Source organism: Candidatus Pelagibacter sp. HIMB1715 (assembly GCF_052047595.1).
In the GTDB taxonomy this organism is placed as follows: Bacteria; Pseudomonadota; Alphaproteobacteria; order Pelagibacterales; family Pelagibacteraceae; genus Pelagibacter.
In genome coordinates, this window is the sequence record NZ_JBNAJY010000003.1 from 115,344 (window position 1) to 165,901 (window position 50,558).

53 protein-coding genes and 1 other RNA gene (1 of these 54 only partly in view) are annotated in these 50,558 nt (G+C 31.4%); 11 read left to right on the forward strand and 43 right to left on the reverse strand.

Annotated elements, in window-relative coordinates; all coding sequences use genetic code 11:
* From glpD to ACTTAY_RS01225, 7 genes are all read left to right on the forward strand, one after another.
* Positions 1-538: the final stretch of a glycerol-3-phosphate dehydrogenase gene (glpD, locus tag ACTTAY_RS01195; protein WP_440672065.1), read on the forward strand. 614 nt of this gene lie to the left of the window's left edge; 538 of the gene's 1,152 nt are visible here — the last part of the coding sequence; the start codon falls outside the window, past its left edge; its stop codon occupies positions 536-538.
* 123 nt (positions 539-661) lie between these two features.
* Positions 662-1,831: an LLM class flavin-dependent oxidoreductase gene (locus ACTTAY_RS01200; protein ID WP_440672066.1), complete on the forward strand. Its 1,170-nt coding sequence runs from the start codon at positions 662-664 to the stop codon at positions 1,829-1,831.
* On the forward strand, positions 1,828-3,531 hold the full coding sequence (locus tag ACTTAY_RS01205) for a thiamine pyrophosphate-binding protein (RefSeq protein ID WP_440672067.1): 1,704 nt from the start codon (positions 1,828-1,830) through the stop codon (positions 3,529-3,531). The genes ACTTAY_RS01200 and ACTTAY_RS01205 overlap by 4 nt, the downstream gene beginning before the upstream one ends.
* A complete protein-coding gene (locus ACTTAY_RS01210; protein ID WP_440672068.1) occupies positions 3,528-4,115 on the forward strand; it encodes an amino acid synthesis family protein in 588 nt (195 codons plus the stop codon). Before ACTTAY_RS01205 ends, ACTTAY_RS01210 begins: the two co-directional genes overlap by 4 nt.
* A 6-nt stretch (positions 4,116-4,121) precedes the next feature.
* Positions 4,122-4,904, forward strand: a complete 783-nt coding sequence (locus ACTTAY_RS01215) for an alpha/beta fold hydrolase (RefSeq protein WP_440672069.1) — start codon at positions 4,122-4,124, stop codon at positions 4,902-4,904.
* A complete protein-coding gene (locus ACTTAY_RS01220) occupies positions 4,897-6,378 on the forward strand; it encodes an aldehyde dehydrogenase (protein WP_440672070.1) in 1,482 nt (493 codons plus the stop codon). Before ACTTAY_RS01215 ends, ACTTAY_RS01220 begins: the two co-directional genes overlap by 8 nt.
* 92 nt (positions 6,379-6,470) lie before the next feature.
* Positions 6,471-7,661, forward strand: a complete 1,191-nt coding sequence (locus ACTTAY_RS01225) for an ABC transporter substrate-binding protein (protein WP_440618112.1) — start codon at positions 6,471-6,473, stop codon at positions 7,659-7,661.
* Between the two features lie 31 nt (positions 7,662-7,692).
* Here ACTTAY_RS01225 and ACTTAY_RS01230 read toward each other — a convergent pair whose 3' ends face one another.
* The 16 genes from ACTTAY_RS01230 to ACTTAY_RS01305 form a co-directional block, all read right to left on the reverse strand.
* Complete coding sequence (locus tag ACTTAY_RS01230) at positions 7,693-8,868, reverse strand: MFS transporter (RefSeq protein WP_440672071.1); 1,176 nt, start codon at positions 8,866-8,868, stop codon at positions 7,693-7,695.
* Between the two features lie 74 nt (positions 8,869-8,942).
* Positions 8,943-10,274 carry a branched-chain amino acid ABC transporter permease gene (locus ACTTAY_RS01235; protein WP_440672107.1) on the reverse strand — a complete coding sequence of 444 codons (1,332 nt, stop codon included), beginning with the start codon at positions 10,272-10,274 and terminating at the stop codon, positions 8,943-8,945.
* A 35-nt stretch (positions 10,275-10,309) separates the two neighbouring features.
* Complete coding sequence (locus ACTTAY_RS01240; protein ID WP_440651770.1) at positions 10,310-11,320, reverse strand: branched-chain amino acid ABC transporter permease; 1,011 nt, start codon at positions 11,318-11,320, stop codon at positions 10,310-10,312.
* A 1-nt stretch (position 11,321) separates the two neighbouring features.
* A complete protein-coding gene (locus tag ACTTAY_RS01245) occupies positions 11,322-12,029 on the reverse strand; it encodes an ABC transporter ATP-binding protein (RefSeq protein WP_440672072.1) in 708 nt (235 codons plus the stop codon).
* Positions 12,029-12,817 carry an ABC transporter ATP-binding protein gene (locus ACTTAY_RS01250; protein WP_440672073.1) on the reverse strand — a complete coding sequence of 263 codons (789 nt, stop codon included), beginning with the start codon at positions 12,815-12,817 and terminating at the stop codon, positions 12,029-12,031. Before ACTTAY_RS01250 ends, ACTTAY_RS01245 begins: the two co-directional genes overlap by 1 nt.
* A complete protein-coding gene (locus ACTTAY_RS01255; protein ID WP_440672074.1) occupies positions 12,818-13,585 on the reverse strand; it encodes a pyrroline-5-carboxylate reductase in 768 nt (255 codons plus the stop codon).
* Between the two features lie 34 nt (positions 13,586-13,619).
* Entirely contained in the window at positions 13,620-14,531 is a 912-nt protein-coding gene (glaH, locus tag ACTTAY_RS01260) for a glutarate dioxygenase GlaH (protein ID WP_440672075.1), read from the reverse strand.
* A 40-nt stretch (positions 14,532-14,571) separates the two neighbouring features.
* The gene (locus tag ACTTAY_RS01265) at positions 14,572-14,895 is read right to left on the reverse strand and encodes an AzlD domain-containing protein (RefSeq protein ID WP_440672076.1); all 324 of its coding nucleotides are present in this window, start codon (positions 14,893-14,895) and stop codon (positions 14,572-14,574) included.
* The gene (locus ACTTAY_RS01270; protein ID WP_440672077.1) at positions 14,885-15,589 is read right to left on the reverse strand and encodes an AzlC family ABC transporter permease; all 705 of its coding nucleotides are present in this window, start codon (positions 15,587-15,589) and stop codon (positions 14,885-14,887) included. The genes ACTTAY_RS01265 and ACTTAY_RS01270 overlap by 11 nt, the downstream gene beginning before the upstream one ends.
* On the reverse strand, positions 15,589-16,374 hold the full coding sequence (locus tag ACTTAY_RS01275) for an ABC transporter ATP-binding protein (protein ID WP_440672078.1): 786 nt from the start codon (positions 16,372-16,374) through the stop codon (positions 15,589-15,591). The genes ACTTAY_RS01270 and ACTTAY_RS01275 overlap by 1 nt, the downstream gene beginning before the upstream one ends.
* On the reverse strand, positions 16,374-17,114 hold the full coding sequence (locus ACTTAY_RS01280) for an ABC transporter ATP-binding protein (RefSeq protein ID WP_440657040.1): 741 nt from the start codon (positions 17,112-17,114) through the stop codon (positions 16,374-16,376). The genes ACTTAY_RS01275 and ACTTAY_RS01280 overlap by 1 nt, the downstream gene beginning before the upstream one ends.
* Positions 17,111-18,163 (reverse strand): branched-chain amino acid ABC transporter permease, encoded by a 1,053-nt coding sequence (locus tag ACTTAY_RS01285; protein WP_440672079.1) that lies wholly within the window; start codon positions 18,161-18,163, stop codon positions 17,111-17,113. Before ACTTAY_RS01285 ends, ACTTAY_RS01280 begins: the two co-directional genes overlap by 4 nt.
* A complete protein-coding gene (locus ACTTAY_RS01290) occupies positions 18,150-18,332 on the reverse strand; it encodes a hypothetical protein (protein ID WP_075506245.1) in 183 nt (60 codons plus the stop codon). Before ACTTAY_RS01290 ends, ACTTAY_RS01285 begins: the two co-directional genes overlap by 14 nt.
* Positions 18,329-19,222 carry a branched-chain amino acid ABC transporter permease gene (locus ACTTAY_RS01295; protein ID WP_075506246.1) on the reverse strand — a complete coding sequence of 298 codons (894 nt, stop codon included), beginning with the start codon at positions 19,220-19,222 and terminating at the stop codon, positions 18,329-18,331. The genes ACTTAY_RS01290 and ACTTAY_RS01295 overlap by 4 nt, the downstream gene beginning before the upstream one ends.
* Before the next feature lie 63 nt (positions 19,223-19,285).
* Positions 19,286-20,524, reverse strand: a complete 1,239-nt coding sequence (locus tag ACTTAY_RS01300) for an amino acid ABC transporter substrate-binding protein (RefSeq protein WP_440672080.1) — start codon at positions 20,522-20,524, stop codon at positions 19,286-19,288.
* Positions 20,525-20,612: 88 nt separating this feature from the next.
* Entirely contained in the window at positions 20,613-21,227 is a 615-nt protein-coding gene (locus tag ACTTAY_RS01305) for a LysE family translocator (protein ID WP_440672081.1), read from the reverse strand.
* Between the two features lie 122 nt (positions 21,228-21,349).
* On the opposite strand from ACTTAY_RS01305, the gene ACTTAY_RS01310 reads away from it, so the two are divergent.
* Positions 21,350-21,646 (forward strand): TIGR03643 family protein, encoded by a 297-nt coding sequence (locus ACTTAY_RS01310; protein ID WP_440672082.1) that lies wholly within the window; start codon positions 21,350-21,352, stop codon positions 21,644-21,646.
* A gap of 3 nt (positions 21,647-21,649) precedes the next feature.
* Positions 21,650-21,907 carry a glutaredoxin 3 gene (gene grxC, locus ACTTAY_RS01315; RefSeq protein WP_075506250.1) on the forward strand — a complete coding sequence of 86 codons (258 nt, stop codon included), beginning with the start codon at positions 21,650-21,652 and terminating at the stop codon, positions 21,905-21,907.
* A gap of 8 nt (positions 21,908-21,915) precedes the next feature.
* On the opposite strand, the gene msrB is transcribed toward grxC, so the two are convergent.
* The 23 genes from msrB to hflK all read right to left on the reverse strand — a co-directional run bounded on the left by msrB (position 21,916) and on the right by hflK (position 46,636).
* The gene (gene msrB, locus ACTTAY_RS01320) at positions 21,916-22,290 is read right to left on the reverse strand and encodes a peptide-methionine (R)-S-oxide reductase MsrB (protein ID WP_440672083.1); all 375 of its coding nucleotides are present in this window, start codon (positions 22,288-22,290) and stop codon (positions 21,916-21,918) included.
* Between the two features lie 2 nt (positions 22,291-22,292).
* Positions 22,293-23,186 (reverse strand): histone deacetylase family protein, encoded by an 894-nt coding sequence (locus ACTTAY_RS01325; RefSeq protein ID WP_440672084.1) that lies wholly within the window; start codon positions 23,184-23,186, stop codon positions 22,293-22,295.
* Between the two features lie 2 nt (positions 23,187-23,188).
* Positions 23,189-24,139: a D-2-hydroxyacid dehydrogenase family protein gene (locus ACTTAY_RS01330; protein WP_440672085.1), complete on the reverse strand. Its 951-nt coding sequence runs from the start codon at positions 24,137-24,139 to the stop codon at positions 23,189-23,191.
* Positions 24,132-25,028, reverse strand: a complete 897-nt coding sequence (locus ACTTAY_RS01335) for a DMT family transporter (protein ID WP_440672086.1) — start codon at positions 25,026-25,028, stop codon at positions 24,132-24,134. The genes ACTTAY_RS01330 and ACTTAY_RS01335 overlap by 8 nt, the downstream gene beginning before the upstream one ends.
* A complete protein-coding gene (locus ACTTAY_RS01340) occupies positions 25,029-26,270 on the reverse strand; it encodes an NAD(P)/FAD-dependent oxidoreductase (protein ID WP_440672087.1) in 1,242 nt (413 codons plus the stop codon).
* A 68-nt stretch (positions 26,271-26,338) separates the two neighbouring features.
* Positions 26,339-27,463, reverse strand: coding sequence for a rod shape-determining protein RodA (gene rodA / locus ACTTAY_RS01345; protein WP_440672088.1), 1,125 nt, complete (start codon positions 27,461-27,463; stop codon positions 26,339-26,341).
* Complete coding sequence (gene mrdA, locus ACTTAY_RS01350; protein ID WP_440672089.1) at positions 27,463-29,367, reverse strand: penicillin-binding protein 2; 1,905 nt, start codon at positions 29,365-29,367, stop codon at positions 27,463-27,465. Before mrdA ends, rodA begins: the two co-directional genes overlap by 1 nt.
* Positions 29,360-29,878 (reverse strand): rod shape-determining protein MreD, encoded by a 519-nt coding sequence (mreD, locus tag ACTTAY_RS01355; protein WP_440672090.1) that lies wholly within the window; start codon positions 29,876-29,878, stop codon positions 29,360-29,362. The genes mrdA and mreD overlap by 8 nt, the downstream gene beginning before the upstream one ends.
* Positions 29,878-30,723 (reverse strand): rod shape-determining protein MreC, encoded by an 846-nt coding sequence (mreC, locus tag ACTTAY_RS01360; RefSeq protein ID WP_440672091.1) that lies wholly within the window; start codon positions 30,721-30,723, stop codon positions 29,878-29,880. Before mreC ends, mreD begins: the two co-directional genes overlap by 1 nt.
* Positions 30,724-30,726: 3 nt before the next feature.
* Positions 30,727-31,761 carry a rod shape-determining protein gene (locus ACTTAY_RS01365; protein WP_440634269.1) on the reverse strand — a complete coding sequence of 345 codons (1,035 nt, stop codon included), beginning with the start codon at positions 31,759-31,761 and terminating at the stop codon, positions 30,727-30,729.
* Positions 31,761-33,332: a 2-isopropylmalate synthase gene (locus ACTTAY_RS01370; protein ID WP_440672092.1), complete on the reverse strand. Its 1,572-nt coding sequence runs from the start codon at positions 33,330-33,332 to the stop codon at positions 31,761-31,763. Before ACTTAY_RS01370 ends, ACTTAY_RS01365 begins: the two co-directional genes overlap by 1 nt.
* 103 nt (positions 33,333-33,435) lie before the next feature.
* On the reverse strand, positions 33,436-35,115 hold the full coding sequence (locus ACTTAY_RS01375) for a dipeptide ABC transporter ATP-binding protein (RefSeq protein ID WP_440672093.1): 1,680 nt from the start codon (positions 35,113-35,115) through the stop codon (positions 33,436-33,438).
* The gene (locus tag ACTTAY_RS01380; protein WP_440672094.1) at positions 35,112-36,044 is read right to left on the reverse strand and encodes an ABC transporter permease; all 933 of its coding nucleotides are present in this window, start codon (positions 36,042-36,044) and stop codon (positions 35,112-35,114) included. The genes ACTTAY_RS01375 and ACTTAY_RS01380 overlap by 4 nt, the downstream gene beginning before the upstream one ends.
* Positions 36,037-37,020, reverse strand: coding sequence for an ABC transporter permease (locus tag ACTTAY_RS01385; protein WP_440652176.1), 984 nt, complete (start codon positions 37,018-37,020; stop codon positions 36,037-36,039). The genes ACTTAY_RS01380 and ACTTAY_RS01385 overlap by 8 nt, the downstream gene beginning before the upstream one ends.
* Before the next feature lie 60 nt (positions 37,021-37,080).
* Positions 37,081-38,643 (reverse strand): ABC transporter substrate-binding protein, encoded by a 1,563-nt coding sequence (locus ACTTAY_RS01390; RefSeq protein ID WP_440672095.1) that lies wholly within the window; start codon positions 38,641-38,643, stop codon positions 37,081-37,083.
* 79 nt (positions 38,644-38,722) lie between these two features.
* Positions 38,723-39,745 (reverse strand): ketol-acid reductoisomerase, encoded by a 1,023-nt coding sequence (gene ilvC / locus ACTTAY_RS01395; RefSeq protein ID WP_075506263.1) that lies wholly within the window; start codon positions 39,743-39,745, stop codon positions 38,723-38,725.
* Positions 39,746-39,762: 17 nt separating this feature from the next.
* A complete protein-coding gene (gene ilvN, locus ACTTAY_RS01400) occupies positions 39,763-40,311 on the reverse strand; it encodes an acetolactate synthase small subunit (RefSeq protein WP_075506264.1) in 549 nt (182 codons plus the stop codon).
* Between the two features lie 5 nt (positions 40,312-40,316).
* Positions 40,317-42,083, reverse strand: coding sequence for an acetolactate synthase 3 large subunit (locus ACTTAY_RS01405; protein ID WP_440672096.1), 1,767 nt, complete (start codon positions 42,081-42,083; stop codon positions 40,317-40,319).
* 52 nt (positions 42,084-42,135) lie between these two features.
* Positions 42,136-43,044 carry a tRNA (adenosine(37)-N6)-dimethylallyltransferase MiaA gene (gene miaA / locus ACTTAY_RS01410; RefSeq protein ID WP_440672097.1) on the reverse strand — a complete coding sequence of 303 codons (909 nt, stop codon included), beginning with the start codon at positions 43,042-43,044 and terminating at the stop codon, positions 42,136-42,138.
* 2 nt (positions 43,045-43,046) lie between these two features.
* Positions 43,047-44,462 carry a Do family serine endopeptidase gene (locus tag ACTTAY_RS01415; protein WP_440672098.1) on the reverse strand — a complete coding sequence of 472 codons (1,416 nt, stop codon included), beginning with the start codon at positions 44,460-44,462 and terminating at the stop codon, positions 43,047-43,049.
* Position 44,463: 1 nt separating this feature from the next.
* On the reverse strand, positions 44,464-44,649 hold the full coding sequence (locus ACTTAY_RS01420) for a DUF2065 domain-containing protein (protein ID WP_075506268.1): 186 nt from the start codon (positions 44,647-44,649) through the stop codon (positions 44,464-44,466).
* Between the two features lie 7 nt (positions 44,650-44,656).
* On the reverse strand, positions 44,657-45,529 hold the full coding sequence (gene hflC / locus ACTTAY_RS01425) for a protease modulator HflC (RefSeq protein WP_440672099.1): 873 nt from the start codon (positions 45,527-45,529) through the stop codon (positions 44,657-44,659).
* Positions 45,530-46,636 carry an FtsH protease activity modulator HflK gene (hflK, locus tag ACTTAY_RS01430; protein WP_440672100.1) on the reverse strand — a complete coding sequence of 369 codons (1,107 nt, stop codon included), beginning with the start codon at positions 46,634-46,636 and terminating at the stop codon, positions 45,530-45,532.
* Positions 46,637-46,687: 51 nt separating this feature from the next.
* Between hflK and ACTTAY_RS01435 the strand changes: the two genes are divergently transcribed.
* On the forward strand, positions 46,688-47,512 hold the full coding sequence (locus tag ACTTAY_RS01435) for an Mrp/NBP35 family ATP-binding protein (protein ID WP_440672101.1): 825 nt from the start codon (positions 46,688-46,690) through the stop codon (positions 47,510-47,512).
* 7 nt (positions 47,513-47,519) lie between these two features.
* Here ACTTAY_RS01435 and ACTTAY_RS01440 read toward each other — a convergent pair whose 3' ends face one another.
* Both ACTTAY_RS01440 and thyX read right to left on the reverse strand, forming a co-directional pair.
* Positions 47,520-48,410 (reverse strand): 2OG-Fe(II) oxygenase, encoded by an 891-nt coding sequence (locus ACTTAY_RS01440; RefSeq protein WP_440672102.1) that lies wholly within the window; start codon positions 48,408-48,410, stop codon positions 47,520-47,522.
* On the reverse strand, positions 48,410-49,357 hold the full coding sequence (gene thyX, locus ACTTAY_RS01445) for an FAD-dependent thymidylate synthase (protein WP_440672103.1): 948 nt from the start codon (positions 49,355-49,357) through the stop codon (positions 48,410-48,412). Before thyX ends, ACTTAY_RS01440 begins: the two co-directional genes overlap by 1 nt.
* A gap of 4 nt (positions 49,358-49,361) precedes the next feature.
* On the opposite strand from thyX, the gene ssrA reads away from it, so the two are divergent.
* Positions 49,362-49,660: a transfer-messenger RNA gene (gene ssrA / locus ACTTAY_RS01450) on the forward strand.
* Between the two features lie 75 nt (positions 49,661-49,735).
* Here ssrA and ACTTAY_RS01455 read toward each other — a convergent pair.
* Together ACTTAY_RS01455 and ACTTAY_RS01460 are read right to left on the reverse strand one after the other, a co-directional pair.
* Positions 49,736-49,915, reverse strand: a complete 180-nt coding sequence (locus ACTTAY_RS01455; RefSeq protein WP_440672104.1) for a hypothetical protein — start codon at positions 49,913-49,915, stop codon at positions 49,736-49,738.
* Positions 49,916-50,104: 189 nt separating this feature from the next.
* On the reverse strand, positions 50,105-50,488 hold the full coding sequence (locus ACTTAY_RS01460; protein ID WP_440672105.1) for a TylF/MycF/NovP-related O-methyltransferase: 384 nt from the start codon (positions 50,486-50,488) through the stop codon (positions 50,105-50,107).
* Positions 50,489-50,558: the final 70 nt, after the last annotated feature.

Sequence of the window (50,558 nt, forward strand, 5' to 3'; positions counted from 1 at the left end):
ACCATGGATAAATGAAACTTTGCATAAAAGTATAAAAATAAAATCTAAAAATAAAATAAGGTTAGTTAAAGGAAGTCACATCATCACTAAGAAATTGTATAAAGAAGATGTTGCATTTACATTTCAAAATACAGATAAAAGAATAATATTTGTAATTCCCTACAAAAAAAAATTTTCATTAATTGGAACAACTGAAGTTGAGGTTAAATCGCCAGAAAATACTGTAATATCAAAACAAGAAACTCAATATTTAATTCGATCAGTAAATAATTATTTAAAAAAACAAATTAGCAAAAAAGATATAGTTGATACTTATTCAGGAATAAGACCTCTAATAGAAGATTTTAAAGAGGCCTCAAAAGTTACAAGAGATTATGTTTTTGATTTAAACATTGTAAAAAAATTACCACTTTTAAACATTTATGGAGGAAAACTTACTACATACAGAAAATTATCTGAGAAAGTTCTAATAGATCTTAAAACGTTTTTACCAAAAACAAAAAAAGGCCCATGGACAGATAAAAAGAAACTTTTTTAGATTCCCACACCTATTAAAAAGTGATATCGTTATTTTATAAAGCGATACATAACTCGTCGTTAAAATCAAAGATTTACGAAAGTGGGATCGGTCGTCTTTAAATTAACTTTTAAAGGAGGCTTTATGAAATTTGGTTATTTTTGCAATACCACTAACTGGACACACAAACCATATCATCAATTATTAGACGAAACTAAGGAAATCACAGAATATTGTGATCAAAATAATTGGAACTCTATTTGGTTTACTGAACACCACTTTAATCATGAAGGAATGGAGTCATGCACTAACCCAATAATGATGGGGGTAGATGCAGCTGCAAGAACAAAAAATATTAGAATAGGACAAGCTGCAAATGTAATTACATTTCATAATCCTATAAGACTAGCAGAGGATATTGCTACGCTAGATCAACTTTCAAAAGGAAGAGTTGAAGTAGGTGTTGCTAGAGGAATTTACGGTAGAGAAGCAATCAATTTAAATAAAAAAGCTGATCTTAAAGACCAGGCAAAAAACTTCAGATTGTTTGCTGAAACACTTGAAGTGCTAAAAAAAGCATGGAGTGAAAAGTTTTTTAGTCATCAAGGTGAGTTTTATACATATCCTTCTCCAAATTATGTTTGGCAACATGATATGAGTCCACCAAGTGAAGAATTTATGAATATGGAAGATAACACGATGAAAAAAATTAGTGTTTTGCCACAACCTTTTCAGAAACCTTATCCTCCTATCCATCAAGTAGTTGATGGAATTAGATCAATTGAGTGGGCAGCTGAGAATAATATTAATATTATAATGTGGATACCAACAGTAAAAGCTCTAAAGGCAAAATTTGAAGCTTATAGAAATAAAAGATCTGAGGTAACCAAAAAAAATATTCCTTTAGGTGAAGGTGTATCTCTAGTTAGAGATATGTTTGTAGCTGATACAATGGAAGAAGCTAAAGAAAAAGCTGGTGAACACATGGTAAATTATATGCGTTGGGTTTGTCATTGGCGTGGTCTTGGCAATCATATGGATCCAGGTGAAGAACTTCCAGAGACCAAAGGTAAGCTGGATTTATTAAATTATGAATTTTTACACAAAAGAAATATGTTATTTGGAACACCTGAATATGTGATTGATAAAATTCATGAATTAAAATCTGAATTAAATTTACAAAACTTACAAGTTTGGTCAAACTTTCCTGGAGTGAAACATAAAGATTGTATGAAAAGTATTAAACTTTTTACAGAAAAAGTTATGCCTCATTTTCAAGATAATTTAGGTACTGAAGTTAAAAAAGTTTCGTGATCAATTCCAAAAAAAAAATAAGCGGTGGTCAAGCTGCCGTTAGAGCTCTTAAGAGAGAAAAAACTAAACATGTTTTTGGTTTAATTGGTTCTGCAACAATGGAAATGTTTGATGCTCTTTATCATGAAAAAAGTATAAAATTTATTGGAGTTAGAGACGAAAGAACAGGCACTCATATGGCTGATGGATATGCAAGAGCGTCTAATAAGCATGGTGTAATTATTGCAGGCCAAAATGGACCAGGTGCAACAAATTTAGTGACTGGGGTAGCGCAAGCAAAAGCCGCTTTCTCTCCTGTAGTTGCGATTGCAGGTTCTTACTCAACAAAAGATAAAATGGAAGATGCTTTTCAAGGCTTAGATCAACAATCCTTGTTTGCTCCAATTACAAAAAAGACTTGGACTATAAAAAATTCTAAGGTTGTTCCTAAAGTAATTGGCGATGCATTTGATTTATCAATGAAACCAAGAAGAGGACCTGTTTGCATCAATCTTCCAAGAAACGTATTGGCGGAAAAAAATAATTACAATATTAATTTAAATAAACCTTCGTTCTCTAGTGAAAGTAATCTTAAAGGAAATAAAGAGAGAATAAATAAAGCAACTAAATTGCTACTGAAATCAAAAAATCCAACAATAATTGTTGGGGCTGGAATTAAATATAACTCAAAATATAGAGAAGTTATTAAATTGGCAGAATTGCTTAATGTTCCAATTGTTACAGCCGCAGGTCATGGAGATGCCATACCATTTAATCATAAATTAAATGCAGGGCAAATGGGACCAAGAGGCAATCCTGTTGCATCAAGATTAGTCAAAGAAGCAGATGTTATTTTGGCTATCGGTACTCGACTAGGATTTAATTCAACATTTTACTCTTATGAAAATATAAACAAAAAAGCAAAAATAATTCAAATTGAATTAGAAAAAAAAATGATTGGAAAGTATTTTCCAGTATCAATAGGAATTCATGCAGATGCTGCAACAGCAACTGTTCAATTATATAAAGAAATTAAAAAAGAAAAAATCAAATTAGATGCAAAAAAATGGACTGATTTGTATTTTAAAGAAAGAAAAGAATTTTTAAATAATAGAGAAAATGAAAATTTAGGAAAAAATTTTCCAATCCAGCCGAAAGGTTTGTTTAAACAACTAAGAAAAGTTTTACCTAAAAATTCGGCCATCACTTTAGATGCAGGAACCTTGTGCTTACAAGCAACAGACGCTTTAGAATACTATGATCCCCCTTCTCTATTTACACCTTTAGATTTTGGCCTAGTTGGTTTTTCTTTCGCTTGTGGACTTGGAGTTAAAGTTGCAAAACCCAAAAAAACAGTTGTAAGTTTGATGGGCGATGGTGGTTTTGGAATGACTATTTCTGAATTAAGCACAGCTGTTGAATATGAAATAAATACAACAACTATAGTGATGAATAATCAAAGTTGGGGAGCCGAAAAAGCTTATCAAAAAGATTTTTTTGGTAAAAGATATTTAGGTGCTGATATAACAAGTCCATCTTTTGATAAAGTTGCCGAATTATATGGTGCAAAAGGATATAAAGTTAAAAAAGTTTCTGAAATAAATGAAGCAGTTAGAGCAGCAATAAAAAGCAATAAACCCTCTGTGATTGATGTTGATGTAGATCCGAAAGCATTATACAGTTTTAGAAGAGATAGTTTTCAACATAGAATTAAAAAATGAAATTAGAACTAAGAAAATTTACAAAATTTGTAGACAAAACCTTTATTGAGGGAGGTAAGGAAGCAAAAGAGCCTGTATTATTAGTATCTGTTGCTGCAGTTTTTAAAAATCCTTGGCATGGACAAGGCTTTGTAGAAAATTTAAGACCTGTGATTTTAGATCTTGCACCAAAATTAGGAGATATTCTTGTACCAGAACTGATCAAGGAAATTGGTTCTCCAGAAAAAATACTAGCGTATGGCAAAGCAGGAGTGGTTGGTTTGGATGGAGAAATAGAGCATGCATCTGCTTTTATTCACACTTTGAGATTTGGAAATAAATTTAGAGACGCTGTGGGAGGCACATCTTATTTAAGTTTTACAAATACAAGAGGATCTGCAGGATCAAAAATTTCTATTCCGATGATGCATAAAACAGACTCTGGACTAAGACCTTACTATCTGACTCATGAATTTACTATTCACGATGCACCATTTAATGACGAAGTAGTTATTGCAATAGGTGGAGCATCTAGTGGAAGAGCACATGCTAGAACTGGTGATCGATATCAAGATATGAAAGAAATGGGTATAGAACCTAAATAAATCTTAATGACCACTGGAACTACTGCTTCTGGAACTTTTTACTCGTATAATAAGAAAGACCAAGAAATTCCAATTGTATTTGTTCATGGTGTAGGTTTGACCCTCGAGATTTGGAAACCTCAATTAGATTTTTTTAATGATTATAGTACTCTTGCATATGATATTCTTGGTCATGGAAAATCATCTTTAGATAAGGAAATAATTTCGTTTGATGACTTTTCGGATCAATTAATTGATTTAATTAACCACCTTAATATAAAAAAAATTCATTTGGTTGGTTTTTCAATAGGTTCTTTGATTGCGAGGAATTTTGCTATCAATCACAGTTCACATTTACAATCACTAACTCTTTTATGCTCAATATATAAAAGGACCAAAGAGCAACAAAAAATTGTAAATCAAAGATTTGAACAAGCAAAGAAAGATCTTAAATTGTCAAGACAAGCTCTTAAAAGATGGTTTACAGACAAGTATATTGATAACCATCCAAGTATTTATGATAAAATTAGCTCTATTTTAGCAGCTAATAATATGGAGCATTTTCTGAAAGTTTATGAGCTGTTTGTAAAACATCAAAATGATGAGGATTTTAATAAAATTCAAAATCACACTTTAGTTATGACTGGAGAATATGACATTGGCTCTACAGTTAAAATGTCTCAAGAATTGAATGCTTTAATACCAAAAAGCCAATTAAAGATAATCAAGGATGGAAAACATCTTTGTGGTATTGAGTGTGCCGATGATGTAAATTCATCTCTAAACAATTTTATCAAAGAAAATGAGTAAACTAAAAAAATATCAAATGTATATTGATGGACAGTGGGTCGATGCTGAAAACAATAAAACATTTGAAACTTTAAACCCTGAAAATAATGAACCTTGGGCAATTGTTCCAGAAGCAAGTGCTAAAGATACTGATAAAGCGGTTAAAGCTGCGCAAAAAGCATTCGAAGGTGAATGGCCTAAATTACTTCCTAAGGAAAGAGCAAAATTTTTAAGAGCTATTGGGGACCAGTTAAGAGAAAATGCAGAAATGCTTGGGGAAATAGAAACAATAGATACAGGAAAATTGTTTAGAGAAACAAAAAAACAAGCAATCTATATTGCAGAATACTATGATTACTACGCAGGGTTAGCTGATAAAGTTGAGGGTACAGTTTTGCCAATTGATAAACCAAATATTCAAGCAATTACCACTAGAATACCGATAGGTGTGGTGGCAGCCATTATCCCTTGGAACTCGCAAATGTTTTTAACTGCTACTAAATTAGCTCCATCACTTGCAATGGGAAATACAGTTGTAATTAAATCATCAGAACTAGCACCTGCGGTATTATTTGAATTTGCCAAATTAATTGAAAAAACTGGGATACCCAAAGGAGTAGTAAATGTCATAACTGGATTTGGAGACCCATGTGGAAAAACTTTAACAGCGCATGATTTAGTTGAAAAAATTGCTTTCACAGGTGGACCAGAAACCGCAAGACATATAATTAAAAATTCAGCAGAAAATCTTTCTGAAGTGAGTTTAGAACTTGGAGGAAAAAGTCCAGTGGCTGTTTTTGATGATGCCGAGCAAGAAAATGCAATTAATGGAATTACAGCAGGAATTTTTGGAGCAAGCGGTCAAAGTTGTATAGCTGGTTCAAGACTTTATATTCAAAAGGGTATCTATGACGAATTTTTAAACAAACTTTCTGAAAGAGCTTCTAAAATAAAAATAGGAGCACCTATGGATCCTGAAACTGAAATGGGCCCTTTGAGTAATTTTAAACAATTAGAAACAATAGAAAAAAATATTAAAGAAACTATTGATCAAGGTGGAAAAATTAAATGTGGTGGTGAGAGACATTCCTTTTCAAATAAAGGTTATTACTTTCCACCGACTATAATTGAATGTGATAATCATAATTTACCTGTTGCAGAAAATGAATTATTTGGACCTGTTTTATCTGTAATGAAATTTGATACTGAAGAAGAGGTTATCTCAAAAATGAATGACAATCAGTATGGATTATCTTCTGGAGTATATACCAGCAATTTATCTAGAGGTATGAGAGTATCAAAAGCAATTAGAGCTGGAATAACATTTGTTAATACTTACAGATTAATTTCACCGTCAGCTCCGTTTGGAGGTATCAAGGATAGTGGATACGGTAAAGAGGCAGGAATTGACTCAATTAAAGATTATACAAGAGTAAAAACAACTTGGTTCTACACATCAGATGAACCATCTTTAGACCCATTCTCAATTAGATAATAGTTTAAAATAAGCTAATTTTGTCATTGAATATTCAGATTATTCATACTTAAATTAGATTTTATAAATTGTTAACAATAATGAGGAAGATAATGAGAAAACTATTTATCGCTGCATTTATGTTTGTATCAAGCTTTGGTTCAAACGTTATGGCAGACGGACATTCGATCAAAATGGGAATCATTTTAGGATTTACAGGTCCTATTGAATCTCTTACTCCAGCTATGGCTGCATCTGCAGAGCTTGCATTTAAAGAAGCTTCAGATTCAGGTTCATTACTTGGTGGAAAAAAAATTGAAGCAATGAGAGCAGACTCAACTTGTGTTGACTCAGCAGCAGCAACAGCGGCAGCTGAAGGTTTAATTTCAGGTGGTGTAGCTGCAATTATGGGAGCTGACTGTTCAGGTGTTACAGGTGCTATTGCAACAAATGTTGCTGTACCAAACGGTGTTGTAATGATTTCACCTTCAGCAACCTCTCCAGGATTAACTACTCTAGATGATAATGGATATTTCTTTAGAACTGCTCCATCAGATGCTAGAGGTGGTCAAATTTTAGCTGACATTACTAAAGACAGAAAAGTAAAAAGCATTGCAATCACTTATACTAACAATGACTATGGAAAAGGTTTAGCTGATGTTTACAAAGCAGCAGTTGAAGCTCATGGTATTAAAGTTACAACTGTAACTGCTCATGAAGATGGTAAAGCAGATTACTCATCAGAAGTAGCAACTCTTGCTTCTGCTGGTGGTGATGCTGTAGCCGTTATTGGTTATCTTGACCAAGGAGGAAAAGGAATTATTCAGGCTTCTTTAGACTCTGGTGCATTTGATACTTTCGTATTATCAGATGGTATGATTGGTCAATCATTAGTTGATGCATTTGGTAAAGACTTGAGCAAATCATTTGGATCTCTACCAGGTTCTACTGGTAAAGGTGCAGGTGTATTTGCAGAAGTTGCAAAAGCTGGTGGTATAGATTCATCTGGTCCTTACACTGGAGAGTCTTACGATGCAGCTGCTTTAATCGTTCTTGCAATGCAAGCAGGTAATTCTGCTGACAGAGCATCTATTGCAAAAAATGTAATGGATGTTGCTAACGCTCCTGGTACTAAAATCTACCCAGGTGAATTAAAGAAAGGTTTAGACTTACTAGCAAAAGGTAAAAAGATAAATTACGAAGGTGCTACTGGAGTATCTTTTACTGAAGTTGGTGAAGCTGAAGGTTCTTTCTTAGAGCAAGAAGTTAAAGGCGGAAAATTCAAAACTAAAAAACAAAGATAATTTAAATCTTATTTTAAAAAGCCCTGGTAAATTAGTTTGCTGGGGCTTTTTTTATATCTGCTCTCAAAATTACAAATAAAATAATTATCAAAAAAGGAATGCACATAAAATTTACTATTTTCCAACTCAACAATGAAATTAAAATTCCTGCTGATAAACTTCCAATTGCTGTAGCAGAAAAAACTATTAGATCATTAAATCCTTGGGCTTTAAATTTTTCTTGCTCATCGTAAGTGGTAACTAACAAGCTAGTTCCCGAGATATATAGAAAATTCCATCCTATACCTAAAAATATCAATGAGGCAAAATAATTTATAAAAGTTGGTTCAAATAAGCTTAATGATATTGTCAAAGCATAGAAAAAAACTCCCATGTACATTATATTTGAAAAGCCAAATCTCTTTATTAGGTTACCTGTGAACAACGATGGAAGAAACATTCCAAGTACGTGAAATTGGATAACCAATCCAACTTTGTCTACACTTAATTTATGGACATAATGCATACTAATTGGAGTAGCTGTCATTAAAAATGCCATAACCACATAACCAAAAGTAGCAGCTACCATTGCTTGTACAAATTTTGGATCAGAAATAAATTCTTTGTAAGTCCTAACATTAGTATTTGTTGAATTGTTGTTGTTAGTAATTTTTGAATTTTTATAAAAACTTAAAAAAATTGCAGGCATAATAGTAAGACATGCTAATGCGATATACGATCCAACATAAACATGATCACTAATTAAATCTTTTGTTTTATTTGCTAAAGTAATTCCTATAAATGCAGAGACAATTCCGGCTAACAAAAGCATAGAAACTGCCTTGGGTGCTTTATCTTTTTCAACTGTTTCAGCTGCTGCAAATCTATACTGGTGAATGAAAGCCATTCCAGTACCAAGTAAAAAACAAGAAAATGAAAATATTATGAAGCTATTAATAAAGATTGAGTATGCAGCAAGTAAACAAGCTAAAGAGCTACCTATAGATGCCAAAACAAAACCTAAACGTCTGCCAATAATTGACATAACTTTTGCAGCAAAAATAGTAGAGATTGCTATACCAACTACATAAATTGAAGGAGGAAAAGTAGCTAATGATTTAATAGTTGAAAGCTGACTTCCGATTATTCCACTTAAAAAAACTGTTACATTGGCTGCTGTGAAACCAAAAACTTGGCTTGAAATAAGAAGTGAAAGATTTCTGTTCATTAAAACATATACTTGTCAGCCATATACATAGCCCAAGCAATAGCAGCACCTAAAATAATATATTTCATGTTTAATTATTTTATTTCTATTTTTTCTGGAAGTATACCTTTAGGTCGGTACCTCATTATGAATAACAAACCTAAACCCATCAATAAAAATCTAAAATAAGGAACACTTTCAATAAGATGAGCTTTGATAGCGTTTGTTTCAGGAATACCTGCTGTAAAGAAGTTAATTAAAAACATTGAAATTGGTGCTGCTTCGATCCATAAAAACCATACAACAAAGCCACCTAAAATTGCACCAAAATTGTTTCCACTTCCTCCAACAATTACCATTACCCAAATTAAGAATGTATATCTCATTGGTCTATAACTTCCTGGTGTAAATAATCCGTCCTGAGTTACTAGCATTGCTCCTGCAATTCCGACAATTGCTGAACCTAAAATAAATATTAGCAAATGTTGTTTCACAACATTTTTACCCATAGCATTTGCTGCTTCTTCATTATCTCTTATTGCTCTCATCATTCTTCCCCATGGAGAATAAAGAGCTTTCTGCGTAAGAATTAAAAGTGTTATAACGACAACTAAAAATAAACCTGAGTAACAAAGTTTAACAAATATTGAAGAGCCTTCTATTACGAATTGATTTAACGCTGCTTGTCTTTCGGATAAATCAGTAATTAGATCTAACTTACTAGATTTAAACTTTTCTACTAAATTTATAAACCAATCAGTGGTCTGCAGATCGACCTCATATGGAGCTGGCCTCTTTAAGCCAATAACATTTTTAACACCTCTAGTTAACCAGTCCTCATGCTTAATTATTGCTATTACAATTTCTGAAATCAATAGTGTTGCAATTGCTAGATAATCAGCTCTTAAACCTAAAGCAACTTTTCCAACTATAAACGCTAAACCTCCAGCAAATAATGCACCTACGATCCAGGAGAAAATAATAGGTAAACCAAACCCACCGAGAAAACCAGTAGTTGCAGGATTTACAGATTCAATTTTTTCAATACCTGGTTCCGCTGTAACTCTGATAATTATGATAGCTGCAATAATTAGAGCTGCAATACTGTAAGTTCTTAGTTTTGATTTTTCAAAATTTTTCAAAATAAATCTGATAACTAAAACCATTACAATGATGAGCCATAAGCACATTAAAATATCAAATCCACCAGCTCTCCATGCTTCTTGGACAGGATCAACTGAAATTATTACTGCAGCAAGACCTCCTAAAGCTGTGTATCCCATTATTCCAAAATTTATTAAACCAGCATAACCCCATTGTATGTTTGCGCCCATGGTCATGACTGCTGAAATTAAGCAAAGATTAAATATTGATAATGCAATATTCCATGATTGAAAAATTCCAACCAATAGAATTAGAACCATCATGATACTGTATGCTGCAATAACGTTTAGATTTTTTCTCACAATACTTTCCCTTTGAATATCCCTGATGGTCTATAAAGTAATACAATCACCAAGATTGAAAATGAAACTGCAAATTTGTAATCGGTCGAAAGTAATTGAATTAGGCCTTCTGGTTCCATACTTTCAGGTAATATGTACATAAAAAATTTCTTATATGCATATGTTAATAAAATTTCTGAAAAAGCAATCACATAGCCACCCAAAAATGCACCAAAAGGATTTCCAATTCCTCCAACAATTGCTGCAGCAAAAATAGGAAGCATATTATTAAAGTAAGTGAAAGGTTTAAAACTTTTATCTAAACCATACAAAGCTCCTCCAATAGTAGCTAAAATTCCTGCAATTACCCAGGTTACCAATACTATTTTCTTAGGATCTATTCCTGAAAGCAAAGCAAGATCTTCATTATCTGAGTAAGCTTTCATGCTTTTTCCTGTTTTAGTTTTATTTAAAAACCAGAACAATAAAGAGACTAAAACTATTGTAACAAAAATAGTAATGACCTGAGTAGATTTAAGGGCAAGGCCTTCGTTTAAACCTGTCATTTCTTTAAATTCTCTAGCCTTGATAATGAATTTTTCTCCATCAAAAAACCTTCTATCTCCTGGACCTATTATAATTCTAACAACTGCTTGGGTCACAAACATCACACCGATACTAACCATAGCAAACTGAACTGGAGGACTTTTTTGAGTTCTGTAATACTTAAAAACAAATTTATCGATTGTAAGCATGTATAAAATCATAAAAAAAATACCAAATGGAAGTGCAATTAAAGCTGTAGGCAGAACTCCAAGAGAAATACCTAAAGATTGAAAATACCAAGTGAATAAAATTGTCATCATGGTTCCAAATGACATCATGTCTCCAGTTGCAAAATTAGCAAATCTCAGAATTCCATAAATTAAAGTAACAAAAATTGCACCCAAAGCTAATTGAGAACCGTAAGTAAGTCCTGGAATAAAAATATAATTTAGTAAAAGAATTATTGCATTAATAAGATCCATATTATCCTCCTAAGAAAGAGCTTCTTACTCTTGGATCGTTCAATAGTTGTTTGCCAGTACCTGAATAACGATTTTCTCCAGTAACTAATACATAGCCTCTATCAGAAATATTTAATGCTTGTTTAGCATTTTGTTCTACCATTAAAATAGCAACATTAGTTCTTTTTACTTTAACGATATGATCAAACAATTCATCCATAACAATTGGTGATACCCCTGCAGTTGGTTCATCTAACATTAGTACTGTCGGTTTAATCATTAACGCTCTTCCAAGTGCAACTTGTTGTCTTTGACCACCAGATAATTCACCTACCATTTGGTTTCTTTTTTCTCTAAGGATTGGAAATAGTTCGTAAATTTCCTCAATAATATTTTTTATCTCAGAGTTTACTAAAAAGGCGCCCATTTCTAAATTTTCCTCAACTGTCATTCCCGCAAAAACATTTTTGGTTTGAGGAACAAATGAAATTCCTTGTTTAACTCGATCTTGTGGAGAAAGTTTTGAAATATCTTTACCGTCAATTTTAACTGATCCAGATTTTAAATTTAATAAACCTAACATTGCTTTCATAGCTGTAGATTTTCCAGCTCCATTAGGACCTAGAATAGAAACAATTTCTCCTTTGTTTACTTCAACAGAACAAGAATTAATTATATCTGGTCCATTTCCATAACCACCAGTCATCTCTATTCCTTCAAAATATGCCATTAAACTTCATCCTTTAATTTTGATCCTCTGCCAAGATAACTTTCTATTACCTTTTCATCTTTTTTAGCTTCATCAACCGTACCCTCAAATAAAACTGACCCTTCAGCCATAACAATTACAGGATCACATAATCTTCCTATAAAATCCATATCATGCTCAATCATACAAAAAGTATAACCTTTTTCTTTATTTAGCTTTTCGATTGCAGTACCGAGATCTTTTAATAAAGTTCTATTTACTCCTGCTCCTACTTCATCCAATAACACTAATTTTGCATCAACCATCATGGTTCTTCCAAGTTCTAACAATTTTTTTTGTCCTCCAGAAAGATTACCTGCAAGCTCATTTGACAAATGTCCTAAATTTAAAAATTCAACTACTTCTTTTGCTTTTTCTTTAACTTCTGCTTCCTCTTTTGCAACTAACCCTGGCTTAAATAATGCTGTCATTAGCTTTTCACCTGATTGATTTCCTGGAACCATCATTAAGTTTTCTAGAACAGACAAATTTGAAAACTCATGTGCTATTTGAAAAGTTCTAAGCAATCCTTTTGAGAATAATTCATAAGATGGAACATCTGTGATATTTTCTTCATCAAATGTTACACTCCCACCTGAAGATTTTAAATTTCCAGCAATTAAATTAAATAAAGTTGTTTTGCCAGATCCATTTGGACCAATTATACCTGTGATAGTTCCTCTTTTAACTTTAATAGAACAATCAGAAACTGCAGCAAGTCCTCCAAAATACTTTGATAAATTATTTATCTCTAAAATATTTTCAGACATTTATTTATCTAATCTTTTGTAAATACTATTTAAAGTTTTCTCTAATGATTTATAAAAACCAGCTTTTGTCAATTCATTGACACCTTGCTCGTTTAATCCTTTAGGTGTTTGCGATTCTTTAACTAACTCTCTTAAGTTTTCTTTAGAATGTATAACAGCATCTTCTGACAAAGCTAAAAACAAAGAAGTTATATATTTTTGAGCATTATTTCTTTTTACCCCTTTTTTAACTAACCAATCAGACATTACTCTTTGCATTTCATAAAAAGGTGCCATCATTCCAGAAGTAGACCAAAAGTTTATTGAAGATTTTTCATTTTTAATTTCTATAGTAGTTCCTAAATGATTAAAAAAAGCTTTTACTTTTGAATTTGGTGGACATATTGGAACTGGTCCTTTCTTTAATGATATTGGTGGCAAAGGAATTGCTCTTACTATTTTTGCTTTTACTTTAATGGCTTTTTTTAACTGTGATAGAGTAATTGTAGATATAAAGCTAACAATTGTTTGGCTAGACTTAAATTTTAAATCTTTAATTATCTTCTCTCCAACCGTAGGTGTAATAGATAAAAATACCCAAGTAGATTCATCAACAATTTGTTGATTATCTTTAGCAATAACTATTTTTTTGAACTTTTTTTTTAAACTTTTGGCAATCTGTTTATTCCTTGGAGAAATTATTATTTTTTTATATTTAAGACTGGATTTACATATTCCAGTTATTACTGAAGATGCAATTTTACCCGTACCAATAAAACCTAAAATCATAATATTTTGGTTACTTTATATTGATTATATTGAATTAATTAACAAAAAAAGATCCTCTAATTCGTAACAATTCTCTGCTTAATTCTTTATTTTCTTTGAAAGGTTTTCTTCCATGAAGCCAAAAATAATTATTTGCAATTATAGAGCAACCAACCGGTAACTTTGTAATTACTTTATTTTCACTTCCTTCCAGAGCATCAGATAATCTCTGTAAAAAATTACCCTGTTCCATGTTTTTCGGTTCAGGAAATTGGTCAATATATGAAATATGTGGTCTTCCTTTATCATCTGAAGAAAAAACTGGATGCTCAACTTTATAATCTACATTTTTACTCTTAGGTGAGCTCCAAAGAAAATCTTGTTTACCCACAGGATCATTTGATAGTTTTTTGCAATGTTCCCAATCATCTAAATGCAACATCGCAGTCTCTCCACCATCTACATTTTCTTCTTCTAACTTTGTCATAATTAACCAATCAGTAATTTCTTTAACATAAGTTCCATCTGTATGAAGATCCATATTACGGTAAGCTTTTCTTAAATAAGAGTCACTCGCGTCTTCGTGTTTAACATGGAAACGAGCATAGTATTTTCCTGCCATCGAATCATGGTTAGGATTTCCAATTAAATAGGCAATGGCAGTTGATAATTTTACCAAAAATTCATCATTAATTTTCGGTGAAATATTTTTTGGCCCAATTATAAAACAACCAGTTGAACGATCTCTAATTATTGAGTTCATTAGTTTACTAAGTTGATTTTCTGTTAAATCATCTAAACTTTTTGCTATTGTAAACCTTGTGAAAGGCTTTAGTTCTAAAGCTGTTAAGTCGAATTTATTAAATGGAAAAACTAATTTCTCAATAATCTCATCAGTAATTTTAATATTCAAAATTCTATTTGATTTATCATGTTCTTGAATTTCTAAACCAGTTATTTTTTCCATAAGAAACCTTAAGTTAACTTTTTTAATAAATCAATTTTATTTAGAAATAATTAACTAATATTGCCATACTTATGGCAGAGAAAATTGTTGGATAAACATAATTTTTTTTAAAGATAAAAAAAACAATTAAGGATAGTAAAACAACAACAAATCTTACTAGGTAGCTTGAATCATCCATTACACCAACTGGAAAAATTATTGTTCTTGCAATTAGAGCTGCTAAAGTTGCATAAGCTAAACAATTAAACCATTTAAATATCTTAGAAGTTTCTTTTATAACCTCTGAGCTTACTGCCCCAAGAAATCTTGATAAAAAAGTTGCGAGGGAAGTAACCAAAATTGCTAAAACGATACTAGTTGACATTTTTTTCTCCTATTAAATAAGCAATAGTCCCACCAACTACTCCACCTAATAAAATAGACCATTCTGGTGAAAAAAAATAAAAAACAGGTCCTAAAATAATTCCAAGTAAAACTGATAAAGTAACTTGTCTTGTCTTAGATGCTCCTACCATCATGCATAAAAAATAAACAGGATTTAAAATAGCTAAACCCATCATCATTTCTTTATTTAAATATTCTGAAAAATAGAAACCTATTAAAGTTCCAATTACAGCAACACTCCAAGTTGCGCTTCCAATCCCTATCCAATAATCAATTCTATATTTTTCTGGAATAGTCTTATAATTACTCTTCATAATCAGCCAAGCTGATACAGCTATGAAATGGCATGAAAAATAATATTTCCACTTTGGTTGATCTTCATGCATCATTAATGGAAACAAAGAAACAGCCATTGGATATAAACGAGCATTAACAAACCAAACTGCTAGAAAAATATTTAATAAAGAAGCACCAACCAATAAAGACTCTGCCATAACCAGAGATCCTGGCAAAGCGTAAGTAAGCATTGTAGAAAAAACGCTTTCTTGAATGTTAAAGCCAAGATTTTTTAAAAGAGCGCCTATAGCAATAAAGCAACAACCTAATGCTATTGCCGGACTATCATGTGCTAGTATTGATTTATATCCTTTAAAAAAGAAATCTTTATTTATCATTAGCCACCAAGGAATAGTCTACCAACATCAGGGTTTTGCAATAACTCATCCCCTTTGCCAGCAATTGCAGTTTGTCCAGATACTAATACATATCCAATGTCTGCAAATTCTAAACCTTTTTTGGCATTTTGTTCTACTAAGATTATAGTTTTCTTTTCATTTTGTTGAAGATCTTTAAGTATCTCAAAAACCATATCGATATATCTTGGTTCTAAGCCAATTGATGGTTCGTCAACCAACAACACTGATGGTTTCATAACTAATGCTCTAGAAATTTCTAACAATCTTCTTTCGCCGCCAGATAAAACTTTAGCAGGTTGATTTCTTCTATTTCTTAATCTTTCATATTTTTCTAAAATTCTTTCAGCTTCCTCAAAAGACTCTTCGGTTTTATCTTTAATATATCCACCCATTAATAAATTTTCTTCAACTGTCATATCTGGAAATACTGAGTTATCTTGTAAAATATATGCAATTCCAACTGATTTTAATTTTTCAGCTGGTGTAAGATTTGTAATTTCCTTGCCTTCTATTTCAATTTGACCAGAGAAAATGTTTGTAAATCCATAAATTGAATGAAGAATTGTAGATTTACCAGCTCCATTTGGTCCAATCAAACATAATGATTGTGCTTTATTCACAAATAGATCAAAATTATGTAAAATTTCCATTTTACCATATCCGGCATTTAATTTTTTTATCGTTAAATGTATTTCATCTGGAGATAATTTTTTTAAATCTTCTGGCGTTGGAGCTTTTCCTAAAACTTCGTATTGATTAGACATTATTGAGCTCCTAAATATGCGTCGACAACTCTTTTGTCGTTTTTAATTTCATCTGGTGAGCCATTCGCCAACATTTTACCATGTGCCAAACAAAATATATTTTCAGCTAATTGCATGATTACTCTCATATTATGTTCTATAACTAGAAGCGTAATTCCAAAATCTTGATTTACTTTTATTAATCTATCTATAATTCCATTAATTAATGTTGGGTTTATACCAGCTGTAGGTTCGTCTAATAATAACATTTCTGGTTCATTCATTAATGCCATAGCAAGCTCTAGAAGTTTTTGTTGTCCAAATGATAAATCTCCTGCTCTTAGTTTTCTCTTTTGATATAAACCTACGAAATTTAATAAATTTTCTGCTTTTTCTGTGAGCTCTTGAGGTATTTTAGAAAACAGTTTTAATAAACTTTCATCACTTCCTTTATGGCTAATAAGCATATTATCAATGCAGTTTAGTTTTCCATAAATTCTTGTTTGTTGAAATGTTCTTAACAATCCTAGCTTTGCTATTACGGGAACAGGAAGCTCAGAAACTTCTTTTCCATTAAATTTAATTGAACCTTGGTCAATTGGATAAGTGCCTACTATTGAATTGAACAAAGTGGTTTTTCCTGATCCATTAGGGCCAATCAATCCTACAATTTTACCTTTTTCAACTGACATTGAGATATCAACATTAGCTTTTACTCCCCCAAAAGATTTACTAACGTTACTAACTTCTAAAATACTCATTTTATCTCTACCTGAGCCTTTCGATCAGCTTCATCAACTACTTCTCCAAATCTGTGAGGATATTTTTCTCTCAACCAACCCATTAATCCTTCAGGGAAATAAATCACAATCACCACAATTAAAACTCCCAAGGCTACATACTGCCAACCTAGGAAGAATGTCCAAAATCCTTCTTTAAAAATATGGAATATTGTTGCACCGATAACTGGTCCCCAAAGAGTTCCTTTACCACCTAATATTGCCATCAAAACCATGAACACTCCCATTTCTCTTCCATCAAAAGCAACATCTGTTGAGTCGATATATCCAACAAGGCCTCCCATTATTCCTCCTGCTAGACCACAAAAAAATGCAGAAATCATCCAACCAATAATTTTATATTTCATTGTTGCAATTCCCATAGCTTCAGCCTTGTCTTCATTGTCTCTGATTGCATTAAGGATTAATTTAAATCTAGTAGAGTAAATCGCTTTCACAGTTATAAATGTCAAAACTAAAACTATAAAACTTAAAAAGTAAAAGAATTCTCCTCTAGCTTCTAAGCCTCCTATGTTGGGAAAAGGTGGAGTAGTAAAACCTTGTCCTGCTCCAATAATTTCAATTCCTCCAGAAATTTCACCAGCAGCTACTCCTAATCCTAGAGTACAAATAGCAAAATAATGACCTCTCAATCCTAATATTGCATAACCAATTAAACCAGCAACAATAGTTGGAACTACTGCGGCAACAACAAGTCCCATCGCCATACCTTGGAAAAATTGGGTAGGAGTATGTACAAATGTTTTTTCACCACCACTTTCTGTCCATTCTGCTAATGGAAAAAACATTCCAACTTGAACTGAAGCACACAAATACATACCTAGTCCATAGAACAAAATATTTCCAAATGTATTGTAGCCCATTTCTCCTCCTTGAATATTCCAAGTGGTTGCAAGAACAATTAGAATGCAAAGAATTGATAATTGTACTTTAAATGCTGGAAATATAAATGGTGCTACTAAACCAAATATTAAAATTCCTATATAAAGTATTAAATTATTTTTGTTCATATAGACTATTAATTTTTTCTCTGAAATTTTGATCTACTGTAAAATAATGACCATCTTCATCATGTACACTTGAGCCTGATGAATGATATTCATCTAAGTGTTTTTTAAATTTATCTATGTCAACTTCAACTGTTTGACCTTGATTATCATTGATTTTAACTTTCCTCATTTTAAGTACTCTCTCTTTCTTGAAAGTTTAAATCTTCGATAAACTAAGATTAAAACTAATAATAAAAATACTGATCCAATTCTAAACTCTGTTCCTAAAATATAATCTGCAAATTCCTCAAAAACTCCTAATCCCATACCTGACATTGCAACACCTGGTAAATTTCCTAAACCAGCAACAATTACAATCATGAAAGATCTAATCGTATAAGGTAAACCCATATAGGGGTGAATAGTGAATGTTATAGAGATTAAAGCTCCAGCTACACCACATAAAGCAGCATTAATTCCAAAAGTTGCTGCGTATACTTTTTCAGTATCTACACCTAAAATTTTTGCAGCACGTGCATTTTGAGCGGTTGCTCTAATTGCCCGTCCAAGTTTAGATTTTTTCATATAAATCACTAAGCAAACTGCAAATAAAATACTGATAAATGCTGAAAATATTTTTGAATTAGGAAGAACAACATTATTATCGAACAACATTGTTGTACCATAATGCGAATTTGCAAGCACAACATCTGCACCAAATGCAAAGTTCATTAATTGCATGAATAAAATACTTATTCCAAATGTAGCTAAAATTGATATAAATAAATCTCTATCGACTACTTTATTTATAACCAGCTTATAGATCGCAATACCTACGAAATACATTATAATTGGAGCAACAATTACTCCCCATGCTGGATGAATACCATAAAGATACATAAAGTACGCAATGTATCCTCCTAAAATAACAAGATCTCCTTGAGCAATATTAATTATATTCATAACACCCCATTGAAGTGCCATTCCATAAGCAATTAATGCGAACAATACTCCTAAAAGAATACCATCCAAGCAAGCTTGAACAGTTATCATTGGGTATTGAAATACAAGAAAATCCATAAAATCTTTTTTGGTTTATATAAAAAAAAGCCCCCTATTACTAGGGGGCTCAATTTTTAATTATTATCTTTCAGACCACTTAGGCATTGGGTGAATTAACTTAGCAGATGCCCATTTTAATGGAGCAACAACTTTGTTTTCACACTTACCAGCATCATCACACATTACTTGGAAAAGTACCATTGGCTTATCAACGTTCTGACCGCCAGGTGCAAATTTAATATTTCCATAGAATGTTTGCATGTTAGTAGCTGCAAGAGCATCTCTTACTTTCTTTTGATCAAAAGAATTGGCTCTTTCAAATGCATCTTTGAACACCAATAACGCAGCTGAAGACTCAGCAGATTGGTATGGTGGATCATATCCAAACTCTTTCTCAAAGTCTGCAGCATAGGTCATTCCATCCTTAAAGAAATCATCTTTATAAGTTAGAGATTTATGCCATTGAGAAGCACATAGTGCATACTGAGAATTAGCACCATGTTGTTTTGATAATTTCGCTGCATCACAGTGAGTCATAGCCAACATCGGAACATCAACCTTCATTTCAGCAATTTGTCTTACTGCAGTCAATGCACCTTTAGTATGACCTGATACAACTAAAACATCTGGTTTCATTTGTTTAACTTTAATCAAAGTTGCAGCCATATCATTTAACTCTTTAGGCAGTTTGTCATCGATTATGATTTCAGATCCAGTTCTTTCTGCAGCATCTAAAATACCTAATCTAACATCTTGTGAAAAAGCATCTTGTTCAAATGCTTGAGCAATTCTTACTGGTTTTCCACCATTTAGCTCAACTGCTGTTTCAATTGCTACATCAAGATATAAGTTTGCCGGAGCTAATACTGCAAATAGATATTTGTAACCTTTGGTAAACAAAGATCTAGAAGCACCATTCGCCTCTACCATTGGAACACCATATTTTTCAGTTACAGGTGCAATAGCTTTTGTAAGACCTGAACTGTATGGGCCAAGCATAAACTCAACACCATCTTGTGAAATTAATCTTTCTGCAAGCTGTGCAGCTCTCTTAGGGTTTGATTCATCATCGTAATAGATAATGTCAAACATGTAAGTTTTTCCACCAACTTTTACACCACCCATGCTGTTAATTCTGTCAACGGCCATGTTATAACCATTTTGAGTATGAACACCATTTGATGAGTACTTACCAGTTAAGGAAATTGCAGCACCTAAAATAATTTTGTCACCAACTACTTTTGCAAAAGATGCAACGGAAGTTGAAAATAAAATTACTAATGCAGAAACAAAACTTAAAATTATTTTATTTAACTTCATTTTATTTCCCCTTTAATTAATTAATTAATGAGTAATTAAATAAACAAATTGCATAGAATGCAAGTAGCAATAAAGACTAAGTTTGAGTTTAATACTGTTGTGTAATAACAATAATTCCAGCAATAATTACTAAAACACACGCTGAAATTGTATTAATAGTTTTCGGATTTGCAGTAATCCATTTAATCAATTTTTGTGCAAGTATCGCATAACCAATCAGAGATAAAAAATCTAACACAATGTAAGTTGTAATTAAAATTGTAAATTGAGCTAAAAGATTGGAACTAAAATCAATAAATTGTGGAAATATAAAAGGAAAAAACATCCAAGCTTTAGGACTGGTTCCTGCAACTAAAAATCCATCTCTAAAAAAAGATAAATTACTTTTTGTGACTTCTTCTTTATCTTTTAAATTTTTTGGACGAGACTTATAAATATCATAAGCAAGATACAAAATGTAAAGAACTCCAATCCATTTAAAAATATTAAGAATTAATGAATTTTCTGAAAAAAATGAACCTATTACAAAAATTACCAAAGTAGCTTGAATTAAATTTGCAGTAACATCTCCAAGCGCTGACCAAACACATTTCCCTACTCCATAATTCATTGAGTAAGAAATTATAACTATTCTAGGAGTGCCAGGAGTAATGAATAAAAAAATGATAATCTGTAAATAAAGTATGAATTCTAAAGGAAGCATATTTTCAGAGAAGATAGTCCTTAAAAACCAGGAGCTAAAGATGGCTAAGAAGGACTATCTAAATCATAATATCAGAGGGTAAAAAAAATGCATTAAATTTTTATTTCAAATATAAAGGATTTATGAAAAAAAAAGGCTACACCCCAGTAACTAAAGTGAAAAATCCTGAACCCAGTATTGATGACCCAGACTGGGTAATTTGGGCGGCATGGGCTGACAGAATTACTTTTGAGGAAATTGAGCAAAAAACAGGGAAGCGAGAATCTGATGTAATTAAAATTATGAGAAGATCTTTAAAACCATCATCATTTAGATTGTGGAGTAAAAGAGTAAATCAAAAAAGTATCAAACATAGAAAAAAATTTGAATATTCTAGAAAAGAAATCACTAGTAAAATTAAAAAAGGTGACTATCTATAAGTTATGAAAAAAATTACCATGTATACTGGCCCCCTATGTAACTATTGTGAGGCTGCAAAAAGATTATTAACAAGAAACAATGCTCCATATAATGAAATTGATATTTCAAAAGTTGAAGGTGCAATGGATGAAATGATTAAAAAAGCAAATGGAAAAAGAACAATTCCACAAATTTTTTTTGATGAGCAGCATATAGGTGGCTATGATGAAGTAAGGGCCCTAGAAAAAGAAAATAAACTTCAAGATTTGTTAAAAAATTAAAATTATTTTTAAGCTTTTGGTTTAAAAACTAAACAGACACCATTATTGCAATATCTTTTTCCAGTTGGCTCTGGACCATCATCGAATATATGTCCATGGTGACCACCACATTTTTTACAATGATACTCTGTTCTTCCATAACCTAAATGATAATCTGTTTTTGTTTCAAAAACATCTGGTAAAGATTCATAAAAAGATGGCCAACCAGATCCACTTTCATATTTAGTATCTGAGTCAAATAACTTCTCACCACAATTTGCACAATGAAAACTTCCTTCTCTTTTTTCATGATTAAGTTCACTTGATCCAGCAAGTTCTGTGCCTTCCTCAAATAAAATTAATTTCTGTTCAGCGGTTAGGTTGGGGTTAATTTTTTTTGTCATATTCAAATATACTTAGCACAAGTTTGATGCAACAAAGAGTGTAACTCTACTAATTTTTCAAAATCTTTATTGTATCCTCCTCCTAAAACTCCACAAAAAGGTATTCTTTTTGAATAAAAATTTTCTATTACAAGTTCATCTCTAAACTTTACACCTTGATCGGAAATTTTTAATTTTCCTAATCGATCATTAAAATGAATGTCTACTCCTGCGATATAAAATACAAAATCAAAATTTTCTTGATTTAACTCTGTTAAATAGTGCTTTAAAGTTTTGATGTAAGTATCATCCTCTGTGTTGTCTTCTAGCTCTACATCTAAATCACTAATAGATTTTTTTGCAGGATAATTAGTTTTTGAATGCATGCTAAATGTAAAAACGTTTCTATTTTCTTTAAAAATATCTGAATTGCCATTTCCTTGATGAACATCAAGATCTACAATTAAAATTCTATTGGCAAGACCCCTGTTAAGTAAATAATGAGCTGCAACCGCTACATCATTAAATACACAGTAACCAGCACCACTATTGTAATTAGCGTGGTGACTCCCTCCAGCCGTATTACAAGAAATTCCATAATTAATTGCAAGTTTTGATGCCAACACAGTACCTCCTGTTGCAACCAAAGATCTCTTAACAACACTATCTACCAAAGGAAAACCTATTTTTTTAACACCATCTTTATCTAAAGTTTTATTTTTGATATCGCTTATATATTTTTCAGAGTGAGCAAACTTTAATGTTTCAGATGAGCATGGATAAGGTTTGTGAAACTTTTTGACTACATTTTTTTTAATTAAATAATTTGCAAGTTCACTAAATTTATTTATTGGAAATTTATGATCATCTCCAATTTTTGCAAAATAATCTTCATGATTTACAACTGGTAACTCCATGGTTACTCTAAAACTCTAATTGGCTTTCCATTAACACAAGCCTCTAATCCCTCAATCATTTGATTGTAAAAAATACTGTAATTTTCTGCTGTTACATATCCTATATGTGGAGTTAACAAAGCGTTAGGTAAAAATCTTAATTTATTATTTTCAGGCAAAGGCTCTTTTTCATAAACATCAATTCCAGCTCCAGCAATTTCATTAGTTGATAATGCTATAATCAAATCATCTTCATTAACTATTGGACCTCTTGAGGTATTAATTAAAAAAGCTGTCTTCTTCATATTGTCTAACTCTTTTAATGTTATGCAATCTTTGTATCTCTCTCCACCTTGAACATGAATAGATAAAACATCTGAGTTCTTAATTAAATCATCTTTGCTACATGGCAAGACATCTAGCTCTTTGCATTTATCTAAACTTAAATTTTCACTCCAAGCCATAACTTGCATTCCAAAAGCTTTTCCAATTTTTGCAACTTCACTTCCTACTCTTCCCAATCCTATTAATCCTAATATTTTTCCTTTTAGCTCAACACCAATAGTAGTTTGCCAGTATCCTTGATACATATTATCAAACTCTTCTTTAAAATTTCTAGCCAAACCAAGAATTAGTGCCCAAGTAAGTTCAGGAGTAGGATTGATATTAATATCTGTTCCGCAAACTATAATTTTTCTTTTTTTAGCAGCTTCTAGGTCTATAGATCTATTTCTTAATCCACTAGTGATAACAAATTTTAAATCACTTAAATTATCAATAAGATTTTTTGTAATTGGAGTTCTTTCCCTCATTATCAAAAGAGCCTCAAAATCAGCTAATTGTTCAATAGCGTCTGCTTCGTCTACAAAAGGTTCACTGAAAATTTTAAATTCATATTTTCCAGATAATTTTTCTAAATCAACAAATTGTTGAGCAACATTTTGGTAATCATCTAATATAGCTACTTTAAGCATTTTTAATTTTTTTGTTTGATAAAAATAGACCTAATATAATTAAAATAGACCCAATTAAATGAAAAAATAAAAATTTTTCATTAAAAAGTATGATTGCAAAAATTGTACTGAATAAAGGAATTAATGATAAAAAAATTCCTGCCCTATTAGCTCCAATTATCGCAACAGCACCTGCCCAACAATAGTAAGAGCCAATACTTGGAAACAAAGCAATATAAAATAAAATATAAAAAAAGTTACTATTTATCTCTACAACTTTATTTTGAATTATATCGATAATAAATAGAGGTAAAAGAAATATTAGGCCAAAAGTGCATATGATTTGTACAAGGGCAATTAGAGAAACATCAAAATTTCTTTTTCTTAAATATGCTGAATAAATTCCCCATGCAATTATCGCACCTATCATAAATAAATCTCCTTTATTAAAATTTAAAGAAAGCAAAATATTAAGATCCAATCGTGTGATAATAGCTAAAATACCTAATACAGAAATAAATAGGCCTGATAATTGAAAAATATTTGTTTTTTCAATTTTTAACAAAAAACAAACTAAAATTATTGTAACTGGTATTGCAGTATTAAAAAGAGATGCATTGATTACTTGGGTGTGATTTAAAGCATTATAAGTAAATGAAGTAAATATACAAACACTGGTAAAACCAAGGATAAAAAATAAAGATAAATTTTCTTTAATTTTATACTTTAATTTAAATATTTCCTGATACGTAAAGGGAAATAAAATTATCCATACAAGACACCATCTTAAAAATGAAAGAGTATTTGGTGGTATGTTTTGCAAGTATGCAAACTTAGCAATTGTAAAATTGCCTGCCCAAAATAATGTTGCACAAACCAACATTAAATATGCTTTGGCGTTCTGACCCACTTAGCTAAATCTTAACGAACTATAAGGTTTTAAATCTAAGTTTGTATTTTCGTTCGCAATCATTCCTGAAACAATCTTTCCAGAAATTGGGCCTAAAGTCCATCCTAAATGATGATGTCCAAAACAATAATAAACATTTTTATAATTTTTGGATGGCCCCATGACAGGTAAAAAGTCTGGTAAAGTTGGTCTAAATCCTAACCACTCATCCTCATGCTCGGGTAAATCACCAAGCATATATTTTGCATTGTTAATTAAATTTTTAACTCTAGATTTTGACAAAGGATTTTCTAATCCACCAAATTCAACTGTACCAACTACTCTTAATCCTTGTTCCATTGGTGTAATTCCAAAACCACGGTTTGAAAATACTACTGGTCGGCTTAATAAATGATCACAGTTTTTAAAATGAACATGATATCCTCTTTCAGTATCTAGAGGAATTTGTTCATCTAAATTATCAGTCAATTTTTTAGAAAAAGCGCCACAAGCAATTACTACTTTATCAAAAACATAACTTTGTGTTTCAGTTTTAAAAATAGGTTTTTCATCATCAAATTTTATATCTTTAATATTTACTTTGTTAAACTTTCCACCTTTTTGCAAAAATAGATCAAATAATTTTAAAAGGATTCTTTTTGGATTTCGAGCATGTCTTGCATAAGGATAGTAAACTCCAGAATGATAGAAAGGTTTAATATGGGGTTCTAAATCATGAATTTCAGCTTTATTAACTAGTTGCTGCTTTACTCCCAATTCATCTCTAACTCTTATTTCTAATTCCCTACTTTTTAGATCTTGATCATTCCAGATATAAAGTATTCCTTTGTTTTCCACTAATCCTTCAAGATCTATTTCATCAAATAATTCATCATATGCCGGTAGAGCTAAATCTAAAATTTGATGCATATTTTTTGCAGTATGCATCATCTTGGTTTTTGTAGTGTTCATGATAAATTTCATGAACCATGGAATCATTTTTGGAACGTAATTCCATTTTAAAGCTAAAGGACCAGTTGAACTTAATAACATAGCCGGAACATCTGCTAAGACATCAGTTCTATTTAAAGAAAGTGAAGCATAAGGCGAAAAATGTCCTGCATTTCCATAAGAGGCCGCTTGGCTTCCTGGATTATCTCTATCAAATATTGTTACATTAAATCCCTTTTTTTGAAGGAACAATGCATTTGATACACCTTGGATGCCTGCACCAACTATTCCAACCTTAATGTTCTTATTCATAAGAACGTTATACAATTAAAAAATTAAAGTTTCATAGTGACAAATTATGCTTAATTAAATTAAATATTTTAAGCAATCATCTGTTTATGATTTATCTTGGCGCTAAGAACAATACCAAACCCGATCATAGTTGCTAACATAGAGGAACCTCCATAGGACATTATCGGTAATGGAGAACCGACAATTGGCAATAAACCCAAGACCATCGAAAGATTTACAACAATATAAATGAATATTGCAAAAGCAAATCCAAAACAGAATAATCTTGAAAAATTGCTTCTTGAGATGGCACCTATTCTCAAAATTCTGATAATGATAATTGAATACAAAACCAATAATCCTATTGATCCTATAAATCCAAACTCTTCAGAAAATAAAGTGAATATAAAATCAGTATGTTTTTCAGGTAAAAAATCCAAATAACTTTGTGTGCCTTTTAAAAAACCTTTGCCCTCTAAGCCACCAGAACCTATTGCTATTTTTGACTGAATTATTTGATAACCAGCGCCCAATGGATCTCTATCAGGGTCTAAAAAAGTCAATATTCTCAATTTTTGATAAGGCTTTAAGAAAGAAATTACAAAAGGTAGTGATATTAAAAATACTATAAAAGAATAAATAAAATATTTTATCTTAACGCCTCCCAACCATAAAACAATTAGTCCACTTGATGCAATAAGAATTGAAGTTCCTAAATCTGGTTGTGAGAGCACCATAATAATTGGTATTAAAATAATAGTTATAACTGTCATGATACTTGTAACTGAGTTTACATTTTCAATTTTAACCCTGTGATAATATTTTGCTAAGCAAAGTATAATTGCTATTTTCATTAACTCGGATGGCTGTAAATTAAATAAATATAAATCCATCCATCTTCTTGAGCCTGATGATTTTATTCCAAAAAAAGAAACATAAATTAGTAAAAGAATTACAGCTACATAAAACAAGTATGAAAAGTTGTGCCACCATCTAATATTAAAAAACGCAATTAAAATCATTAAAGGGAAAAAGACTACCATTTTACTAAAATGACTTTTTGTATGAAATAGAATTTCTCCTCCATCTGTTGAATACATCACAAATAAACTTAATATTGAAAGTAAAAATATACTTATCAGTAAAATATAATCTAACTCTTTAACCTTTTGCCAAAAAGTAAGTTCGTTATTTAATCTATCGTGTTGAAACATCAAATTTCTATTTCCTCAAAATTTTTTTGTTTATTTCTTAAATCGTTCCTATCAATTATTAATTTGAACAATTCTTTTGCAATTGGTGCTGCAGTTTTACTTCCTGAGCCACCATGCTCAACTATAATACTTAATGCGTATCTTGGATTAATACACGGACCATAAGCAACAAATAATGCGTGATCTCGGTCTTTATAAGGGATTTGCTCAATTTTAAGATCAAGTTCTCTTTCTCGCATGCTAATTCTCTTAACCTGCGCAGTTCCAGTTTTGCCAGCAAATTGATATTTGGGATCGTCTATTCTAGATTTGTATGATGTACCGTATAATTCATTAGTTGAACTAAACATGGCCTCTTGAACAATTTTTATATTTTTGGGATTCTCAAATAATTTTTTTTCTTCAGAAAATAAAGTCTCTTCTTTAAATTTATTTTTAGCTTCTTCGAAAGAAACAGCATTATTATTAACTATTATTCTTGGTTTTATAGAGTAGCCTCCATTAGCAATCTGAGCTGTCATAAGGCATAATTGAAGTGGAGTTGTTTGAGTGTAACCTTGACCTATTCCAGTTATTAATGTTTCACCAAGAACCCAACCTTTTCCAAGATTATTTTTTTTCCATTTAGTGTTTGGAAATAAACCTGATTTTTCAAAATCAAAATAATGTCCTAACACTTTTTTACCAAGGCCAAATTTTTCAGCTGTAACATTTAATCGATCTACTCCTAGTAATCTTGCAACTTCATAAAAATAGGTATCACATGATTGTTTCATTGCATTTTTTAAACTTACAAATCCATGACCTTTTTCTTTCCAACAGTGAAAAGTTTGTCCATAGAGCTCCATCTTACCAGTGCATTTAACTTTAAAACTTGGACTAACAATTTTATTTTCTAAAGCAGATAAAGCTACAATTGGTTTTATTGTAGATCCTGGTGAATAAAGTCCAGCAAGTGTCTTGTTTACTAGTGGTTTTAATGGATTATTTCTAATTAATGACCAATCGTCATTACTTATTCCAAATAAAAATTTGTTTGGGTCGTAAGATGGAGAAGAGTACATTGCTATGATATCGCCAGTATAAATATCCATTACACTTATAGATCCAGCACGATCATTTAAAAGTTTTCCACAAGCTTTCTGAACCTCCGTATCAACAGTTAATCTTACTCTTAAACCTTGTTTGCCTTTTTGATGTTCAAGTTGATTAATTCTTTTCCCATAAGCATTTACTTCATACCTTTGGATAGCATTTGTACCAATTAAGTAATTTTCTAAAGTTTTTTCTAGACCTAATTTTCCAATTTTCATACCTGGAACAAATCTTTCTTGAACAGTTTCATTAGCTAAAATCTCTTCTTCATTAGGTTGACTGACATATCCAAGAATATGAGTATAAGTTTCGCTAAAAGGGTAATTTCTTGAAATGGTCATAACTGGTTTAACACCAACTAAGTCATGTAAATAATTATTTATTTTTAAAAAATCACTCCAAGATAAGTTTTCAGAAACAATAATACTTTCCCAAGGTTTTAATTTATTTTTTGATTTTACAATTTTTTCTATTTTTTTATCACTCAGGTTAAGTAGAGTTTTTAATCGAGTTAACAAATAATTGAAGTTTTCAACTTGTTCTGGAATTATATGAAGTTGATATACTTTTAAATTTCCAGCTATAACATTGCCAAAGTAATCCACTATATCACCTCTTATTGGTGGCAACTTCCACTCTCTAATTCTATTTTTATCTGAAAGAGTAAGATATTTTTTATTTTCGTTAACTTGCAGAGAAAAAAGTCTAGCTATAATTCCTGTAAAAATAATTACTTTTGCAGCACCAATAATAAACATCCGTCTATTAATTACGTCTGTTTTTCTAATACTTGAATTACCGCTAATCATTCTGTTTATTTGAAATTTTGCTATTTAAAATGTTAAATAAAATAAAAAATAATGGGTAAAATAGAAAAGTAAAACCAGAGTTTATTAAGTAGTCCATAAAATCTACCTGATATAAAAATACTAAGTCTAAAATTATTACTTGAATTGAATTGATAAGCAAAACAGCAATAATAAATGAAAGCCAATCATTTATAAATTTTGGACTTAGTGTAATTTGTCTAATATATGAGGTAATGGCACAGATTAGTAAGTAACAAAAACTGCTTATTCCAATTGGAATACCAATTACTACATCGTTAATAATTCCTGCTAAGAAAATTGAGAAATATCCTAGGTGATCTGGATTTCTTAAAGTCCAAAAAAAGACTAAAATGAAAATGAAATTGAATGAAAAATAATCTAACTTTAAATAATTAAAATCAAATTCATTAAACACTGAAAAAAACAAAAGAATAATCGGCAAGTAAGAGAGGAATGATCTAAAAAATGTACTTTTATTCAATGAAGCCATTATTGACCCTCCCCTATTTTAAATTCTACAATCTTTACAAAACTTAATTGTCCGAAATCAGAAAAAAAACTTAGTTGCTCTGAACTATTTGTTATTTTACCAACTGGAATACCTGGTTTAAAAATACCAGCAAGGCCAGAGGTGTATACAACAGCCCCATTTTCAATCTGATTTTCTATGTACTCATCTTTGGTATATTCAATTATTCCATGATCCCTACCAGTTCCAGAGGCTACAGCTTGTAGAAATGGGGGCTGAATTACTACTGGTATTTTGCTATTTAAATCTGACAGAAGTAGAGCTCTTGAATTTGAATAATTTACCTCAATAATCTGACCGACCAAATAATTTCGATCCATTACTGCCATTCCCATTTTTACATTGTCTTTAGTTCCTCTATTCAAAACTATTGATTTTAAATATGGACTTTCTCTATCAATTAAAACTCTTGCAAATATATCTTCTGAATTTATGCTTTCATCAATCAACTCTCTAAGTCTTTTATTTTCAGCAGTTAAAATAGTATTTAATACTTTAATCTCATCTGTATTTTCTATTTTAATTAATTGGTTTTGATGATTTTTATAAAAATCAAGGTGTGATTTAATTTTAGATATTACCTCTTCAATTTTATTTTCTGGTACAGATACAACATAAGAAGATCTATATATTACTTCGTTAATTCCTAACTTAACAAATTGAATTGGTTTAAAATTAAAATTGCTTAAAATTATTATAACAACAGATAAAATAATTAAGCTTATAAGCGAAAACTTTTGTTGATCTTTCTTTTTTAAAAAAACAGATCTTAAGGCAATTACAAAGTCATCTCTGCCTTTTACCATCTTTTAATATTCAGATAACATAGTAGAAAAAGTTTCTTCTTGATCCAAAGCTTTACCAGTTCCAACTGCAACACAAGACAATGGATCATCAGCAACATGCACTGGTAAACCTGTTTCTTTTGAGAATCTTTTGTCAATATTTTTTAATAAAGCTCCACCACCTGTTAAAGTAAGACCCATATCTACTAAGTCAGCAGATAATTCTGGAGGAGTATTTTCCAAAGCATCTTTGATTGCATTAACCATTTCTTTCAAAATATCATTAAGTGCTTCAGCAGTATCTTCTTCGGTAATGTTTACTTCTTTTGGAGTACCTGATCTTAAATCTCTACCTTTTACAGGATAAGTATTAGTTCCTGTTGGAATAGCTGTACCCATTTCTTTTTTAATTTTTTCAGCAGTAGTGTCTCCAATCAGTAAATTGTATTCTTTTCTCATGTAATTTACTATTGCTGTATCCATAGCATCACCAGCAACCCTTAGGGATTTAGAATAAACCAGTCCACCTAATGACATGACTGCTATCTCACTGGTACCACCACCTATATCAACAATCATTGATCCTGTGGCTTCAGAAATTGGAAGTCCGGCTCCAATAGCTGCAGCGATTGGTTCTTCAATTAATTGAACTCTTCTTGCTCCCGCAGCTAATGCGCTGTCTTGAATTGCTTTTCTTTCAACTGGTGTTGAACCAGTTGGTACACATATTAAAATTCTAGGATTAGCAAAAGTACTTCCTTTATGAACTTTTTTTATAAAGTGTTTGATCATCTCCTCTGTAACTATAAAGTCTGCTATAACACCATCTCTTAAAGGTCTGATAGCACTAATATTCCCAGGTGTTCTTCCAAGCATTGTTTTGGCTTCATCTCCAACAGCTAAAACATTTTTCTTTCCACCTTGATCAACAATTGCAACGACAGATGGTTCGTTAAGAACAACACCTTTTCCTTTTAATACCACTAGTGTATTTGCTGTTCCAAGATCAATTGCCATATCTTGGCTCCATACTTTTTTAACGCTATCGAATAACCCCATTATATTCCCCTTACCTTTTGACTTTCTTGCTCCATTGGAGCTGTTTTGTCTCGTTTAATTATCATTTTATTTAAAGCATTTATGTAGGCATTTGCAGAAGCAACTAAAGTATCAGTATCTGCCGCTTGACCCACGGTAGTTTTTCCATTTTCCTCAATTTTTACACTAACAGTAGCTTGAGCATCAGTACCTTCGGTTACAGCATGCACTTGATAAAGCTGTAAATTTACATCATGAGGATAAAGAGTTTTTATACATTTAAATATTGCATCAACTGGCCCATCCCCAGTTTCTGAAGCTTGTTTTACATCTCCGTAAACATCTAAAGTCATCTCTGCTTTTTGAGGTTCTCCTGTACCAGCAAATACTTTTAATGATTTCAAGTTAATTGCACTAACTTTATTATCAACAATTAAACTGTCATCAACTAGAGCAATAATATCCTCATCATAAACATGTTTTTTCTTGTCTGCTAAAACCTTAAACTTTGCAAATGCATTTCCTACTACATCATCTGTTAAATCTGGATAACCCAAACTGTTTAATTTATCTTTAAAAGCATGACGTCCAGAATGTTTGCCCATTACTAATGAGGTTTGTTTAACTCCAACACTCTCTGGAGTCATAATTTCATAAGTCTGTCTATTTTTTAACATTCCATCTTGATGAATGCCTGCCTCATGTGCGAATGCATTTTTTCCAACAATTGCTTTATTATATTGGACTGGAAATCCAGTAGCATTTGAAACTATCTTTGATGCCTTGCTTAATAAAGTTGTGTTAATTCCAGTATCGTAAGGCATTAAGTCTGGTCTTGTCTTAATTGCCATTACAACTTCTTCTAATGCAGCATTACCTGCTCTCTCACCTAAACCATTTATAGTACATTCAATTTGTCTTGCTCCTGCTTGAACGCCAGCTAAAGAATTAGCTACCGCTAAACCTAAATCATTATGACAATGAGTAGATAAAATTGCTTTATCAATGTTAGGAACTTTATTTAAAAGCGTTTCAATGATTGTTGTGAACTCAGAAGGTATTGTATAACCAACAGTATCAGGAATATTAATTGTTGTTGCTCCATTTTTAATTGCAAGCTCAACTGTTTTGCACATATAATCCATATCAGTTCTTGTCCCATCTTCACATGACCACTCAACATCATCAGTAAATTTTCTTGCATAAGAAACGTGTTTTCCAATTGACTCATAAACATCTTCAGGTGACATATTTAATTTATGCTTCATATGTAATGGACTTGTAGAAATAAAAGTATGTATTCTAAATCTAGGAGCATGCTTTAGTGCTTCATAAGCTCTATCAATATCTTTTACTGAATGTCTAGATAATCCTGCTGGTATAGAATTTTTTAAAATCTTACTAACTTCAGAAACTGCCTCAAAATCTCCTGGTGATGCTATAGGAAAACCTGCTTCGATAATATCAATTCCCAGTTCATCAAATACTCGAGCAATCTGAATTTTTTCTTCCAAACTCATTGATGCGCCAGGTGATTGCTCACCATCACGCATAGTTGTATCAAATATAAAGACTCTATCTTTGTCGCTCATAATAAAAATTTTTGGAAAATCTATAATACAATCTATAAGAGAGATTGCAAAATAATTAATATAAATAGCTAAATTTTTTCGTCCATTTTAGGTGATACAAAAATTAATTATAAATAGACTCAATTTTAGGCATCAAGTGTAAAAGTTCCTTTGTGTATTCATGGCTAGGGTTCAAAAATAAATCTTCAGTATTTGAAACTTCACATAACTTGCCATCTTTTAGAACTCCAATTCTATCACACATTTGTCTTACAACTGGTAAGTCATGGCTAATAAATAAAATAGTCAAATTTAATTGCTCTTGAAGATCTTTTAACAAATTTAATATTTGTGCTTGAATACTAACGTCTAGTGCAGATGTGGGTTCATCACAAACTAAGAGCCTTGGCTGAGTTGCTAAAGCTCTTGCAATCGAAATTCTTTGTCGTTGACCGCCTGAAAATTCATGTGGATATCTATCTGCTGATTTTTGAGACATTTCAACAGAGTCTAATAAATCGTAGACATAATTATTTAGATCAGAATTAGATATCGAAGGATTGTGAAGCGTAATAGGCTCAGCAATAATATCTTTTACTTTCAATCTACCATTTAATGATGAATAGGGATCTTGAAAAATCATTTGTATTTGTTTTCTAAATTTCATTAGTTCTGACCTATTTTTTATCTTTGTAATACAAGTGCTGTCAAAAAATATATCTCCTGATGAAGGTTTAAATAAATTTACAATCATTTTTGCAATAGTTGATTTTCCGCTACCACTTTCACCTACTAATCCAAATGACTCACCTTCTTTTATTTCGAATGAAACATTATTTACAGCTAACACAGAATTTTTAGAATTTTCTGTAAAAAAATTGTCATCAAAACTTTTATTAAGATTTTTAACTTGAACTAAATCTTGGTTGGTAATTTCTTTTTTAGTCCATCTATTCAAAATTTTGATATTATTTTCTTTATTTTTTTTGTTTTTTTCTACTATTACAAATCTTGAAATTTTCTTGTTGGTAGGTGGAACCGAACTTACAAGACTTTTGGTATAACTTTGTTGGGGAGTTGTTAATATTTTTTTTGTTTCACCAATTTCGACTAAATTTCCACTTTTCATTACAGCTACACGATTGGCTGTTTCAGCAATAACACCCATATCATGAGTGATTAAAATCACAGCTAAGTTTCTTTCTTTTGTTAGTTTTTTAATTAAATCTAAAATCTGTGATTGAATAGAAACATCTAGAGCAGTAGTAGGTTCATCGGCAATCAGTAATTCTGGCTCACAACATAAGGCCAAAGAAATTACCACTCTTTGTCTCATTCCTCCTGAAAACTGATGAGGATAATCATTAAATCTTTTTTCAGCATCCTTAATTCCAACTTCTTTTAATAAATTAATGGATTTATTTTTTGATTCCTCTTTGTTTGAATTTAGATGAGTTTGTATAGTTTCAATTAATTGTTCACCAACTGTTAATATTGGATTTAAAGATGTTTGTGGGTCTTGAAATATTAATCCAATTTTATTACCTCGATATTTAATTATACTCTCTGAGTTTTCATGAATATTTAAGTCTCCCAAAATTACTGAGCCACTTGAAACCTTTCCTGGCTCATCAATTAAATTAATTATAGCATTTCCAACAGTACTTTTTCCAGAACCAGACTCTCCAACCAATCCTAAAATTTCACCCTTATTTACCTCAATATTAACGTTTTTGGCTGCGTAAACAGTTTCTTTACGCATTTTATAATCAACACTTAAATTATTTATTTTTAAAAAACTCATTTTTTTAATTTTGGATTTAAAGTGTCTCTCATCCAATCTCCTAATAAATTAATGGAAAAAGCTAAAATCACTAAGAAAATTGCTGGGAAAAATGTAATCCACCATTCTCCTGAAAATAAAAAATCATTTCCTAATCTTATTAATGTACCTAAAGAAGGAGTTGTTGGAGGAACCCCAACACCCAAAAAACTTAATGTCGACTCTGCCAAGATTGCAAGAGCTAGACCAATTGTACCGATGACCAAAACTGGTCTCATAATATTTGGCAAAATATGTTTAAACATAATTACTATATTTGAAACACCGATTATCGTTGAGGCAGAAACATAGTCTTTATTTTTTTCTACCAAAGTTGCTGCCCTAGATACTCTTGCAAACTGTGGCCATTCGGAAATTCCAATAGCAAAAATCAAAACATAGATTGCCATTTCATCATGCATTTCTCTTGAAATTAATCCTCTTGCTATTCCATCAACCAATAGTGCCATTAATATACTTGGTACAGTCAACTGAACATCTGTAAGTCTCATTACTACCATTTCATATTTGCCACCAAAATATCCAGCCGTTAATCCTAAACCAACGCCAAGAACTAAACTAAATATAATTGCAGCAAAACCAACGATAAGAGATATTCTACATCCGTATAATATAGTAGATAACATATCTCTTCCTTGACCATCTGTTCCAAGAATAAATTTTGCTAAACCATCATCTGTCCAAGACGGAGGTGTAAATGCATCCATCAAAGATAAAGATGATGGATCAAAAGGAGTGTAAGGTGTTAAAAATTCAATAAAAAAAGAACAGAAAAAAATAACAAATAAAATTACCGAAGATATAATTGCTGTAGGAGACTTTATGAAGCTATGATAGATGTCGCTATCCTTAATTCTTTCCCATCTTGTTAATTTTAAATTATTATCCACTTGCGGCATCTCCTTTAACTCTAATCCTTGGATCAATAAAATAATACAGAATATCAACTATAAAATTTATCATCACAAAAACAAATGCAATGAAAACTAAATAAGCTGACATAATCGGTATATCTACAAACTGAACAGCTTGAATAAACAAGAAACCCATTCCAGGCCATTGAAAAACAGTTTCAGTTATAATTGAAAAAGCAATTAAAGTTCCAATATTAATTCCAGCAATTGTTATTACAGGTATCAAACCATTTTTTAACGCATGTTTATATTTAATACTATCTTCACTAATTCCACGTGCTCGAGCAAATTTTATATAATCAGTTTGTAAAATTTCCATCATTTCAGCTCTTACTAACCTGATGATATATGTCATTTGAAAAAGACTTAATGTAACTGATGGAAGAATTATCGCTTTAAGACCTGAAACTGTTAAAAAACCTGTTGTCCAAAATCCTATATCAACAACTTCTCCTCTACCAAACGAAGGAAGCACTCCTAGAATTACAGCAAATAAGTAAATAAATAATATCCCAATTACAAATGTGGGGAGTGACACTCCGAGCAATGAAATTGCTAAAACAAAGTCACTTAAAAAACCCTTTCTATTTATACCTGTATAAACTCCTAAAAGAGTTCCTGTCACTAATGCTATCAAAGCAGAAATTACAACAAGTTCAATAGTAGCTGGTAATCTCTCAACAATCAGTTCAGATACTGGTCTTCTTAATTGATAAGAAATACCAAATTCTCCTTTAGACGCATTGATTACAAATCTTGAAAATTGAACATGAATTGGATCCATTAAACCCAATGTTTCTCTTAATTCGGCTCTCTCTTCATCTGAAGTTTCCTCTCCAACCATGTTGTTTATTGGATCTCCAACAAAATTGAACAAGGAAAAAGAGACAAAGGCAACAACTAGCATTACCAAAGCAGATTGAAATAATCTTTTAAAAAAATACTTTATCAATTTATGAGGATTTTAAATTTATAAGCCCCTTAAATTTAAGGGGCTTATATTAATTTTAATTTAATTTACGCTAGCAGCTCTAAATAACGGTTCGTTATTAGGTCTGATAGGAACGTTTACATTACTTTTAGATGCCCAAGAAATTACTTGGTGGTGTAAAGGAAGATAAGCAATATCATCTTTTACAATTTTCCACGCATTCGCAATTGCAGCGTTTCTTTTATCTAAATCAACTTCACCTTCCATAACTCTAATTGCAGCATCTACATCAGGGTTACTGAAGTTAACTTTGTTCCAACTAGCACCTGTTTCATATAAATAATGAAATACGTAATGACTATCCAAAGTTGGCACACCCCATCCAAGCATATAAAAATCACCTTGGTCATCTTTTAGCTCTTTGAAGTGTTTACTTTTTGTTTGAGCAAACAAGTTAACGTTAACTCCAATTTTACCCAACATACCAACAACAGCTGTACAAATTGCTTCATCATTTACATATCTATCGTTAGGACATCTTAGTTCAACATCAAACCCATTAGGATAACCTGCGCTAGCTAAAAGTTTTTTTGCTGCATCAACATCATAAGGTAATCTTTTATCAAGTTCTGCTGTGTAACCATTTACTCCTGGGAATGTAATTATTCCAGCTGGCTCACTTAGACCTCTCATTACTTTTTTCTTGATGGCCTCAATGTCAATTGCTTGATAAAGTGCTTGTCTAACTTCTTTTTTCTTGAAAGGATTATCACCAGTGTTTCCAGTTCTTAATTTATCTGCTGCTTGATCCATTCCTAAAAAGATTGTTCTCATCTGTGGTGTACTTACAACTTGATGTCCTGAAGAAGAACCAATTCTTTTTAAATCTTGAACAGGTGCATCAGTCACTAAATCAATTTCACCAGATAGTAAGGCGGCTACTCTTGTTGCAGCATTTTTAATTGGAAGTAACTCAATTTGCTTTATGCCATCATCTTCCATATCACCCCACCAATGCTTATTTCTTTTAAACACTGTTTTTGTGTTCGGTTCTCTCAAAGTAATTTTAAATGGACCCGTTCCCAAAGCATTAGTCGCTGAAAAAGTTTCTTGTCCTGCATCCCAATTCTGAGGAGACATTGCGAAGTTTGCCTCAGACCAAGCTCTAGACATTATAAAAATGTTTGACAGTTGATTTAAAAGTATAGGATTAGGTTTGCTTGTTGTAATTTTAACAGCATATTCCCCAACTGCTTTAACATCAGATATTGTGCTGATATATTCTTTGAAATCAGATGTTCTTTGTTTAGCTCTTAATATACTAAATACAACATCAGCTGATGTCATTTTAGAACCATCAGAAAATTTTACATCCTCTCTTAAATTAAAGATCCAAGTATTAGGATCTGTAGCTGTCCATTTTCTTGCTAACGCTGGTTCAATTTTCATATCTACTGCCCTTTGAACAAGAGCTTCATAAACTTGTCTAGATACCTGAGTAGTCGGACCTTCGTTCTGTGCGTGTGGATCTAGTGTAAGACTGTCTCCTTGCATTGACCATTTGATTGTTTTTGCCCAAGCTGAAGAAAATCCAAATACTAGAACTAATGATAGTAATATTCTTACTAAATTTTTAGCGTTCATAATTAACCTCTTTTTTAAATTTATAAAAAATTATAAGTGAAAAAAAAAGATTATTACAGATATAAAATTCTATTAATAATTAACTTTTATCGCTATCTACTAATTTTTTCTTACTTATCCATGGCATCATGGCTCTAAGCTCTGCTCCAACTTTTTCCACAGAATGTTCGGCCAATTTCGCTCTGGTTGCTAAGAAGTTTTTTTGACCAGTTTTGCACTCGTCCATCCACTCTTTGGTAAATTTACCTGATTGAATATCTGCCAAAACTTCTTTCATTCTTTTCTTTGTTTCTTCCTTATTGATAATTCTTGGACCAGATTGATACTCACCATATTCAGCAGTATTTGAAATTGAATAATTCATATTTGCAATTCCACCTTCATAAATCAAATCAACAATTAATTTAACTTCATGAACTGTTTCGAAATATGCCATCTCTGGTTCATACCCAGCTTCAACTAAAGTTTCATATCCATTTTTAATTAGTTCAACTAAACCACCACATAAAACAGTTTGTTCACCAAATAAATCTGTTTCAACTTCGTCTTTGAAAGTAGTTTCAATAATACCTGATCTTCCTCCACCTACTGCTGAAGCGTAGGAAAGAGCTAAATCTCTTGCTTTACCAGATCCATCCTGATGAACTGCAAACAAACATGGAACTCCACCACCTTTTTCATATTCACTTCTTACTAAATGACCAGGTCCTTTTGGAGCAACCATAAATACATCTAAATCTTTTCTTGCTTTAATTAAATCATAGTGAACATTTAAACCATGAGCAAAAGCAATACTTGTTCCTTCTCTTACTCTTTGTTCAATATGGTTTTTATAAATTTCAGCTTGTAATTCGTCTGGAGTTAATATCATAACAACATCTGCCCAAGCAGCTGCATCGGATAAATTCATTACTTTCAAACCTTTTGATTCAGCTTTAGCAACACTTGATGATCCTTCTCTTAATGCAACAACAATCTCTTTAACTCCACTATCCTTTAGGTTAAGTGCATGAGCGTGGCCTTGGCTTCCATAACCAAAAATAGCAATTTTTTTATTTTTAATTAAATCTACATCTGCATCTTTTTCATAAAACATTTTCATAATTTATCTCCTATTAATTAGTTAAAAATTTTTGCACCTCTTGTCATTGCAACAGCCCCTGTTCTTGAAGTGCTTATAAGTCCCAAGGGTTTTAATTTTTTGTTCATTTTATCAATCTCTCTTCTAAGTGCTGTTATTTGAATAACTGCAGATGATTTTGTTTCATCCAATACTACTGGGTTAAATTTTTTACAAGCATTTAAACATTTTTCAATTTTATTTTTTTTACCTACAATTTTAAATAAAGCCATCTCTTTAAAAATCACATCTTTATCGTCTCTTTTAAATTCAGCAACTTTGTGTACAGGAACTAATTTGGTTAATTGCAGTCTAATCTGGTCAATTACTTGTGGTGTTCCAGTTGTTACAATTGTTATTCTGGATATGTTTTTGATAGCATCAATTTCTGCTACTGCCAAAGACTCAATATTATAACCTCTGCCAGAAAACAGGCCAACCACTCTTGCAAGAACACCCGCTTCATTATCAACCCAAACTACAAAAATATAGGTATCTGATTTTTGTTTTATAGATGGAGAACTATAAGCTGACTTTGATTTTGGCATTTTGATTAAACTAAGGCTTTGCCTTTTCCTTTTATTTTATTCTCTTCTTGATCGTTTGGTCCTAAGATCATTTGATTATGAGGTTTACCTGAAGGTATCATTGGGAAACAGTTTTCATTTGGATCCACATGACAATCAAAAATAACAGGACCATTATGGTCAACCATTTCTTGGATTTTTTCATCTAGCTCTAATGGATTATCAGCCTTAATTCCTTTACAGCCATAAGCATCAGCCATTTTCATAAAATCTGGTAATGCTTCTGAATAACTTTCAGAATAATTCTTTTCATGAAGCAGCTCTTGCCACTGTCTTACCATTCCCATGTACTGGTTGTTCAAAATAAATATTTTTATTGGCAAATTGTATTGAACAGCCGTGGACATCTCTTGCATTGTCATTAAAACTGATGCTTCTCCTGCAATATCAATAACTAATTTTTCTGGATGAGCTACTTGAACTCCAACAGCTGCTGGTAATCCATAACCCATAGTTCCTAATCCACCTGAAGTCATCCATCTATTGGGTTTGTTAAATTTATAATGTTGAGCAGCCCACATTTGATGCTGACCTACTTCTGTTGTTACATAAGTATCTTTATTTTTTGTTAACTCATAAAGTCTTTGAACAGCATGCTGAGGTTTTATGCTATCTTCACTATTAATAAAATTTAAAGAGTCTTTACTTCTCCATCTTTGAATTTGTTCCCACCATTTTGCAATATTTGGTTTATTTGATTTACCGTTACCATTTTTCTTTTTAACAATTGTTTTGTTTACTTTATCAATTACTTTCGTTACATCACCTACGATTGCAAGATCTACTTTAATAATTTTATTAATTGATGATGGATCAATATCAATATGAACTTTTTTTGAATTAGGAGAGAACTCATCAATTTTTCCAGTAATACGGTCATCAAATCTTGCGCCAATGTTTATTAATAAATCACAGTCATGCATTGCATTGTTTGCTTCATACGTTCCGTGCATTCCAAGCATTCCTAAAAACTGATTATCGTCTCCAGGATAAGCACCTAGACCTTGCAAAGTTGAAGTAATTGGAAATCCTGTTAGCTCAACAAATTTTCTCAGAGCTTCACTTGCTTTTGGTCCTGAATTAATTACGCCTCCACCACTATAAATTATTGGCTTCTTTGCTTTACTAATTAAATTTATTAATTGGTCAATTTCATCAGTTGAAAACTTATTGTGAGATTTGCCATTTAAACTTTTTTCTTTTTTTGGTTTTTTATATTTTACTTTTGCAAATTGAATATCTTTTGGAATATCAATTAATACAGGACCTGGTCTTCCAGTTGTTGCAACTTTAAATGCTTCATGCATAACATCTGAAAGGTCGTTGATATCTTTTACTAACCAGTTATGCTTTGTGCATGGTCTTGTAATTCCTGTTGTGTCACATTCTTGAAATGCATCCGTACCAATAAGGTGTGTTGGAACTTGACCCGAAATACAAACCATTGGAACTGAGTCCATGTATGCATCAGTTAAAGCTGTAACGACGTTAGTGGCACCAGGGCCTGAAGTAACTAAAACAACACCAGGTTTTCCAGATGATCTTGCATAACCTTCAGCTGCATGACCTGCACCTTGCTCGTGTCTTACAAGAATATGTTTAATAGATGGATGATTTTTTAACTCATCATATATTGGTAGTACAGCACCGCCAGGATATCCAAAGATATGATTTACCTTTTGGTCTTCGAGACACTTAAATACGATTTCAGCTCCGGTTAATAATTTTGGCATTTCGCAATCTAGCTGAAGTTGTACTGATTGGTCAAGGTTAAGTATGGAAAAATTAAATTTTTTTTAAAAAATTATTAATCTCAGATGGCTTAAGCTTAACCCAATCACTCATGTTTCCTCGAGCCCATGTGCTTTGTCTTTTAGCGTATTGTCTAGTTTTTATTGATATTTTTTCTTTGATTTCATCAATTTTTTTTTCTTTTGCTAAATATTCATGAATTTCATTTATTCCAATTGCTTTACATGCAGTCATTTGTTCATTAATTTTTAGTTTTAAAAATCTTTTAACCTCATTCACGGCACCCATTTTAATCATTTTTCCGGTTCTTTGATGAATTCTTTCAACCAACTCATCACGTGGATAATCAATATAAATTTTTAAAAAATCTTCTTCTAAATAGTTTGATTTAGTATTTTTAAACCATTCATGAAGAGATTTCTTTGTAAACTTTTTAACTTCAAAAGCTCTTATTGATCTTTGGGTATCCGTTGAATTAATTTTATTTTTTGAAAGAGGATCCAGTTTTAATAATTGCTTATAAAATTTATTTTGGCCAATTTTTTTATTTAGATTTCTAATTTTATTTCTAAACCTTACTGGAATGTTCGGAATTTGAACCAAACCATCAGTTAATGCTTTAAAATAAAGCCCAGTTCCTCCTACAAGAATTGGAACTTTTTTTCTATTTTTAACTTCAATTATTTTTTTATTTACAATTTTAAGCCAATCACCGGTTGAAAAACTTTTCTTTGCATCTTGGAAACCATATAAATGATGTTTTATTGACTGATAATTTTTTGGGCTAGGTCTTGCTGACAAAATTTTAAGTTGCTTATAAACTTGCATACTGTCTGCATTTATAATTTCCCCTTTAATTTTTTTTGCAAGTTTAATTGCAAAACTTGATTTTCCAGATGCTGTAGGTCCTGAAATTAAAATTATCTTGGATTTTAAATCCATTACTAATCTAATTTAACACCAATATATCTTCGTTGATTTTGATTGTTATAGATTGCAATTAAAATAGTTTTTTGATTTGAGTTTATTGCTTTTTGAGTAATGTCTCTTAAATCATCCGCAGATTTAATTTTTTTCTTCTGAGCTTCAATAATAATACTATTGATCTCAATTGAATTTGCTAAAGGGCTGTTATTAGCTATATAAGTAATTACTAATCCTGTTGTTTGGTTTGGTAATTTACGGTTTTTTATATCCTCTTTATTTAATGGTCTTACTGATATTCTTAAACTCTCAATAATTTCATCTAAATTATTTTCATCTTTTTTTGGATTTTCGCTTACTTTAAAATCATCTGAGGTCTCTAATCTTCCTAACAAAACCTTTTTAGTTATTTCTTTTTTATTTCTCCAAATTTTTACATCTACATTTTTTCCAACTTCCGTTCTTGCAACAATTGTTGGCAACTGTTTCATTTGCTTAATCTCAACCCCATTAAACTCCAAAATAATATCTCCAGCCTGAATTCCTGCCTTTTCAGAGGGACTATTTTCTGCAACACTAGCAACCAAAGCGCCTCTTGGTTTATCTAATTCTTCAACTTCAGCAATTTCTTTTGTCACATCTTGAATTCTTACACCTAGCCAACCTCTTTTTGTTTCACCAAACTCAATTAATTGTTTAATTACTTGTTGAGCACTATTGGATGGAATTGAAAATCCTATACCAATAGAACCATTTCTTCCTAAGATAGCTGTATTAATTCCAATTACATTTCCTTCCATGTCAAATAAAGGTCCACCTGAATTTCCTGAATTTATTGATGCGTCTGTTTGAATAAAATCCTCATATCTTGATAACCCAATTGATCTGTTCCTTGCTGAAATAATTCCAGCAGTTACTGTTCCTCCAAGACCAAATGGATTTCCAATTGCTAAAACCCAATCACCAATTCTTGCTTTGTCTGAGTCTCCAAAGCCAACTGGTTTAAATTTATCTTCTGTATCTAATTGTAATACTGCAATATCCATTAAAGGATCAGCACCAAGCACTTTTGCTTTATATTCTTGGTCTCCGTTAACTCTAACAATAATATCATCAGCATCCTGAATTACGTGATTATTTGTAACCACCACTCCCTTCTCATCAATAATAAATCCAGAACCCAAAGCTGCTGATTTTCTCTCCTGAGGAGTTCCAAATTCTTTAAACATATCTTCAAATGGAGAACCTGGAGGGAATTGAAATGGAAAAGAGTTATTATTTGTAACAACGGTAGTTGATGTAGAAATATTTACTACTGAGGGCATTAATTTTTCTGCAAGATCTGCAAATGATGCTGGAACAGGCCTAGAGTTTGATTGTAATGAAAAACTTAGAGAAAATATAATTGTTAAAATAATAAATTTTAATTTTTTCATATTAACTTTTAATAAAATAAATAATCACAAAACCTATAACTGCAAAAATAAGTCCACCTGATCTTAATTGACTATCTTTAACAAGTTCAAGTTTTTTAAGCATACTTTTCATTTTTGCTGGAAATAAGGCATATAAAATTCCCTCTATAAATAGAAAAAGACCAAAAGCTATGACTAGCTCATTCATCTAAAAATTATTGTTTAATATCGGGAGTTGTATTTCCAAAAAATTTAAAAAATTCACTATCTGGAGACAAGATCATTGAGGTTTCACCTGCAGTAAACGCTTTACTATAAGATTGCATTGATCTGTAGAAAGAAAAGAATTCAGGATCTTGTCCAAAAGCATCTGCAAAGATTTTATTTCTTTCACCATCACCTTCTCCCTTCATAATTTCTGATTGTTTTTGAGCATCAGCTAGTATCACGGTAACTTCTTTATCAGCAGTTGAAGTAATTGTTACAGCCATTTCAGCACCTTTTGCTCTAAATTCCTTTGCTTCTCTTTCCCTCTCAGTTTGCATTCTTCTATAAATTGCATCACTGTTTGCTGTAGGAAGATCAGCTCTTTTAATTCTTACATCGACAATATTAATTCCAAAATTTTGCGCTTCTGTATTAACACCTTCCTTAATCAATTCCATTTGTTTTGATCTATCTTTAGATAATAGAGTTTGTAATTCTTCTTGACCCAAAACATTTCTAATTCTTGAATTTATAATCGTAGATAATCTTGATCTTGCAACCCTTTCGTCTCCAACAGAAATATAAAATTTTAAAGGATCAACTATTTGAAATCTTGCAAAAGCATCAACAATTAGTCTTTTTTGGTCAGATGCAATTACTTCCTCTGGTGGAGTATCTAAATTTAAAATCCTTTTATCTAAGTAAACAACGTTTTGAATGAATGGAATTTTAAAGTTTAAACCTGGTTTCATTATAATTCTTTTTGGGTCACCAAATTGAAGAATTATTGCTTGATTGACTTCTTTAACTATAATTACTGATAGGAATGCTACAACACCAATCAAAACTAGTATTCCGGCTACTATTTTTCCAGCTTTCATTTAATTTGTCTCTTTCTTTTTTAGCTCTGGTAGTGGTAGATATGGCACCACACCTGAACCAGACTCTTTATCTATAATAATTTTATTTATATCTGCTAAAACCGTTTCCATTGTCTCTAAAAACATTCTTTCTTGTGTAACTTTTTTTGCTTTTGCATACTCATTGTAAATTGCTAAAAATCTACTAGCTTCACCTTCAGCTTTAGCAACAACTTCTTTTTTGTAAGCTTCTGCAGCTTGTAAAATTTTCTGGGCTTCCCCTCTTGCTCTTGGGATCACATCGTTTGCATAAGCTTCAGCTTCGTTTTTAGATCTTTCCATATCTGCTCTTGCAGCTTGAACATCTCTAAATGCATCAATTACTTGATCAGGTGGATCAGCTTTTTGCGTTTGTACTTGAGTAATTTGTACTCCACTTTCATAATCATCTAAAATGCTTTGAATAATTTCTTGAGTTTCAATCTCAATACTTGATCTACCTTCTGTTAATATTGGTTGAATATCACTTTTAGCAATAACTTCTCTCATTGCTGTTTCTGCGGCTGCTTTAACAGTTCCTACAGGGTCCTGAATTTTAAACAAAAAATTTCCAGCATCTTTGATAACCCAAAATACTGAAAAATCGATATTTACAATGTTTTCATCACCAGTAAGCATTAAACTTTCTTGAGGAACATCTGCAACTCCTCCGCCTGTAGAAAAACCACTATCTCTTTCAGATCTAAATCCAATATCAATTCTATTTACTTTTGTTACTTTTGGAGTTTGAACAGTCTCAACTGGAAAAGGAATATGATAGTTCAATCCAGGTTGAGTAGTTTTAACAAATTTTCCAAATCTAAGAACAACTCCTTGTTCATCAGGTAATACTCTATATAGCCCACTTGCAAGCCATACAAAGGCTAAGACTAATAAAATTAATCCAATAGACTTTCCACCTGAGGATTTTCCACCAGGTAAAAACTTTTTAATTTTATCTTGAAACTCTCTAATTATTTCATCCACGTTTGGTGGTGTTGGTCCTCTTCCTGAACCATTGCCTCCACTACCGCCTCCTGGAGGTGATCCCCATGGACTTCCGCCTCTACCTTTGAAATCATCTGACATATGTCAAAGTATATAGTGTCTTTATCGCAAAAAACAAGTAAGGATAGTTTTATGTCAGATAAAAAGACAGAACTAAGTGACGCAATGAAAAAGAAGGTGGAGCCTAGAGTTTTTACAAAAAATCCAATTCTAGGAACTAAGTTTACTATTGCAATATCAAGTGCAAAAGGTGGTGTAGGTAAATCTACATTTGCAACGAATCTTGCCTTAGCTTTAAAAAAAGTTGGATGCAAAATTGGATTGTTAGATGCCGATATTTATGGCCCTTCCATTCCAAAAATGTTTGATATTAATGAGAAGCCAAAAAGTGATGGTCAAAAATTAGACCCCATAACAAAATATGACATTCAATGTATGTCAATTGGTTTTTTAGCAGATCAGCAAACTCCGATGATTTGGCGTGGTCCAATGGTAACAAGTGCAATTAAAACTTTTACTCAGAAGGTTAATTGGAAAGATTTAGATTTTATAATTGTTGATATGCCTCCAGGAACTGGTGACACTCAATTAACTTTTTCACAAGAAATTAAAATGGATGGTGCAATCATAGTATCAACTCCACAAGAAGTTGCTCTTTTAGATGTTAAAAGAGGCATTAAAATGTTTGATAAACTTGGAGTTAAAATTTTAGGTTTAGTTGATAATATGAGTTTTTTTGTTGGGGATGATGGAAAGAAGTATAAGATATTTGGAGAAGGTGGCGTTAAAAAAACAGCTGAAGAGTTTCAAAAAAAATTTTTAGGAGAAATACCAATTAGTCCAGAGGTTGGAAATTCTGGTGATGAAGGAAAACCAATAGTTGAATCAAACCCAGACCACGAAATTTCAAAAATATATTTAAATTTTGCTAATAAAATTAAATCAGAATTTTTTTAATAAAAATTTATTGCCAAGGTTTTCCTAACAACCAAAGGACTAAAGAATATCTGATACCTGAAATAACAGGGGTCACACAATGATACATGAATGAAGGAAAAATAATTATTGATCCTTGCGAACGCATGTCAGTAAAAACTTTAAATCGTTCTCCCTTGAAATGTGGTCCTAAATCAAATTTTAAATTTCCTCCCTCATAATCTTCTGCATTATTTAAATTTACAGTCATACTTATTTTCCTAACCTTACCCCATTTTTTTTTATCTTGTGAAAAAGGAGCGGCAAGACTTTTTCCATTTTTTTTTAAAGGCAAATCATTTGTATCCATATCAGGAATAGGTTCTCCATCTGAATTTAAAATTATCTTGTTATTTTCATTTTTTTTTGGTGATTTAAATCTTAGAGGATCATTACTTATTTTTAATGCAGGTTTGTATGCTTTTATATGATCAGAAGATCCATCGCTATGCCATCCATAAAATCCACCTTGCTTTTTATCACCATGGTAAACAGTAAATTGGAATAATTCAGCAGTATCTACATTCCAACCCCATCCTGCTTTTCTATTTGCGTCTCTAATAATTGGAAGAAAAATATCATATATCCATTTGTCATCTAACCAACCCACCTCACTGTCACGAATTAAATATTTATCTAAATCTACGTTCAAATCTCTCAAGTTTTCAACAGTTTTATCTTCTGAGGAATAATAATTTGATATTTTGTCTCTTTCTAAATTAATTTTCTCTCTGTGTTTATCGTTTAAGGTTGTACCCTTGACGTCTAATCCTTCTTTTTTATTTTTTTTAATTTTTGAAATTCCTAAATCGATTATTTTTTTACATATATCTGGTTTAATTAACGATGCATAACTTACAAAAGGAATGCTTAATTTCATTAAATTAATTTATTTTTGATTTCAAAAGCAGTCATTAATTCATTCCATTCTCTCTTGGAAAGACCTGAGCTTTCAACATCTACATTTTCACCTTTAATAAGTTTTTGAATTATTACTTTTCCCTTAGCAGAAACCTCCGTTCCTCCGACTCTATAATCCATAAATGCATCATAAGTTATCGGTACCCATTTTTTAACTGTATCCAACATTATATCTGCATAAACTCTAATTTCGTACTGAGCGTGACTGTCAGCTCTTAACCTTAAAAAATTCATTAAATTTAATAAATCAGTTTTCCAATACCACTGAGTATAAGTATTTAATGTTAGGTTCATTCTTGCAAGTTCTCTTGCTAATCCTTTTTTATTCTCGTCAATTGTTGAACCATCATATCTTTCATTAAGCATTGTTTCATAATTGTCATATGTTCTTTCTGCATCACTTTTTAAAAGCTCCAAAACTTCTTCCGCTTGTTTTCCTTCAAGAACATCTCCTCTTCCTTGTCGGTTACTAGTCGATTGCGCTGCTAAATTTTCTTTAGATGGTAAATAAAATTCTTTATCTAGAATTGAATATCTTGCAGAGTATTCATTTACATTGGCAGTTCTATGTCTGATCCACTGTCTTGCAATAAATATTGGAAGTTTAATATGATATTTAATTTCACACATTTCAAAAGGCGTACTGTGCCAATGTCTCATTAAGTATTTTATTAAACCTTTATCTGTTGAAACTTGCTTTGTCCCTTTTCCATAAGATACTCTTGCTGACTGAACTATAGACGTGTCATCGCCCATATAATCAACTACTCTTACAAATCCATGATCTAATGCTGGCAAAGCTTCATAAAGTATTTTTTCAAGCTCTGGAGCAGTAACCCTTTTAGTTTGATTGCTCTGGGATTGTTGGTTTTTTATTTCTTCTGTTTGTTCTTTAGTTAATTTCATGATTGTTATTGAATCTCTCGTGAATACTTTTATATTATTAATGTTGGATTTCCAACTACGACGATAAACGAATTTCGTAATAACCATTGCGGACGTGGGGGCAGTACCCACCACCTCCACCATTACAACTTATGGGGGTGAACTAGAATCGACGGGTGACTAAAAGCTATTCTTTCGTTCGGGATTGCTCCACCGTAACGGGCTAATTTATAATTGCTAACGAAAGTTACGCACTTGCTGCCTAATTAACTTAGTTAATTAAGCAAACGGGGTCTGGGGCACCTGGCAACAGAACGCCCCCTTCTTATTTATTAATTTGCTTTGCAGTATCAAAGTTATTTAAAAAGCAGCGTTTAAAACTAATATCAACAAATATCATTATTTAGATATAAAATATCTTTCAAATTCACCGATGCGAGTAGGAAGTTTTTTTACTTTAGTTTTAAATTCTTTACAAAATTCATCAATAGCAATTTTAGGGCCAGGAAATTTTAGTGAATAATATTCATCTAAAAAAATAAAACCTTTTTTATATAAATTTTTTAAAACATACGGCAATGCAAGTTTATAAGCATCATATAAGTCACAATCAAAATTTCAGGAAGAAATTTTAATATTATTTTTATTAAAAAACTCAGGTATTGTTTTTGTAAATTCTCCTTTAAATAGTTTAAGATTTTTTAATTTAAAATAATCTATTTTATCCATTACATATTGATAACTTGTTTGACTAAAATCACCAGAAACTCAAATATTATGTGGAGTAAATTTTTTTATTTTAGTCAATTGTTTTTTTAATTTAATGTTATTTAAAACTTCATTTATATGTTTTTTACTAAAATAATTTTTTTCTTGAAATTGAATTAATTCATCAAATTTTGATGATTTTGGAAGCCCCTCAAAAGTATCAAAACCAAATATTGTTTTTTTTGAATTGAGCTCTTTCAAAATTAAAGCTGCAGTTATTAAAGACTTCCCTCTATAAACACCAAGCTCAATTATATCACCATTATTTTTTAAAGCATTTCTTTCAATATGTTTGTACCAAAATCTATAAGGTGAGATAATTTTTTTATGCGGGCCTTCCACACCCATCAAATCGTATACATACTCTTTATAATTATTATTCATAAATTAGATTTTGGTATATTAAGATTTAAAATTGAAACAAGGTAAATATTCTATTTTACGATAATATATC

Excerpts from the sequence above, each read along its gene's own strand:
- ACTTAY_RS01200 (WP_440672066.1), top strand. The coding sequence starts at position 662 with ATGAAATTTGGTTATTTTTGCAATACCACTAACTGGACACACAAACCA.
- ACTTAY_RS01210 (WP_440672068.1), top strand. The coding sequence starts at position 3,528 with ATGAAATTAGAACTAAGAAAATTTACAAAATTTGTAGACAAAACCTTT.
- ACTTAY_RS01215 (WP_440672069.1), top strand. The coding sequence starts at position 4,122 with ATGACCACTGGAACTACTGCTTCTGGAACTTTTTACTCGTATAATAAG.
- ACTTAY_RS01220 (WP_440672070.1), top strand. The coding sequence starts at position 4,897 with ATGAGTAAACTAAAAAAATATCAAATGTATATTGATGGACAGTGGGTC.
- ACTTAY_RS01225 (WP_440618112.1), top strand. The coding sequence starts at position 6,471 with ATGAGAAAACTATTTATCGCTGCATTTATGTTTGTATCAAGCTTTGGT.
- ACTTAY_RS01230 (WP_440672071.1), bottom strand. The coding sequence starts at position 8,868 with ATGAACAGAAATCTTTCACTTCTTATTTCAAGCCAAGTTTTTGGTTTC.
- ACTTAY_RS01235 (WP_440672107.1), bottom strand. The coding sequence starts at position 10,274 with ATGATGGTTCTAATTCTATTGGTTGGAATTTTTCAATCATGGAATATT.
- ACTTAY_RS01240 (WP_440651770.1), bottom strand. The coding sequence starts at position 11,320 with ATGGATCTTATTAATGCAATAATTCTTTTACTAAATTATATTTTTATT.
- ACTTAY_RS01245 (WP_440672072.1), bottom strand. The coding sequence starts at position 12,029 with ATGGCATATTTTGAAGGAATAGAGATGACTGGTGGTTATGGAAATGGA.
- ACTTAY_RS01250 (WP_440672073.1), bottom strand. The coding sequence starts at position 12,817 with ATGTCTGAAAATATTTTAGAGATAAATAATTTATCAAAGTATTTTGGA.
- ACTTAY_RS01255 (WP_440672074.1), bottom strand. The coding sequence starts at position 13,585 with ATGATTTTAGGTTTTATTGGTACGGGTAAAATTGCATCTTCAGTAATA.
- glaH (WP_440672075.1), bottom strand. The coding sequence starts at position 14,531 with ATGGAAAAAATAACTGGTTTAGAAATTCAAGAACATGATAAATCAAAT.
- ACTTAY_RS01265 (WP_440672076.1), bottom strand. The coding sequence starts at position 14,895 with ATGTCAACTAGTATCGTTTTAGCAATTTTGGTTACTTCCCTCGCAACT.
- ACTTAY_RS01270 (WP_440672077.1), bottom strand. The coding sequence starts at position 15,589 with ATGATAAATAAAGATTTCTTTTTTAAAGGATATAAATCAATACTAGCA.
- ACTTAY_RS01275 (WP_440672078.1), bottom strand. The coding sequence starts at position 16,374 with ATGTCTAATCAATACGAAGTTTTAGGAAAAGCTCCAACGCCAGAAGAT.
- ACTTAY_RS01280 (WP_440657040.1), bottom strand. The coding sequence starts at position 17,114 with ATGAGTATTTTAGAAGTTAGTAACGTTAGTAAATCTTTTGGGGGAGTA.
- ACTTAY_RS01285 (WP_440672079.1), bottom strand. The coding sequence starts at position 18,163 with ATGAACAAAAATAATTTAATACTTTATATAGGAATTTTAATATTTGGT.
- ACTTAY_RS01290 (WP_075506245.1), bottom strand. The coding sequence starts at position 18,332 with ATGAGGAAAGTTAAAATCAATGATAATCAAGGTCAAACAGTTGAAGTT.
- ACTTAY_RS01295 (WP_075506246.1), bottom strand. The coding sequence starts at position 19,222 with ATGGATTTTCTTGTATTTCAATACCCAATGATAACTGTTCAAGCTTGC.
- ACTTAY_RS01300 (WP_440672080.1), bottom strand. The coding sequence starts at position 20,524 with ATGAAGTTAAATAAAATAATTTTAAGTTTTGTTTCTGCATTAGTAATT.
- ACTTAY_RS01305 (WP_440672081.1), bottom strand. The coding sequence starts at position 21,227 with ATGCTTCCTTTAGAATTCATACTTTATTTACAGATTATCATTTTTTTA.
- ACTTAY_RS01310 (WP_440672082.1), top strand. The coding sequence starts at position 21,350 with ATGAAAAAAAAAGGCTACACCCCAGTAACTAAAGTGAAAAATCCTGAA.
- grxC (WP_075506250.1), top strand. The coding sequence starts at position 21,650 with ATGAAAAAAATTACCATGTATACTGGCCCCCTATGTAACTATTGTGAG.
- msrB (WP_440672083.1), bottom strand. The coding sequence starts at position 22,290 with ATGACAAAAAAAATTAACCCCAACCTAACCGCTGAACAGAAATTAATT.
- ACTTAY_RS01325 (WP_440672084.1), bottom strand. The coding sequence starts at position 23,186 with ATGGAGTTACCAGTTGTAAATCATGAAGATTATTTTGCAAAAATTGGA.
- ACTTAY_RS01330 (WP_440672085.1), bottom strand. The coding sequence starts at position 24,139 with ATGCTTAAAGTAGCTATATTAGATGATTACCAAAATGTTGCTCAACAA.
- ACTTAY_RS01340 (WP_440672087.1), bottom strand. The coding sequence starts at position 26,270 with ATGAATAAGAACATTAAGGTTGGAATAGTTGGTGCAGGCATCCAAGGT.
- rodA (WP_440672088.1), bottom strand. The coding sequence starts at position 27,463 with ATGTTTCAACACGATAGATTAAATAACGAACTTACTTTTTGGCAAAAG.
- mrdA (WP_440672089.1), bottom strand. The coding sequence starts at position 29,367 with ATGATTAGCGGTAATTCAAGTATTAGAAAAACAGACGTAATTAATAGA.
- mreD (WP_440672090.1), bottom strand. The coding sequence starts at position 29,878 with ATGGCTTCATTGAATAAAAGTACATTTTTTAGATCATTCCTCTCTTAC.
- mreC (WP_440672091.1), bottom strand. The coding sequence starts at position 30,723 with ATGGTAAAAGGCAGAGATGACTTTGTAATTGCCTTAAGATCTGTTTTT.
- ACTTAY_RS01365 (WP_440634269.1), bottom strand. The coding sequence starts at position 31,761 with ATGGGGTTATTCGATAGCGTTAAAAAAGTATGGAGCCAAGATATGGCA.
- ACTTAY_RS01370 (WP_440672092.1), bottom strand. The coding sequence starts at position 33,332 with ATGAGCGACAAAGATAGAGTCTTTATATTTGATACAACTATGCGTGAT.
- ACTTAY_RS01375 (WP_440672093.1), bottom strand. The coding sequence starts at position 35,115 with ATGAGTTTTTTAAAAATAAATAATTTAAGTGTTGATTATAAAATGCGT.
- ACTTAY_RS01390 (WP_440672095.1), bottom strand. The coding sequence starts at position 38,643 with ATGAACGCTAAAAATTTAGTAAGAATATTACTATCATTAGTTCTAGTA.
- ilvC (WP_075506263.1), bottom strand. The coding sequence starts at position 39,745 with ATGAAAATGTTTTATGAAAAAGATGCAGATGTAGATTTAATTAAAAAT.
- ilvN (WP_075506264.1), bottom strand. The coding sequence starts at position 40,311 with ATGCCAAAATCAAAGTCAGCTTATAGTTCTCCATCTATAAAACAAAAA.
- ACTTAY_RS01405 (WP_440672096.1), bottom strand. The coding sequence starts at position 42,083 with ATGCCAAAATTATTAACCGGAGCTGAAATCGTATTTAAGTGTCTCGAA.
- miaA (WP_440672097.1), bottom strand. The coding sequence starts at position 43,044 with ATGGATTTAAAATCCAAGATAATTTTAATTTCAGGACCTACAGCATCT.
- ACTTAY_RS01415 (WP_440672098.1), bottom strand. The coding sequence starts at position 44,462 with ATGAAAAAATTAAAATTTATTATTTTAACAATTATATTTTCTCTAAGT.
- ACTTAY_RS01420 (WP_075506268.1), bottom strand. The coding sequence starts at position 44,649 with ATGAATGAGCTAGTCATAGCTTTTGGTCTTTTTCTATTTATAGAGGGA.
- hflC (WP_440672099.1), bottom strand. The coding sequence starts at position 45,529 with ATGAAAGCTGGAAAAATAGTAGCCGGAATACTAGTTTTGATTGGTGTT.
- hflK (WP_440672100.1), bottom strand. The coding sequence starts at position 46,636 with ATGTCAGATGATTTCAAAGGTAGAGGCGGAAGTCCATGGGGATCACCT.
- ACTTAY_RS01435 (WP_440672101.1), top strand. The coding sequence starts at position 46,688 with ATGTCAGATAAAAAGACAGAACTAAGTGACGCAATGAAAAAGAAGGTG.
- ACTTAY_RS01440 (WP_440672102.1), bottom strand. The coding sequence starts at position 48,410 with ATGAAATTAAGCATTCCTTTTGTAAGTTATGCATCGTTAATTAAACCA.
- thyX (WP_440672103.1), bottom strand. The coding sequence starts at position 49,357 with ATGAAATTAACTAAAGAACAAACAGAAGAAATAAAAAACCAACAATCC.
- ACTTAY_RS01460 (WP_440672105.1), bottom strand. The coding sequence starts at position 50,488 with ATGAATAATAATTATAAAGAGTATGTATACGATTTGATGGGTGTGGAA.